The 57,058-nt window shown below is 69.4% G+C and carries 52 protein-coding genes (1 of these 52 cut by a window edge); 17 read left to right on the top strand and 35 right to left on the bottom strand.

Going from position 1 to position 57,058, the window contains the following annotated elements:
• The 4 genes from HNQ61_RS09085 to HNQ61_RS09070 form a co-directional block, all read right to left on the bottom strand.
• On the bottom strand, positions 1-459 hold the beginning of the coding sequence (locus tag HNQ61_RS09085; RefSeq protein WP_170035632.1) for a M48 family metallopeptidase. The gene continues 1,431 nt to the left of window position 1, outside the view; only the first 459 of its 1,890 coding nucleotides appear in the window; the start codon lies at positions 457-459; the stop codon falls past the left edge of the window.
• A 26-nt stretch (positions 460-485) separates the two neighbouring features.
• Positions 486-1,310 (bottom strand): toll/interleukin-1 receptor domain-containing protein, encoded by an 825-nt coding sequence (locus HNQ61_RS09080; protein WP_170035631.1) that lies wholly within the window; start codon positions 1,308-1,310, stop codon positions 486-488.
• Between the two features lie 281 nt (positions 1,311-1,591).
• Entirely contained in the window at positions 1,592-1,873 is a 282-nt protein-coding gene (locus HNQ61_RS09075) for a toll/interleukin-1 receptor domain-containing protein (protein WP_170035630.1), read from the bottom strand.
• Between the two features lie 230 nt (positions 1,874-2,103).
• The gene (locus tag HNQ61_RS09070; RefSeq protein WP_170035629.1) at positions 2,104-4,584 is read right to left on the bottom strand and encodes a DNA translocase FtsK 4TM domain-containing protein; all 2,481 of its coding nucleotides are present in this window, start codon (positions 4,582-4,584) and stop codon (positions 2,104-2,106) included.
• A gap of 358 nt (positions 4,585-4,942) precedes the next feature.
• Between HNQ61_RS09070 and tmk the strand changes: the two genes are divergently transcribed.
• The gene (gene tmk / locus HNQ61_RS09065) at positions 4,943-5,593 is read left to right on the top strand and encodes a dTMP kinase (protein WP_170035628.1); all 651 of its coding nucleotides are present in this window, start codon (positions 4,943-4,945) and stop codon (positions 5,591-5,593) included.
• Positions 5,594-6,424: 831 nt separating this feature from the next.
• Here tmk and HNQ61_RS09060 read toward each other — a convergent pair.
• The 7 genes from HNQ61_RS09060 to HNQ61_RS09030 form a co-directional block, all read right to left on the bottom strand.
• On the bottom strand, positions 6,425-7,168 hold the full coding sequence (locus HNQ61_RS09060) for a 2-phosphosulfolactate phosphatase (RefSeq protein ID WP_170035627.1): 744 nt from the start codon (positions 7,166-7,168) through the stop codon (positions 6,425-6,427).
• Position 7,169: 1 nt separating this feature from the next.
• Positions 7,170-8,522: an acetyl-CoA carboxylase biotin carboxylase subunit gene (accC, locus tag HNQ61_RS09055; protein WP_170035626.1), complete on the bottom strand. Its 1,353-nt coding sequence runs from the start codon at positions 8,520-8,522 to the stop codon at positions 7,170-7,172.
• Positions 8,523-8,535: 13 nt separating this feature from the next.
• Positions 8,536-9,696 (bottom strand): type IV pilus twitching motility protein PilT, encoded by a 1,161-nt coding sequence (locus HNQ61_RS09050; RefSeq protein WP_170036004.1) that lies wholly within the window; start codon positions 9,694-9,696, stop codon positions 8,536-8,538.
• Between the two features lie 2 nt (positions 9,697-9,698).
• Positions 9,699-10,181: an acetyl-CoA carboxylase biotin carboxyl carrier protein gene (gene accB / locus HNQ61_RS09045; RefSeq protein ID WP_183685626.1), complete on the bottom strand. Its 483-nt coding sequence runs from the start codon at positions 10,179-10,181 to the stop codon at positions 9,699-9,701.
• Positions 10,181-10,744, bottom strand: a complete 564-nt coding sequence (gene efp, locus HNQ61_RS09040; protein ID WP_170035624.1) for an elongation factor P — start codon at positions 10,742-10,744, stop codon at positions 10,181-10,183. The genes accB and efp overlap by 1 nt, the downstream gene beginning before the upstream one ends.
• A gap of 158 nt (positions 10,745-10,902) precedes the next feature.
• On the bottom strand, positions 10,903-11,352 hold the full coding sequence (gene aroQ / locus HNQ61_RS09035; protein ID WP_170035623.1) for a type II 3-dehydroquinate dehydratase: 450 nt from the start codon (positions 11,350-11,352) through the stop codon (positions 10,903-10,905).
• On the bottom strand, positions 11,349-14,225 hold the full coding sequence (locus HNQ61_RS09030; RefSeq protein WP_170035622.1) for a tetratricopeptide repeat protein: 2,877 nt from the start codon (positions 14,223-14,225) through the stop codon (positions 11,349-11,351). The genes aroQ and HNQ61_RS09030 overlap by 4 nt, the downstream gene beginning before the upstream one ends.
• Positions 14,226-14,453: 228 nt before the next feature.
• Here HNQ61_RS09030 and HNQ61_RS09025 point away from each other — a divergent pair, with 228 nt between their 5' ends.
• Positions 14,454-16,277: a peptidylprolyl isomerase gene (locus HNQ61_RS09025; RefSeq protein ID WP_170035621.1), complete on the top strand. Its 1,824-nt coding sequence runs from the start codon at positions 14,454-14,456 to the stop codon at positions 16,275-16,277.
• A 533-nt stretch (positions 16,278-16,810) separates the two neighbouring features.
• On the opposite strand, the gene HNQ61_RS09020 is transcribed toward HNQ61_RS09025, so the two are convergent.
• Both HNQ61_RS09020 and HNQ61_RS09015 read right to left on the bottom strand, forming a co-directional pair.
• A complete protein-coding gene (locus HNQ61_RS09020; RefSeq protein ID WP_170035620.1) occupies positions 16,811-17,749 on the bottom strand; it encodes an ATP-grasp domain-containing protein in 939 nt (312 codons plus the stop codon).
• A gap of 819 nt (positions 17,750-18,568) precedes the next feature.
• A complete protein-coding gene (locus HNQ61_RS09015) occupies positions 18,569-22,570 on the bottom strand; it encodes an ATP-binding protein (protein ID WP_170035619.1) in 4,002 nt (1,333 codons plus the stop codon).
• 67 nt (positions 22,571-22,637) lie between these two features.
• Between HNQ61_RS09015 and HNQ61_RS09010 the strand changes: the two genes are divergently transcribed.
• The 9 genes from HNQ61_RS09010 (at position 22,638) to bshB1 (ending at position 32,755) form a co-directional block, all read left to right on the top strand.
• Positions 22,638-23,381, top strand: a complete 744-nt coding sequence (locus HNQ61_RS09010) for a creatininase family protein (RefSeq protein WP_170035618.1) — start codon at positions 22,638-22,640, stop codon at positions 23,379-23,381.
• A 199-nt stretch (positions 23,382-23,580) separates the two neighbouring features.
• Entirely contained in the window at positions 23,581-24,270 is a 690-nt protein-coding gene (locus tag HNQ61_RS09005; RefSeq protein WP_170035617.1) for a hypothetical protein, read from the top strand.
• Between the two features lie 205 nt (positions 24,271-24,475).
• Positions 24,476-25,174, top strand: coding sequence for a YIP1 family protein (locus HNQ61_RS09000; RefSeq protein WP_170035616.1), 699 nt, complete (start codon positions 24,476-24,478; stop codon positions 25,172-25,174).
• A gap of 241 nt (positions 25,175-25,415) precedes the next feature.
• Positions 25,416-26,864 carry a TolC family protein gene (locus HNQ61_RS08995; RefSeq protein WP_183685595.1) on the top strand — a complete coding sequence of 483 codons (1,449 nt, stop codon included), beginning with the start codon at positions 25,416-25,418 and terminating at the stop codon, positions 26,862-26,864.
• Positions 26,865-26,908: 44 nt separating this feature from the next.
• Positions 26,909-28,210 carry an efflux RND transporter periplasmic adaptor subunit gene (locus HNQ61_RS08990; protein WP_170035614.1) on the top strand — a complete coding sequence of 434 codons (1,302 nt, stop codon included), beginning with the start codon at positions 26,909-26,911 and terminating at the stop codon, positions 28,208-28,210.
• Positions 28,207-28,953, top strand: coding sequence for an ABC transporter ATP-binding protein (locus HNQ61_RS08985; RefSeq protein WP_338088110.1), 747 nt, complete (start codon positions 28,207-28,209; stop codon positions 28,951-28,953). Before HNQ61_RS08990 ends, HNQ61_RS08985 begins: the two co-directional genes overlap by 4 nt.
• 3 nt (positions 28,954-28,956) lie before the next feature.
• On the top strand, positions 28,957-30,204 hold the full coding sequence (locus HNQ61_RS08980) for an ABC transporter permease (RefSeq protein WP_170035613.1): 1,248 nt from the start codon (positions 28,957-28,959) through the stop codon (positions 30,202-30,204).
• Between the two features lie 9 nt (positions 30,205-30,213).
• A complete protein-coding gene (locus HNQ61_RS08975) occupies positions 30,214-31,452 on the top strand; it encodes an ABC transporter permease (RefSeq protein WP_170035612.1) in 1,239 nt (412 codons plus the stop codon).
• A gap of 544 nt (positions 31,453-31,996) precedes the next feature.
• The gene (bshB1, locus tag HNQ61_RS08970) at positions 31,997-32,755 is read left to right on the top strand and encodes a bacillithiol biosynthesis deacetylase BshB1 (RefSeq protein ID WP_170035611.1); all 759 of its coding nucleotides are present in this window, start codon (positions 31,997-31,999) and stop codon (positions 32,753-32,755) included.
• Between the two features lie 57 nt (positions 32,756-32,812).
• Here bshB1 and HNQ61_RS08965 read toward each other — a convergent pair whose 3' ends face one another.
• Positions 32,813-33,151, bottom strand: coding sequence for a hypothetical protein (locus tag HNQ61_RS08965; RefSeq protein WP_170035610.1), 339 nt, complete (start codon positions 33,149-33,151; stop codon positions 32,813-32,815).
• Positions 33,152-33,295: 144 nt separating this feature from the next.
• Between HNQ61_RS08965 and HNQ61_RS08960 the strand changes: the two genes are divergently transcribed.
• The 4 genes from HNQ61_RS08960 to HNQ61_RS08945 all read left to right on the top strand — a co-directional run bounded on the left by HNQ61_RS08960 (position 33,296) and on the right by HNQ61_RS08945 (position 36,309).
• The gene (locus tag HNQ61_RS08960; RefSeq protein ID WP_170035609.1) at positions 33,296-34,438 is read left to right on the top strand and encodes a cysteine desulfurase family protein; all 1,143 of its coding nucleotides are present in this window, start codon (positions 33,296-33,298) and stop codon (positions 34,436-34,438) included.
• 161 nt (positions 34,439-34,599) lie between these two features.
• A complete protein-coding gene (mnmA, locus tag HNQ61_RS08955; protein ID WP_205761664.1) occupies positions 34,600-35,691 on the top strand; it encodes a tRNA 2-thiouridine(34) synthase MnmA in 1,092 nt (363 codons plus the stop codon).
• Between the two features lie 74 nt (positions 35,692-35,765).
• The gene (locus HNQ61_RS08950; protein ID WP_170035607.1) at positions 35,766-35,912 is read left to right on the top strand and encodes a hypothetical protein; all 147 of its coding nucleotides are present in this window, start codon (positions 35,766-35,768) and stop codon (positions 35,910-35,912) included.
• 241 nt (positions 35,913-36,153) lie between these two features.
• Complete coding sequence (locus HNQ61_RS08945; protein ID WP_170035606.1) at positions 36,154-36,309, top strand: hypothetical protein; 156 nt, start codon at positions 36,154-36,156, stop codon at positions 36,307-36,309.
• A gap of 61 nt (positions 36,310-36,370) precedes the next feature.
• Here HNQ61_RS08945 and HNQ61_RS08940 read toward each other — a convergent pair whose 3' ends face one another.
• The 11 genes from HNQ61_RS08940 to dnaX form a co-directional block, all read right to left on the bottom strand.
• Positions 36,371-36,604 (bottom strand): hypothetical protein, encoded by a 234-nt coding sequence (locus tag HNQ61_RS08940; protein ID WP_170035605.1) that lies wholly within the window; start codon positions 36,602-36,604, stop codon positions 36,371-36,373.
• Between the two features lie 165 nt (positions 36,605-36,769).
• Complete coding sequence (dnaJ, locus tag HNQ61_RS08935) at positions 36,770-37,894, bottom strand: molecular chaperone DnaJ (protein ID WP_170035604.1); 1,125 nt, start codon at positions 37,892-37,894, stop codon at positions 36,770-36,772.
• Between the two features lie 51 nt (positions 37,895-37,945).
• Positions 37,946-38,506, bottom strand: coding sequence for a nucleotide exchange factor GrpE (locus HNQ61_RS08930; protein ID WP_170035603.1), 561 nt, complete (start codon positions 38,504-38,506; stop codon positions 37,946-37,948).
• Positions 38,507-38,777: 271 nt separating this feature from the next.
• The gene (locus HNQ61_RS08925; protein ID WP_170035602.1) at positions 38,778-39,614 is read right to left on the bottom strand and encodes an alpha/beta fold hydrolase; all 837 of its coding nucleotides are present in this window, start codon (positions 39,612-39,614) and stop codon (positions 38,778-38,780) included.
• A gap of 16 nt (positions 39,615-39,630) precedes the next feature.
• Positions 39,631-40,281, bottom strand: coding sequence for a CDP-alcohol phosphatidyltransferase family protein (locus HNQ61_RS08920; RefSeq protein ID WP_170035601.1), 651 nt, complete (start codon positions 40,279-40,281; stop codon positions 39,631-39,633).
• A 14-nt stretch (positions 40,282-40,295) separates the two neighbouring features.
• Positions 40,296-40,874, bottom strand: a complete 579-nt coding sequence (locus tag HNQ61_RS08915; RefSeq protein ID WP_170035600.1) for a GTP-binding protein — start codon at positions 40,872-40,874, stop codon at positions 40,296-40,298.
• Positions 40,875-40,886: 12 nt separating this feature from the next.
• Entirely contained in the window at positions 40,887-41,393 is a 507-nt protein-coding gene (locus HNQ61_RS08910; RefSeq protein ID WP_170035599.1) for a roadblock/LC7 domain-containing protein, read from the bottom strand.
• Positions 41,393-41,704 (bottom strand): hypothetical protein, encoded by a 312-nt coding sequence (locus HNQ61_RS08905; RefSeq protein WP_170035598.1) that lies wholly within the window; start codon positions 41,702-41,704, stop codon positions 41,393-41,395. Before HNQ61_RS08905 ends, HNQ61_RS08910 begins: the two co-directional genes overlap by 1 nt.
• Positions 41,705-41,837: 133 nt before the next feature.
• Positions 41,838-42,425, bottom strand: a complete 588-nt coding sequence (gene recR / locus HNQ61_RS08900; RefSeq protein WP_170035597.1) for a recombination mediator RecR — start codon at positions 42,423-42,425, stop codon at positions 41,838-41,840.
• A gap of 6 nt (positions 42,426-42,431) precedes the next feature.
• The gene (locus tag HNQ61_RS08895) at positions 42,432-42,752 is read right to left on the bottom strand and encodes a YbaB/EbfC family nucleoid-associated protein (protein ID WP_170035596.1); all 321 of its coding nucleotides are present in this window, start codon (positions 42,750-42,752) and stop codon (positions 42,432-42,434) included.
• Positions 42,753-42,835: 83 nt separating this feature from the next.
• Complete coding sequence (gene dnaX, locus HNQ61_RS08890) at positions 42,836-45,013, bottom strand: DNA polymerase III subunit gamma/tau (RefSeq protein WP_170035595.1); 2,178 nt, start codon at positions 45,011-45,013, stop codon at positions 42,836-42,838.
• A 488-nt stretch (positions 45,014-45,501) separates the two neighbouring features.
• Between dnaX and HNQ61_RS08885 the strand changes: the two genes are divergently transcribed.
• Positions 45,502-45,666 (top strand): hypothetical protein, encoded by a 165-nt coding sequence (locus HNQ61_RS08885; protein WP_170035594.1) that lies wholly within the window; start codon positions 45,502-45,504, stop codon positions 45,664-45,666.
• A 56-nt stretch (positions 45,667-45,722) separates the two neighbouring features.
• Here HNQ61_RS08885 and HNQ61_RS08880 read toward each other — a convergent pair whose 3' ends face one another.
• The 10 genes from HNQ61_RS08880 to rpsF form a co-directional block, all read right to left on the bottom strand.
• Complete coding sequence (locus HNQ61_RS08880; protein WP_170035593.1) at positions 45,723-46,301, bottom strand: DUF2442 domain-containing protein; 579 nt, start codon at positions 46,299-46,301, stop codon at positions 45,723-45,725.
• Entirely contained in the window at positions 46,288-46,539 is a 252-nt protein-coding gene (locus HNQ61_RS29825; RefSeq protein ID WP_170036002.1) for a DUF4160 domain-containing protein, read from the bottom strand. The genes HNQ61_RS08880 and HNQ61_RS29825 overlap by 14 nt, the downstream gene beginning before the upstream one ends.
• A gap of 51 nt (positions 46,540-46,590) precedes the next feature.
• Entirely contained in the window at positions 46,591-46,995 is a 405-nt protein-coding gene (locus HNQ61_RS08870) for a YraN family protein (protein WP_338088109.1), read from the bottom strand.
• Positions 46,976-48,034, bottom strand: a complete 1,059-nt coding sequence (aroF, locus tag HNQ61_RS08865) for a 3-deoxy-7-phosphoheptulonate synthase (protein WP_170035591.1) — start codon at positions 48,032-48,034, stop codon at positions 46,976-46,978. Before aroF ends, HNQ61_RS08870 begins: the two co-directional genes overlap by 20 nt.
• A 240-nt stretch (positions 48,035-48,274) precedes the next feature.
• Positions 48,275-51,823 carry a chromosome segregation protein SMC gene (smc, locus tag HNQ61_RS08860; protein ID WP_170035590.1) on the bottom strand — a complete coding sequence of 1,183 codons (3,549 nt, stop codon included), beginning with the start codon at positions 51,821-51,823 and terminating at the stop codon, positions 48,275-48,277.
• Positions 51,820-53,391 carry an SPOR domain-containing protein gene (locus HNQ61_RS08855; protein ID WP_170035589.1) on the bottom strand — a complete coding sequence of 524 codons (1,572 nt, stop codon included), beginning with the start codon at positions 53,389-53,391 and terminating at the stop codon, positions 51,820-51,822. Before HNQ61_RS08855 ends, smc begins: the two co-directional genes overlap by 4 nt.
• A gap of 444 nt (positions 53,392-53,835) precedes the next feature.
• Positions 53,836-54,240 (bottom strand): ribosome silencing factor, encoded by a 405-nt coding sequence (rsfS, locus tag HNQ61_RS08850; RefSeq protein ID WP_170035588.1) that lies wholly within the window; start codon positions 54,238-54,240, stop codon positions 53,836-53,838.
• Positions 54,241-54,424: 184 nt separating this feature from the next.
• Entirely contained in the window at positions 54,425-54,874 is a 450-nt protein-coding gene (gene rplI, locus HNQ61_RS08845; protein ID WP_170035587.1) for a 50S ribosomal protein L9, read from the bottom strand.
• Positions 54,875-54,895: 21 nt separating this feature from the next.
• Positions 54,896-55,132 carry a 30S ribosomal protein S18 gene (rpsR, locus tag HNQ61_RS08840; protein WP_414678527.1) on the bottom strand — a complete coding sequence of 79 codons (237 nt, stop codon included), beginning with the start codon at positions 55,130-55,132 and terminating at the stop codon, positions 54,896-54,898.
• On the bottom strand, positions 55,119-55,478 hold the full coding sequence (gene rpsF / locus HNQ61_RS08835) for a 30S ribosomal protein S6 (protein ID WP_184430714.1): 360 nt from the start codon (positions 55,476-55,478) through the stop codon (positions 55,119-55,121). The genes rpsR and rpsF overlap by 14 nt, the downstream gene beginning before the upstream one ends.
• A gap of 805 nt (positions 55,479-56,283) precedes the next feature.
• On the opposite strand from rpsF, the gene HNQ61_RS08830 reads away from it, so the two are divergent.
• Positions 56,284-56,829, top strand: coding sequence for a DUF411 domain-containing protein (locus tag HNQ61_RS08830; RefSeq protein WP_205761660.1), 546 nt, complete (start codon positions 56,284-56,286; stop codon positions 56,827-56,829).
• Positions 56,830-57,058 lie beyond the last annotated feature (229 nt).

The following is a 57,058-nucleotide window of genomic DNA, read 5'->3' as shown; positions in this document are numbered from 1 at the left end:
CGGCAGCCCGAGCTGCAGATAGTTGCGGTACCAGCCAAAGATGCCCAGCCGCGGCAGCTGCATGACGCTGGCGTTCAGGTCTTCCGTCAGCAGCACCTGGTGCAGCGGGCCGGCGCCGGTGGCCACGCGCATGCGCTCGATCTCGTCCATCAGCGCCGGCGCGTTCTCGCGCGTCAGCGGCATCCCCGTGGGCGGCTGCAGGCGGATCCAGAGCGCGCGCAGGGCCAATCCCATCAGCCACAGCAGCCCGATCCCCAGCTTGATTCCGGCGCTTGCAAGCCGAAACCGGTACAGCGTGACGAAGATCACCACGGTGATCAGCCCCAGAATCAGCAGCGCGCCGAGCAGGTACGCGTAGCCCAGCACGGCGAGCAGCGCCACGCGCGTGCGGTAGCGCGACGGGTGCGTGCGCGCGAAGTCGGCGAGCCGGCTCAGGCGCGCTTCATCAACAGTGGACATCGGTCAGAATGGAGGGTCGGAGGTGATTAGGTCGGCAGGCGTACAACTACAAACCCCTCATTGATGCGAGAGACCCGCGATACTTCTCCGCGGATTACCGCGACTTCAGACCATGTCCAGACATCTTCGACGCCAGCGATGATGCGTTTCCCTGACCTTCGGGCAGCGTGGACAGTCCAACCCGCTTGGTGCAAATCATTCAACAACTCGGAAACACGGTACTCGGTTCTGATTCGATCTTGCAAATCAAAGTCGCCCCACAGATCACTCCAGTCCTGCAACTCCTGCATGAAGCTGCTCACGAGTTCCATCTCCTCCTCGCTCTCGAAATCATCATTCATGGTATATGAGAAGTGTGCTCCACCGATTATCCGTGCTAGTTGTTGGCCGGAAGCTACTCGAGGAATCGAACCATGCTCTGCTTTCTGTACCAACTTCTCATGAATGTCTGGACGCACGATTTTAAGCAGTTCTGTCACAACCGCGTACAATCCGTCAGCCCAAAGCAGTGCCTTTCGATCAGCGAGAGGAGGAGAGAAACGCCGTATCTCCATCACATCCACATCGACCCAAATCGGCAGGATAACCTTTTCACCGGCCACTTCCCTCTGCGCCAATCCATCCAACTCACGTCGGGTGTGGTGCTTCGAGAGGAAGGTGGGCGACAGAACAACAACCCCGTACCTACAAATCGCAAGTCCTTCGTCAATACTGCGACGGATGCTATCGCCAACTCTGATCTGCGTCTCATCATACCACACGGATACGCCGAGTTGGGTCAGCAATTCCGCGAGAGGCTTCGCAATCTCATCGCGATCTTCAGACGCATAGGACAAAAACACTTCTGCCATCTGCTTACTCGATCCGTTTACGAGACTCTAAGATCTTGGTCCTAAGCACAGGATTTAGACCCTGCGCAACCCGTTCTCCTCGGTGTCATCCCTACCCTTTGGGAGCATCTACGTCCCGAGCCTGCGGGGAAACATGCCTAGGCAGTAATTTACCTTTCTGGAGCGCCGAAGGCCCGAACAATGGCATCGCTTACACCGGAGATGCCCAATCTTGTGCTAACTCCCAATCGATCCGCTAATACAGGAGAATAGCTCACGACCTCTTCCCGCGTGACCTCGTGTCAAACCGGCAGGATGACTTTGCCCTCGCCGATCTCTCGTGAAACCAAACCGTCCAACTCTCGTTGTGGCCACTCTTTCGAAAAGAAATGCCTGCTTAGAATTACCACGCCGAATCGTGATTGAGAAAGACCTGCATCTATCGAACGGCGTAAACTGTCTCCCATAACAAGCGAGGACTCGTCGTACCAGACTGTGAAACCTCTTGCTCCTAATTCGATTGCAAGTGGTCGGGCTACTGCGTCTTTCTCCTCAGTTGCGTGCGAGATGAAGAAGTTCCACATCAGCACCTTCCGCGTAGGGGTCAGCTACAACGATCGTCCAGATCGTCGACCAGATTCATACCGTTCGGCCCAGAGGATCGCGGTACTCAGGAGTACCATGAGGTGCCGAACGAAGAAACGTATCTGCGGAGTAAGACGCAAGATGCACGGGAGACGAGCCCGGAGATAAGTCCGGGCCACCCACAAACGTGAGCGGCCCGGAGAAACGCCAGTGGGAGAGAATCGTGGACTTAGTTGTCGCCGCAGATGCTGTCGAGCTGCGCGAAGTCGATGAGGACGTCGCGGGGCTTGCTGCCGTCCGGCGGGCCCAGGATGCCGGCCTTTTCCAGCTGGTCCATGATGCGCGCTGCGCGGCCGTATCCGATGCGCATCCGGCGCTGGAGGAGCGACGTCGATCCGCCCTGGTGCTGGATGCACGATTCCGCGGCCTGGCGGAACAGCTTGTCGCGCTCGCCCGGCTCCTCGTCGGCCTCCAGCTCGCCGCTGTCCTCCTGCGCGCGCACCTCGTCCAGAATGTTCGCTTCGGCGATGGTGCCCGGGTCCAGCCCGCGCTCGATGGCCTCTTCCCGCCGCAGGCGCGCCTGCTCGCGGTACCAGCTCATCAGCTGCTCCGTCTCCTCCGTCGACAGGTACGCGCCCTGAAGGCGGACGGGCTCGCTGCTGGCCGGCGGCAGCATGAGCATGTCGCCGTTGCCCAGCAGCGCATCTGCGCCGTTCTGGTCCAGGATCGTCCGGCTGTCCACCTTGGACGACACGCGGAAGGCGATGCGGCTGGGGAAGTTGGCCTTGATCAGGCCGGTGATGACGTTTACCGACGGGCGCTGCGTGGCCAGGATCAGGTGAATGCCGATGGCGCGCGCCTTCTGCGCCAGCAGCGCCAGCGGCTTCTCCACGTCTCCCTGCACCGTCATCATCAGGTCGGCGAGCTCATCGATGATGAAGACGATGTACGGAAGCTCGCCGCCCTTGTACAGCCAGCGGTCCGGATCGCCCTCGTCGCCGTCCGCCTCTGGGGAGCGCACGATGCCGCCCTGCTCCAGCCGCTTGTTGAAATCCGCCAGGTTGCGCACGCCGTTGACCGACAGCAACTCGTAGCGGCGCTCCATCTCCAGAACCGCCCACTTGAGGACGGCGGCGGCGTCGTTGTTGTCCGTCACCACCGGGTGCCGCAGGTGGGGAAGGTCGTTGTACATCGACAGTTCCACCATCTTGGGGTCCACCATCAGAAACCGCAGCGTGCGCGGCGTGTGGCGGTAGATGAGGGAGGTGATGATGGTGTTGACGCACACCGACTTGCCGGAGCCCGTGGCGCCGGCGATGAGCAGGTGCGGCATCTTGGCCAGGTCGACCACCGTCGGGCGGCCGGCGATGTCCTTGCCCAGCGCCAGCGGAAGCGCGGCCTTGCTGGTGCGGAAGGCGGGTGACTCCACCGTCTCGCGAAAAAAGACCATCTCCGGCGTGGGATTGGGCACTTCCACGCCCACCGCGCCCTTGCCGGGGATGGGCGCCACGATGCGCACGGACGGCGCGCGCAGGGCCAGCGCCAGGTCCGCCTCCAGGTTGGCGATGCGGGCCACCTTGATCCCCGGCGCGGGGCTGATTTCGAACTGCGTGACCACGGGGCCGGCCGTCATCCCCACGATCTCCCCTTCGATCTTGAAGGTGGCCAGCTTGTCGATCAGCACCTGCCCCAGCTTGTCCAACTCCAGCTTGCTGCGCGTTTCGTCGCGCACCGGGGGCGCTACCAGCATTCCGGTCGTGGGCAGATCGTTGGCGAACGGATCGCCGCTGTCTTCGGGAAGCAGCTCGCCCTGCTCCGCCTTGAGGCCGCGCGCGGGGGGTGCGGACGGGGCGGGCTTCGCCTTTGCCGCCGGCTTGGCGCCCGCGCGCGCCGCGGCGGGTACGGGCGCGGCGGGCATCACGCCGTCCAGCAGCGTGGCGTCCGGATCCATGAAGACGTCTTCCGGCTCCCAGCTCTCGATGTCCGCGTCCTCGAAGTCGTCCTCCACCTCCGCCGGGCGCTGGCCCTGCGCGGGCCGGGGGCGCAGCGGAACGGGCGAAACGTCGTCGTCCTCATCCTCCTCGTCCGCCACGGAGGCGCCGCGCCTGGGCACGAGCATCAGCGGGCTGGGGAGGGCGAGCGTGGGACGGGGGAGCGCCACCGCGGCCTGGCGCGTCCGGGACGCCGCGTACTGCCCGCCGCGCAGCAGCGTCCGCAGCGGGTTCCACCCCACCGTGGCGATGCACAGCGCGGCAAAGAGAAAGAAGAGGATGATGGAGCCGCCCACCGTGCCCACGAAGCTCACGAGCAGGAGGGCGAAGGCCGCGCCCAGCCACCCCGCGGCGCCGTCCGGCTGCCCCGCGGTTCCGCTCAGCACGCTCACCGTGGCGGGGATCACCAGCGACAGGCCCAGCAGCAGGCAACTCCACCGCACCACGGGCGCCGCCTCGATCTTGCGATAGGCAAAGGCGCCCCAGATGACGGCCAGCGTGGGAAGAACGACGGAGGCGATCCCCAGGAATCCGAAGATCGCCCGGTTCAGGCCGCCGCCCACCACGCCCACCACGTTGCCGGCGGGAAAGACGCGTCCCGCGGTGCCGAGGACGGCGACGGGAAACAGGCTCAGCGCCAGCAGCAGGCCCAGGGAAAACAGCCCCAGTCCCCACAGCTCGCGGCGCTGCTTGTCATCCAGTGAAAACACAGGGCTCACGGGGTCCAGCGGGATCGTGCGGAAAGAAACACGGAGAGGCGCGGAGCCGCGCCGGAGAAACAGCTGAACGTCCAAGATAGTGCGATTTTCGCCCGCGGCCAACGGGTGCGCCAATTTCCGCGCGCGGACGGCCGGGTGTCGCTCGGTGGCGGGCGGTCAGGGCATCTCACGCGGAGGCCGCGGGGGTCCGCGGAGGTCGCGGGGAGTGCGGGGAGTGCGGCACGGTGGCGGCTTTTCGGCGCGTGGATCAGGGCGCTTGGGACCGCGTCCTTGCGGGGCACGGGCCGGCGACGCAGGATTCCGCGTTCGCGCCGGTCCACCTGTCCGGCGGCTTCACGCAATCGGGGCAATCGCAAGAATGACCACGCGAGGTCTGTTCATCGTATTTGAAGGGCTCGACGGATCGGGCACCTCCACGCAGGCCCGCATGCTCCAGGAAGGGCTGGCGCGCGAGGGGCGGCGCGGCTTTCTGACCGCCGAGCCCACCGCGGGACCCATCGGGGGGATGATCCGCCTGGCGATGTCGCACCGCCTGCGCTTTTCCTCCGACCCGCGCGTGGAAGACCGGCAGCTGGCGCACCTGTTTGCCGCGGACCGCTACGATCACCTGTACAACGAGGTGGATGGCGTGCTGGCGCAGCTTGCGTCCGGCGCCACGGTGATCAGCACCCGCTACGCGCTGTCCTCGTTCGCCTACCTGTGCCACGACGACGCGGACCGCGACCTGGTGCAGCGGCTGAACCAGGACTTTCCCCCCGCGGACCTCACGTTCTTTGTAGATACGCCGGTGGAGGTGTGCGTGGAGCGCATCCAGGCACGGCAGTTCGTGGGGGAGAAGTACGAGAACACGGAGAAGCTGCGCACCGTGCGCGAAAACTTCCGGCGCGCCCTGGCGGAGTATCCGCACACGCTTCATGTGGTGGATGGGCGTACGGAGCCCGGCGCGCTGCACCAGCAGATTCTGGGGATCGTCCGCGACGCGCTGGATGGGCTTCCGCGAAGCGGTTGAGCGGGGCCACAGCAGGTTCGTGCGCGTCTGCGGAGCTCGGCCCGGCGGTTGAAACCGCGCCTCGAATGACACGAAGCCCGCCTTCGCGGGCTGCGGCCGCGGATGCCGGAAAAGAAGAACACCCCCGGCGGACGAATCCACCGGGGGTGCTCAGTTCTGCCGCTTCCTGACGCGATGCCGCATGGGCAACTCGCTTTGAGCGGAGAGGTTTGCCTCGCGCTTCGGCTCAGGCGCCGACGCGGCGATCGCTTGCCCGTGTCAGGTTGCAAAAAGCAGTCGTACTGGCCAAGGGATCACCTCCTTCGTTCAGGGTTGAACATAGGGCAATGGACACCGTGGGGCAGAGCCCCGGGTGGCCCGCATCGTCATCCATCAAGGACTCCGGTGCGGCCCCGCACTGCCGGTAAGCAGTGCAGCTGCAATACGATACAAAGGCCATCGATTTCGCGCAAGCCCCCCATTCCCATCAACGCTCGAGACACCCGATGGATCGATGTGCGAGCCTCTCGTCCTCCCCTGAAAACCCGGTGCGAACCCCTCCCGACGGAGCCGCTGGCCGGCGCTCGTGATGAGTTCATCCGCATTTTTTTGGAGGGGACACCTTTCGGTTTCCCGGGGCGGACAGAGCATGCCGCTCTGCTCATCATCGCCATTCCCGGGACGAAAAGCCATCCGCCACACGGAACCTCGCCCGATGCGCCGGGACAGCCGCCACACCTGCCTGATCGCGTCTGTTTACCGACTCCGCCGCCCGCGTGAAGCCGGGGACAAAAAACGGCCCCCATGCTCTGCGGAGAGCACGGGGGCCGCTGGTCTATCGACAGCTCGACGTCAGGAAGCAGCCGGCGCAGGCGGAGCGACGGTGATCTGCCGGTCCTGCAGGACGGGAAGCACGTCGCGCAGATCGCGCTGGGCGCAGTAGGCGAGGTCGTCGCCCAGCCCCGCGTCGATGATGGCGCGCCCCGCCGTAGTCTGCGGAAACATCGCCGCGGGATCGGGATACGCCTCGGCGAGCGCGATGGCGGCGCGGGCGCCGTCGTTGAGCTCCCACGTGTCGTCCGGCCGCGCCGCCATCACCGCCGCGGCAAGCTGCCCGGCGCACACCGCGTCCTCCAGCCCGAACGCGCGGTCGCGCCCGGCGCAGAGAAACACCGGCTCCGCGCCGCTCCGGACGATGTCATCCACCACCGCCTGGAAGTTCAGCCACGACCCCACCGTCACCCGCCCGCCGGCAGACGCCGCGGCCAGCGCCAGCGTGCCGTTGGTGGTGGACATCACCACCATGCGCCCGGAAAGGCGCTCGGAGGTGAACTCGACGGGCGAATTTCCCAGGTCGAACCCCTCGATGGGAAGCGCCTTGCGCTCGCCCGCCAGGAGCGTCTGATCGCGCCCCAGCGTGTTGGCCAGGCGGATCGCTTCCTCGATCGTTCCCACGGGATACAGCGTGCGCGCGCCGGAAGCCAGCGCCTCGACGATGCTGCTGGAGGCACGCAGCACATCCAGCACCACCACCGTACGCTCCGCGAGTTCCCCCGGCACCAGCTCGCCGAGGGTCAGCAGCACATCCAGCCTCATCTCAGGCCCCCGCCCGTTCCGCCATCCACCGCTCCAGGAACTTGGTGTCCACCTGGCCGGCGACAAAGTCCGGGTTGTCCATCACCTCAAGGAGGAAAGGGATGGTGGTATGCACGCCCTCGATTACCGTTTCCTGCAGCGCGCGGCGCATGCGGGCGATGGCTTCCTCGCGGTTGGCGCCATGCACGATCAGCTTGGCGAGCAGCGAATCGTAGAACGGCGGCACCCGGTACCCGGCGTACACGTGCGTGTCGACGCGCACCCCCGGCCCGCCCGGCGCGTTGAACACCGACACCGTTCCCGGCGACGGCGCGAAGTTGCGCGACGGGTCCTCGGCGTTGACGCGGCACTCGATGGCGTGCCCGCGCAGCCGGATGGGCACGTCCGGAATGCTGAGCCGAAGCCCGGCGGCGGCGCGGATCTGCTCCTTGACCAGGTCGAACCCCGTGCACATCTCCGTCACGGGGTGCTCCACCTGGATGCGCGTGTTCATCTCCATGAAGTAGAACGAGTTGTCCTCGTTCAGCAGCATTTCGATGGTGCCCGCGCCCACGTAGTCGATGGCCTTGGCGCCCGCGACTGCCGCGTTGCCCATGGCCTCGCGCAGCTCCGGCGAGAGCGCGGGCGACGGGGCTTCTTCCAGCAGCTTCTGGTGGCGCCGCTGAATGCTGCAGTCGCGCTCGCCCAGGTGAATGACGCGGCCGTGGCTGTCGCCCAGAATCTGGAACTCGATGTGCCGCGGGCGCGCCAGGTACTTCTCCACGTAGACGGAATCGTCGTTGAACGCGGCCGAGGCTTCCGCGCGCGCCATGCCGAACGCGGCGATGAAGTCTTCCTCGTTCTGCGCCACGCGCATTCCCTTGCCGCCACCGCCCGCGGCGGCCTTGATCAGCACGGGAAAGCCGATTTCGCGCGCGGCGGCCAGCGCCTCTTCCGGATCGGCGATGGCGTCGGTGCCCGGAACGATGGGCACCCCCGTCTCGCGCATCGTCCGGCGCGCGGTGGCCTTGTCGCCCATCAGCCGGATCTGCTGCGGCGTGGGCCCGATGAAGGTGATTTCGCTGGCTTCGCAGATTTCCGAGAACTCGGCGTTCTCGGCCAGGAAGCCGTAGCCCGGGTGGATGGCGTCGGCGCCGGTGATTTCGGCGGCGGCGATGATCCGCGGGACGTTGAGGTAGCTTTCGCGGGCGGAGGGCGGGCCGATGCACACGTCTTCGTCGGCGAAGCGTACGTGCAGGCTTTCGCGGTCGGCCTCACTGTAGACGGCCACCGTGCGAATGCCCAGCTCCCGGCAGGCGCGGATGACGCGGAGGGCGATTTCGCCCCGGTTCGCGATCAGGACTTTACGGAACACGTTGTTCGTCGATTCAGGCGTCGCGGCCGGGCTTCTTGCCCCAGTCCATTTCCTGCTCGCCCGGCTGAACGCCGGAAACGCGCAGGGCAAACTCGGAGGGATTGGACGCGTAGTGCATGGCCCACTCGTAGCTGATCCAGCCGCGGGAGTACAGGTCCAGCAGCGACTGGTCAAACGTCTGCATGCCGTACTGCACCCGTCCGTCGGCGATCAGGTCCGGAATGGACTGCGAGTCGTCGCCGGTGCGGATGAGCTGCGCGATGGCGGCGGTGTTCACCAGGATTTCCGCGGCGGGAACGCGTCCCGGCCGGTCGGCGCGCGGAATCAGGCGGAGGGAAATGACCGCCTTGAGCGCGTTGGCCAGCATGCCGCGGATTTCCTGGTGCTGATGCGGCGGAAAGAACGAGATGATGCGGCCGATGGTCTGCGTCGCATCCGTCGTGTGCAGCGTGCTGAGCACCAGGTGCCCCGTATCCGCCGCCTTGAGCACGGTTTCCATGGACGGCCGGTCGCGGATTTCCCCCAGCATGATGACGTCGGGGTCCTGCCGCAGCACGTGGCGCAGCGCGTCGTGGAAGGAGTGCGTATCGCTCCCCACCTCGCGCTGGCTGATGATGGCCCGCACGTCGCGGTGCAGAAACTCGATCGGGTCTTCGACCGTCACGATGTTCACCGCGCGCCGCTCGTTCAGGTAACGCACCATGGCGGCCAGCGAGGTCGACTTTCCCGACCCCGTGACGCCCGTGACCAGAACCAGCCCGCGCGGGCTCAGCGCCACCTGCTCCAGCACGGGCGGCAGGTCCAGCGTTTCCAGCCCGGGGACCTCGAAGGGAATGCCGCGAAAGGCCATTCCCAGCGTGCCCCGCTGCTGAAAGATGTTGGCGCGAAAGCGGCCCAGCCCCTGTACCCCGATGGCGAAGTCGATCTCCTTGCGCTCGGCAAACTCTTCCCGCTGACGCGGGCTGAGCGTCTGCTCCGAGCACTTCTTGAGATCTTCGGGGCGCAGGATGGGGAGTTCCGTCTCCGACAGTTCGCCGTTGACGCGCACCACGGGAGGGCGGCCCACCTTGAGGTGCAGGTCGCTGCCGTTGCGCCGCACCATCTCGTGCAGCGCGTCCCGCAGGCTGAACTCGCGGCCCCCGCCGGACCGCGCGGCGGCCGCCCCCTCCGTCATGCTCACGCCGGGTCGATCCGGAACAGGACCTGCCCGTACTCCACCGGCTCACCGTTCTCCACGCAGATCTCGCGGATGGTGCCGGCCACGTCGGCGGGAAGCTCGTTCATGAGCTTCATCGCCTCCAGAATGCACAGCGTCTGCCCCTTGCTCACGCGGGTGCCCGTCTCGACGTACGACGGGGCCTCGGGCGCGGGCGAGCGGTAGAAGGTGCCCACCATGGGAGACTTGATCTCCACCAGGTTGCTGGCCGGCGCGGCGGGCGCGGCAGCCGGGGCCGCGGCCGGAGCGGCGGCGGGCGCCGGAAGCGCGTGCTGCACCGCCGGAGCGGCGTGCAGGGCGGGCGCGGCCATGGCCGCGCTCACCGGGGCCGGCGGCGGCGTCTTGTTGATGCGGATGCGGGTTCCGCCGCGGCTGATCTCCAGCGAGTCGATGCCGCTGCCGTCCACGGCCTCGATGAGGCCGCGCAGGAAGTCCAGTTCGATCATTTGGCGCGCTCGATGTACTTGTCTTCGCGGCGGTCCACGCGGATCATTTCGCCCTCGTTCACGAACAGGGGCACCTGCACGACGGCGCCGGTTTCCAGCGTGGCCGGCTTGGTGCCGCCGGTGGCGGTGTCGCCGCGCACGCCGGGGTCCGTCTGCGTGATGGTCAGCGTGACAAAGAACGGCAGTTCCACGTTGATGACGGTTTCACCGTGCACCAGCCCGTCGCACTCCATCCCCTCCTTCAGGTACTTCAGCTGGTCCTCGCCGATCACTTCGCCCGAGAGCGGGATGTCGTCGTAGGTCTGCGTGTCCATGAAGTGGTAGTGGTGCCCGTCGGAGTAGCTGTACGTGATGGGCCGGTGCTCCAGCCGCACCTCGTCAATGCGGTCGCCGGCGCGGAACGTCTTTTCCAGCACGGCGCCGGTGAGCACGTTGCGCAGCTTGGAACGCACCACCGTGTTGCCCTTGCCGGGCTTGTGGTGCTGGAACCACATGATGGTCCAGAGCGTCCCGTCCATGTTCAGGGTCATTCCGTTCCGGAAATCGGCCGTCGTCGCCACAATCGCTCCTCGTAGAAAACTAAGGGACGGAACTGAAGTGCTCAGTGCCCGGTGCCCAGGTTCAAAAAAGTCCAGACTGAAGTGCCCGGGATCAGGTGCCCGGGGATCAGGTGCCCGGGGATCAGGTGCCTGTGCCGGTCCGCCCGAGGAACCGGGCACTAGGCACCGGGCACTTTTCTTTTGATGTTCTCCACCAGCGCGCGCAGGCCCAGCCGGTAGCTGTCCACGCCGAAACCGGAGATCACCCCCACCGCCCCGGCCGCCAGCCAGGACCGATGGCGGAAGGGTTCGCGGGCAAAGACGTTGCTAAGATGCACTTCCACGTACGGACGCGCCACTCCCGCGAGCGCATCCGCCAGCGCGATGCTGGTGTGCGTGTACGCGCCTGCGTTCACCATGAAGCCGTCCACCCCGGCCGCGGCCGCGTGTACGTGGTCGATCAGGCCGCCTTCGTGGTTGCTCTGAAAGGACGTGACTTCCACGCCCAGTTCCGCGGCAAGCTCCGCGACGGCGGCGTTCACGTCCTCCAGGGTGGCGCGGCCGTACACCTCCGGCTCGCGCGTGCCCAGCAGGTTCAGGTTGGGCCCGTGGACGACGGCGATCTTCATCGCTTCAGGCTCTGCAGCCACGCCTGGAACGATTCCAGGTCCTCGTCTTCCTCGTCCTGCCCGCCCGCGGGGGCGCCGGGCTGCGCGGCCGGGGGCGCGGGCGGCGTCACCGGCGAAGGCGCGGGCTCGAACGCGGCGGACGGTGCCGCTGCGGCCGCGGGCGTCGGCGGCGCGGCGGACTCGGGCGCGGCGGGGCCGGAAAAGAAGTCCTCGAACGAGAACCCGTCGCCCGCGGGCTGCGCCGGGGCTTCCGGGGCGGGGGGCGCCGCGGGGGCCTCCCACGGCAGCAGCCCCTCGTCGTCCGGCTGCGCGGACGGGGTGGCGGCCAGGTCGTCCGCGAGTTCAAAGCCGGCCAGGTCCGCGGCCGCGGCGGGCGCGGTGCTCCAGGGCTCGTCGTCCAGCATCGGCAGATCCAGATCCGCCGCCGGCGCGTCGAGCGGGGCGTCCCACGGATCGGGCTGCGCCGCGGCGGCCGCGGTGTCGTTCAGCGACGGCGCCGACCAGGGATCATCCTGATCCGCAACCGCCGGCAGGTCCTCCGCCCGCGTGCCGAAGTCGATGGGCGCAAAGTCATCCACCGAAGCGACGTCATCATCCCCGGAAACGTCGGCGGGGAGGTCGAGCGAAAGCGCCGCGGAATCGTCCGCGGGCGCCTGGTACGGCGCGCGGTCGTCCGCCGGCACGGGCGCGTCGTCCACCCCGGTGCGCAGGGCGGGCACGTCCGCCTGCCCCGCGTCGGCGGCGGGCTGCGCGTCGTCCGGCACGGTGAAGTCGGAAACGCCCGTCTCGTACGGCGCCGCGTCCGCCGTGGACACGTCGAAGCCGGACACGCGCGGAAGATCGTCCGCTACCTGCGGGGCCGCCGGTTCCGCTGCAGGCACGTAGGGCGCGCCGCCCGGCTGCCAGTTCAGGAGCGACGAGAAGTAGCTCTGCATCGTCCGCGCGGCCGGAGCGGCGGCGGAACCAGCGGCGGCGGGCACGTCGTCCTCCTCGTCGTCGCCCTCATAGCCCAGCGGGGCCGCGGCGACGGCCCAGTCCGCGCTCAGGTCCGCGACTTCTTCCGCGGAGGCGTGGATGTGCTGTTCGCCTCCATCGTCCGCGATCACGATCAGGTCGAAGCCTTCCGACTCCGTTTCCGTCACCGAGGGCGCGGTCCACTCATCGCGGACATCGTCCGCGCTCGGGGAAGCTTCCGCCTCCACGCCGTCGAACCCGGCGGAGAACGAATCCGCGAACGGATCGGCGGACGCAGCGGGTCCGGACCCCATTGCCTCGGATGTCGCGGCGGCGCCGGACGCATCCGCCAGCCCGGCGGTCAGGTCCAGGTCATCCCCGAAGCTTGCTGCGTCCGACGAGAATGCGTCGCCGGGCGTGCTGGCGTAGAACGACTCGTCCACGATGCCGGTGAACGGATCATCCGCGGCCGGGGTGGAGAACTCGTCGTCCGCCGGCGCGGTGTAGAACGACTCGTCGACGGTGCCGGAGAACGATTTGTCCGCTGCGGGGGCGGAAAAGGAATCGAACGCGACCTCCGCGGCGGAGCCGGGCACCGGCGTTGCCGTCCCCGCGGCGAACGCGTCCACGCCCTGCAGCCAGGCGGGGGCGTCGCCCTCGTCCATCGCGGCGGCGTCCGCGTTCAGCCTGCCCTCGATTTCCGACAGTCGGCGCACCAGTCCCGGCTCGTCGCCGCGCTGCTGGATCAGCTCGCGGTACACCTCCGCCGCGCGGGCCAGCAGCCCCTGGCTGGCGTACAGCTCCGCCATGGTCTCGGTGACGACTTCCGCGTCCACGTGGTCGTGCGGGTCGCCCGCGCCCTGCCCGCCGGACGCGGCGCCGTCGAACCCGATGCCGCCGTCCAGCTGCATCAGCCCGTCCGCGTCCGAGTCGTCCTCGCCGCTGAAGTCCAGCAGGGGAAGGTCGGCGCCGGCGGTGGGCGCGTCCAGCAGGTCGTCGCTGAACGTGGGAAGCGCCAGGTCCGCCGCGGCGCTCTCGCCCAGGTCCTGGCGCGCGTCGGAGTTCAGCCAGTCGCCCGTGCCCTCGGCGCCGAGCGAAGGCGCAGAATCGAACGAAGGCGCGGCGTCGAACGACGGGGCCGAGTCGAAGCTGGACGAGGTGTCGAGAAAAGCGGGCTCGTCCGCCGGCTTTTCGTCGTCCAGGCTCATGCTGCCGAACGCGAACGCATCGAAATCCGACGAGGAGGCCGGCTGCGTTTCGGCCGTCGGCGTGGAGGGCGCGGCGTGGTCCAGCGAGATCTCGCCCCACTCGCCCGCGGCGGCTTCGGCCTGGGCCTCGGCGCGCGGGGACGCGGGCTCGGAGTTCAGGTCGATCAGCCCGAACCCGCCGTCGTCCTCCGCGGCGAAGCCGGCTTCGGACGCGGTGCCCGCCACGCGGTCCGCCTGCCCCGCCCCGCCCCACTCCGTCCCCGTGCGCACCGGCTGGTCCAGCGTGGCCGCGTCCGCGCCGGAGCGCGCCAGCCCGGCCAGCGCCTGCCGCGCCTCGGCGTTCATGGGATCCACCGCCAGCAGCTCGTTGTACCAGCGCTGCGCCTCGTCGCGCCTGCCCGACTGCGCGGCCATTTCCGCCAGCGTGCGCAGCGCGATCAGGTTCTGCGAATCGATGGAAAGAACGTAGTGGAACTCGTTGGACGCTTCCTGGTACGCCCCGCGGTCCGCCAGGCAGCGCCCCAGCAGCACGTGCGGGCTCAGCCCGGGAAAGCGCTTCAGGTGCTCCCGCAGGATTTCTTCGGCACGCCCCGGCTCGCCCGCCTCGCGCCATGCCCCCGCCAGCGCCACGAAGTAGCGCCCGGGGTTGTCGGCGAAGCTGGTTTCGAGCGACTGGATGCGGGACGCCAGCTCTGGGGAAAGATCGGCCATACCGTGTAACGGGGCGCGGGAGAAAGCCGGAGCGAGGCTGGAGTGACAGGGGGTGCAACTTAAATCTGGCGCTCCGGCGGTGTCAACAAACCCGGCCGGGTTGCGGGAGCGGGGCCGCGTAACTATTCTTTGCGGCTTCACTTTCCGCATCCCCAGCGGCGTTCGCGTACCCCTCAAGGCAGGACGCGCTCCCGGCCGTCCTCGTTCAAGCACGGAGTCCGTTTCCCCATGATGCAGTTCATCCGCTCCAATGTGGGCAAGGTCCTGGTGTGGATCATCATTCCGGCGTTTCTGGCCTGGATGATCTTTCAGATCGGCATGGACGTGCTCGGCCAAGGCAACGGCAGCCCCACGGCGCTCGGCCGGGTAAACCGGACGGACATCACCGTTCAGGCCTACAACGACCGCGTCAACCAGCTGACGGCCAACGCCCAGGCGCAGGGCGCCGACATGACGCCCGAAATGACGCGGCGCCTGCGAGAGGAAGCCTGGCAGGGTCTGGTGAACGAGGCGCTGCTCAACCAGGAGCTGGACCGCCGCGGCATCACCGTCAGCGACGCCGAAGTGATCTGGGCCTCGCGCAACATCCCTCACCCGGAGCTTGCGCAGCAGGAAATCTTTCAGACCAACGGCACGTTCGACCTGCGCAAGTACCAGGAGTTCCTGTCCGGCCCCAACATGACGCCGCAGATGTACGCCATGCTGGAGCAGTACTTTCGCCAGGGGCTCCCGCGGGAAAAGCTGGCCAGCCAGCTTTCCGCCGGCCGCTACGTGAGCGACGCCGAGCTGTGGCGCGCCTTCCAGGACCGTTCGGAAACCGCCACGGTTGATTACGTCTCGCTTCCGCTGGAGAAGCTGGCGCCGGCGGTGCCCACGGTGACCGACGCCGAGGTGCGCGCGTTCTTCGACGCCAACCAGGACGAGTTCAAGCGGTCCAGCGGCGCGCGCCTGCAGGTGGCGTACGTGCCGCTCACCATTACCGAAGCCGACCGCCAGGCCACCGTCCGCCGCGCGCAGGAGCTTCGCGCCGAGCTGGTTGCCGGCGCCGACTTTGCCGAGCTGGCGCGCAGCCAGAGCGATGACAAGGCCAGCGCGGTGCAGGGCGGCGACCTGGGCTCGTTCGGCCGCGGGCAGATGGTGCCGCAGTTCGATTCGGCGGTGTTCTCGCTCCCGGTGAACGAGATTTCGCAGCCGGTGATCAGCCAGTTCGGCGTGCACCTGATCCAGGTGCAGGAGCGCACGGGCGACCAGGCCAAGGCGCGCCACATTCTGCTCAACTTCGCCAAGAGCGACGAGGCGGTGGGCCAGGTGGAGACGCAGCTCAAGAACATCGCGGCCAAGGCGGCCAACGGCGGGCTGCGCGCCGCGGCGCAGGGCGCGCCGGGGGTGATCTTCCGCGACAACGTGGACGTGACGGCCGAGTCGCCGTTCGCGGCCGGCATCGGCTCGGCGAGCGAGGCGCTGGACTGGGCCGCCACGGCGGAGCAGGACCGCGCCGCGGGCGAGGGCACGGGCGTGAGCGACGTGCTGGAGTCCGATCAGGCGATGTACGTGGTGCAGTTGATGGAGTACCGCACGGCGGGCGAAATGACGCTGGCCGAGGCCACCCCGCAGATCCGCGAGCGCCTGGTGCGCCGCAAGCGTTCGGCGGCGGCGCTGCAGGCGGCGAGCCGGCTGGTGGCGCAGATCAACGCCGGGCAGACGCTGGAGCAGGTGGCGGCGGCCAACGGCGCCGCGGTGCAGCGCACCGGTCCGTTCACCCGCGTGGACGCCAACCCGGTGTTCGGGCAGGCCAACGCGGCGATCGGCGCGGCGTTCGGCACCCCGCTCAACCGCGTGGGCCCGGCGGCGGAAACGCCGGCCGGCGTCTTCCTGATCCGCCCGGTGGCGCGCACGGCGGCCGACCGCGCGCAGTTCGAGGCGCAGAAGGACGTTCAGCGCCGGCAGGCGGCCGCGTCCATGCGGCAGGAGATGTTCCAGCAGTGGCTGACGGATGCCCGCAAGCAGGCCCGCATCCGTGACGACCGCGCCACGCTGGTTCGCCAGAGCTGATCGCGCGTTCCCGCTGGACCCGAGCCCCGCCATCCGGATTCCGGGTGGCGGGGCTTCTTCTTTTCTGTTGATGAGGATCAGCGTTTCGGCGGATGCGGATGATGAAAAACGTAGATTGGCGGGGGTTCGGGCATCCGGGCTGGGGCGACTGAAGTCGCGGCAACAACGGCGCGAAGTCCGCCTTCGCGGACTGGGGTAGCGGCTCCGGCGCGCGCCGCCCGCACCGGACCCGCCGCCGGGGTCGGTTGAAGCCCCGAACGTGGACGCGTCAGCGGCCACGTGTCGGGGCTTACCGCTGTTTGAGCGGCGGATTCATTCGCTCAAGACACTCCGCGCCGCACACCGAATCCCGAGTTCGCGGCGGTGGTGGGATTCGTCGCGACCGGCGCTCGGCCGCCCCCGCACACGGAATCCCGAGTTCGCGCCGGGACCGGGGGCTGGGTCAACGACCGGCACTCCGCCAACCGAAAACGCGAACGAGCCCCGCCTTCCATTGGAGGCGGGGCTCGCGGTGCTTCGGGATCGGACGGTGATCAGTCCGCGGTGAGCCAGTCCAGGATGGCGTCGCTGACGGCGGAATCGCTTTCGCGGTCGAACGCCACGAACATGGGGCTGCTGTTGATTTCCATGAACACCAGTTCGCCCGTTTCCGCGTGCGTCTTGAAGTCCGCCGCGCCAAACTCCATCCGCAGCCGCTCCATAAGCCTGCCCAGCGCCACCAGAAGCGACGGATCGATGCTTTCCACCGGCAGCAGCTCCACGCGGGTGTCATCCGCCGCGCGGTAATCCAGTTCCTCGCTGATGACGGCAAACGGAATGAAGCGGCCGCCCACACCGTAGATGCGCACCTCCGGCGCAATCAGCCGCTCCTGCACGAACGCGGGCGCGGCAGAGCGGCCCTCGCGCAGCCCCGTGCTGGCGCGCAGGTCGCGCACCATCTGCGTGTACCCGCCGCCCGGAACCGGCTTGGCGATCATGTCATCCGCGCCCGGAACCTCGTCCAGCGCCGCGACTTCGTTGGTGATCAGCGTGCGCGGAATGCGCAGCCCGCACTGCGCCGCCGTCCGCAGCATGAACGGCTTGTTCACCTGGCCGGCGTAGTCGCGGTTCATCACGCGGAACTCGTCGTGCGCCAGCATCCACCCGTGCAGCACCGTGTACCACGCGTTGGCGCGAAACACTGCCGAGGCGCGCTTTTCCGCCAGCCCGGTGAACACGTCGTGGCGCAGAAAGCCGCAGCCCGGACGGATTTCCTCGCCCTCCACCAGCAGCGTGTCGGCCTGCATGTCCCAGGTGAGGCCCGGGTTGGAGCCGGCGCCCACGCGCACGTCCACCACGTTCAGGCCACGCTCGTTCGCGCGCCGCAGCAGGGCGGTGATGTTGGGGTCGGCGTCGCCGCCGGCAATGAGCACGCCGGTGCGGGGCGGCGCGGCAAGGGTGGCGGAAGCGGGGTGCAGAGCCGTGGCTGGCATGGATTTACACGCTGGGATGACAGGATGGCGGGCCCGGGGAACGTGCCCCGGACCCGCCGCGGAAGCGGATCAGAACTCGCCGAACGGGTTCTCCGTCTCCACCGATTCCATCACGACGCACTCTTCGTAGCGCGGCGCGGTGGTCGGGTTTTCCTCGCCGCAGGCGAGCGTCTTGTCGCGCATGGTGATTCTCCGGATGCGGGTGTATGCACGGCGCGCGGAGCGGGGGTGCTCCGGGCCGCTGCAAAACCATAGCGGATCGCCATCCATCAATCAAGTAACGTCGGATAATGAGTACGAAGGGGACATAAGCAGATGCCGCCGCATTTCCGCACCGCTACATTCCCTTTCCACCAGGCTGGCGCGACTGCCGCACTATCCTTCAATCCCGCACATCGCTCCACCAATACGGAGAACCGACGCCGACAGCACGATGGCGGATTCGGTGCGGATTGCAGGTGATCATCCCCCTCACGCACGGACGTAGTTGAAGCCCCGAACGGCGCCTGTGGGCGACGTGTCGAGCTTGCCGCTGTCCGAGCGGCGGATTACCCACTCCGCGCAACACGACTGCCTGATCATCCCTCAACCTGCCTCCTCATCATCATCGTCCGGCGACACTCACTCCCATCCGGCGACCGAGGATGATCGGCTGATCGCATCCGCCGACCTGTTTGTTCAATCAACTCGCCGGCCTGCCTGCTCGACATCATCGGTGATCGCGACTGCGGGATCTGCCCGCCCGGCACTGTGGGGCAGGATGGCACCCGACGGACATTGCCGCTCGACGATGTTCATCGACCGGAATGCGATCGTGGCTCACGCCGGCGCCACGGGGAGGCGCAGGTGGACGGTGGTGCCCTCGCCGGGGGTGGAATCGACCGTTACCTCCCCGCCCCACGCCTCCACCAGCCGCCGCACGATGGCCAGCCCCAGCCCCGTGCCGCTGGTCTTGGTGCTGAACTGCGGCTCAAATACGCGCGGCAGCGACTCGGCGGGAATGCCCTCGCCGTTATCGGCCACGTCCACCTGCACCCACGCCCCGCCGCCCGCCTGTGCCGCGGTGATGCGCACCTCGCCGGGGCCGTCCAGCGCGCCTCGGGCGTTCTCCAGCAGGTTCACCAGCACCTCCTTGAGTTCGCCCGCCCGCGCGCGCACCGGCGGAAGGCCGGGCTCCAGATCCAGCCCGTAGTCGATGCCGTCGCTGCCGCCGCGGTACAGCGCCAGCGTTTCCTCCGATACGCGCCGCACGTCCACCGTCTCCAGCGGCGCGCCCGCCTCCGCCGGCGTGCCGAACCGGGCGAATGCGCGGCTGATTTCGCCCAGGTGGTCAATCTCCCGCAGCACCGCCTCCACGTTGCGGTCCAGAATGCCGCCGAAGTCATCGCGCCCGTCCGCATAGGCGCGCCGCACGTGCTGCACGGCCAGCTTGATGGGCGTAAGCGGATTCTTGATCTCGTGCGCCACCTGCCGCGCCATTTCGCCCCACGCCAGCACGCGGGCGGAGCGGATCTCGTTGGTCACGTCCTCCAGCACCAGCACGGCGCCGCGCTTTACGGTGTCCACGCTCAGCCCGCGCAGGCGCAGGCGCACCACGCGCCCGTCCACCTCGCGCTCCTCCACCCGCTCCCGCGCGCCGGACGCCAAGAAATCGCTCACCGTCGCGGCCACCACGCCGGGAAGGGCCAAGTCACCGGGGATGGCCGCGCCCACGGGAATGTCCACGCCCAGAATCTGCTCCGCGCGCGGGTTGATGAGCGCCACGCGCCCGGCCGCGTCCAGCGCCACGACTCCCGTCCCCGCCTCCGCGACGATGGCTTCCGTCCGCCGCGTCTCGCGTACGAGCGCCGCCTGGCTCAGGCGCAGGCTGCGCACCATGCGGTTGAACGCGCGGTACACCCGCCCGAATTCGTCGCGCCGCCCGGACGGCAGGCGTACGGAAAGATCGCCCGAGCCCACGGAGGCCGCCGCGCCGCTCAGCGCCTCGATGGGCCGCGACAGCGTCCGTCCCACCAGCAGGGAAAGGACGAGGGAAAGCGCCGCGCCCGCCAGGCCGGCCAGCGCCACCAGATCCGCCAGTTCCCGCCGCCGCCGCGCGATCTCGCCCGTGGCCAGCGGCGTGGGCGAGGCCAGCACGCGCCCGCCCTCCACGCCGCGATAGGCCACCAGGTACTCGCGCCCGGCAAGCTCGCGCCGTTCTTCACGCTCCACCGCCTCGCCCACGGTGAAGTCCAGGTAGACGGCCGGCGGGAGCCACGCGTCGTACAGCCCCAGGTCGATGACTTCCGGCGACGCGGCCTGCCGCAGCACCCCGCGCTGGTACAGGAGCAGATCCGCCCCCACGTGGCTGGAAAGGGCGGACAGCCCCTGCCCGTTCACCTCCGCCGAGGCCTGCGTGAGGGCGCGGTCCGCCAGCGCGCCCGCCGTGCGCTCCACCTCGCGCGACAGTGCCTGGTACGCGGTGGCGCCGAACGCGGCCATCGGCAGCAGAAAGAAGGCGAACAGCGCGCCGGTCAGCCGGCCGCGAAAGGTGAAGATCCACGCCCAGCGCGCCGGCTCCACCCCCAGCGGCTCGCCGCACAGCGTGCGTCCCAGCGCCCACAGCAGCGTCATCGCCGCCAGCAGCAGCGCGGCGCTCACGATGCCGCGTGCGCCCAGGATGGCCCGCGTGGGGGTGAGCAGCAGCATGTGCGCGTGCATGGGCTGGCCGGGAAACAGAACCGTCGTTTCGCTCCGCCACCCGTTCTCCGCCCGCAGCCAGCGGATGTCGCCCGTGCCCTCCGCCAGGCCGCGCGCGGGGACCAGGGAGAGCGTGGCGCCGTCGTCCCCTTCCCCCGCGGCCTGCGGGTCCAGAAAGCGGGCCAGCGACGTCGATCGCGACAGGTACGCGCGCGGCGGAACGGCCACGGACACGCTCTGCCCGCCGGTCAGCGGCACCACCAGCAGGTAGTGGAGGCCGGGAACGTCCGTCATCCGCTCCAGCCGCGGCTCCTCGTCCAGCCGGGCGCGCTGCAGCAGCGCCGCCACCCGCTCGCGGGGGACAGCCGCGTCCGCCAGCCGCAGCTCCGTGGCCGGCTCGCCGCCGCTCCACACGGTGATGCGCCCCTCGTATCCCTCCCGCGCCAGCCCCGCCTCCACCCACGCCTGGTACAGCAGGCTCACCCCCTGCCGCCCCTCCGCATCCAGCCGCAGCACGTCTTCCGAAAACTGGCGCAGCAGAAAGTCCAGAAACGGGTCCGCCTGCGTCCCCAGCTTCCCCAGTTCCCGCTCGGATTCGCCCAGCCGCTCCGTCAGGTGCAGCGTCCACAGCGCGGGGAGGGCGAGCGAGGCCGCGATCCATCCCGCGCACACCCAGGGCAGGAGCGCGCCGCGGCGCACGTCCACGCGGGGGATGCCGTACGCGGCGAGCGCGAAGGGGATGGCCCACGCGGCGGCGGACCACACCGGCAGTTCGCGCCCGGGACGCCACCAGCCGATCACGCAGGCGGCCAGCAGCGCGGCCGCGATCAGGCTCCCGGCAACGGCCTCGCCGCGCACGCGTTCGTCCCCGTCGCGCCGGCCCAGCAGCGCGTACAGCGGCAGCGCGGCCAGCAGCGACATCGCCAGCACCACCGGCGCGCCGCCGCCCTCCCGCGAAGCCAGCACCGCCGCCGCCACGGACGAGCGGACCGTCCACAGCACCAGCGCCATCCATCCCCCCGCCATCGCCACGCGCACGGGGAGCGGAAGCCGGCCGGTGCGCCGCCCCGCCGTCTGCCGCGCCAGCATCCACACGGCCGCGCCGGACAGGACGACCAGAAGCTGGCCGAGCGTGACATCCACCGGGAGCGGAAGGACGAAGCGCGTGGGAGAAAACAGCTCCGCCGCGTGCACCAGCGCCCCCAGCGGCGCCACCACCAGCGCCACCGTCAGCACCGCCACGGGAACGCCGGGATTGCGCCCGCCGCCGCGCCACCACACCAGGGCCAGCAGCAGCGCGCCCGCCGCCCACGCCAGCGACACCTCCCACCGGCCACGGTCCACCACGCGGTCGCGCCACGCGTCCTGCGTAAGCGTCTCGAAGACGCCGCTCAGGATGGTGTCGCGGCTGGTGGCCCAGTCCCACACCGAGTCGCCCTGCGCCAGCGCGGGCGTGGTGAAGCGGGGGACGATGCCGTTGCGCTCCGCGAACCGCTCCGCGTACGGCGTGGCGCCCTCGCCCATGCGCACGTGCGCCTGCAGCAGCTTGGCGGCGATCGCCACGTTGCCCGTCTGCAGCGGCTCGGTAAAGTACACGTAGCCAAAGAGCGGGCCGGCGGAAAAGGACGATTCCACCAGGCCGCGCCGCACCGAGTCCGGCACGGTGCCGCGGTGCTCCCCCGCCCACACCAGCGGCGAGCCGTCCGCGCGGTAGATGGCCACGGCGCTCATCCCCGTCTGCGCGCGCACGCGCTCCATCGCCTGGAACAGCCCCGTGCTTGCGACGCGCGCGCCGCCCGCCGCGTCTGCCGCGCCCAGCACGGCCTGGCCGCCGCGGTCGAACAGGTTGTTCAGCCCGTCGTTCACCCGTTCGCCCGCGCGCTCCTCCACGGCGGGGCGCACCCGGTTCCAGTCGGATGCCACCCGCCACAGGCGGAACTGCGTGCGTCCGGCCAGCCCCAGCGCCACGGCGAGCGCGGCAAAGACCAGCGCGCGTTCGATGCGGCTCACGCGGGGAAGAACGAGCCACAGCAGTGCGCACACGGCCGCGCCCAGGTACCATCCGGAGGTCAGGCGCGACATCCACAGCGCCAGCAGCAGCACCGCGCCCCACGCCGCGGCCCAGCCGATGCGATCACGCATGGGCCCGCCCCGCGGTGCGGGCGCCGGATCGCGCACCGGCTCCGTTTTCACCTCTGCCGTCGTCTGGATGCTCACGCCTTCCCGATCCTATGCCCTTTCCGACCTGCCATGGACGGAGATCGCCGCGCACCTCACGCGCGACCGCCGGCTGATTGTGCCCGTGGGCGCCTGCGACCAGTCCGGCCCGCACCTGCCCGTGGGCGCGGGCTCGTGCGTGGCCGAGGCGCTGGCGCGCGACCTGTCGCAGGAGTTCGGCGTGCTGCGCGCGCCCTCGTTCGCCTTCGGCGTAAACCTGCCGGGCGAGGCCGTGTACGCCGGCACGGCGGGGCTCAAGCCCAAGACGCTGCACCGCGCGCTCAACGAACTGCTGGCCGGGTGGGCCGCGCAGGGCTTTACGGAGTTCATCACCATCACCGCCAACGTGCACGGCCCGCACGCCGAGGCCATCGCCACCATCCGCGCGGTCCGCGCCCGGGTGCGCGTGGTGGAGGCGCTGTCGGTGGACCTGAGCGAGATGCTGGACGGCACGGGGGGTACGGAGCACGCGGGCGAGGTGCTGACGTCGCTGCTGCTGCACCTGCGCCCCGAGGTGGTGCGGATGGATCGCGCGCGGGACTTTGGACTGGACCCCGTGCGGGCCAGAAAGTTCGTGGGCGGACAGCTTCCGCGCATCCCCCCCGGCGGCGAGGGGACGGTGGGGCAGCCCTCCCTGGCCACCGCGGAAAAGGGAAAGCGCATCTACGAGCACATCCTGCAGAAGATCCGCCTCAAGGTGTTCATCGCCCCGCCGGTGGAGGAACTGGAGGAGTAGCGGGGGCGGATGACGGGCGGGCACCGCGCGGGGCGCGTGATCATCCGCGCGGATGGTGGGGACGTCCGGGAGCAGGACGTTATCCGTCGCGGCGGAACCCTGCAACGTGCCGCGCCGAAACCCCGGCCCCGGCGCGGGGTATGCTCATGCGGACCGGCGTGCCCGCCGCACGGGCGCGCCGCCATTCACGTGAGGAGACATGAAGATTCTGACCCGACTCGCCCTGCCGCTCGCCGTGTTCGCCCTGGCTGCCCCCGCGGCGGCCCAGGGCGGCGACACCGGCACCTTTCGCGTGTACGTGGACGGCCGCGAGGTGGGCACCGAGGAATTCACCATCACGCAGCTGGGAAGCGGCACCGGGCAGGAAATCAGCGCCACGGGCCGCGTGCGCGTCCGCTCCCCCGAAGGCACGCTGGAGCTGGACACCCGCCTGGGTTCACGCGGCATCGGCAGCGACCCGGTGGACTACCAGGTCATCGTGGGTGGCAGCTCCACCAGCAAGATCGTGGGGACGGTGAACGGCGGCCGCTTCAGCGCCAAGATCGTCACCCCCGCGGGCGAGCAGCTGCGCGAGTACCTGGCCAGCAGCGGCGCCGTGGTACTGGACGAGGGCGTGGCGCACCACTACCACTTTCTGGCCCAGCGCACCCACAACGGCCGCGTTCCCGTCATCGTACCGCGCGAGAACCGGCAGGTGATGGCCACCGTCAGCAGCCGCGGCGAGGAAAGCATCACCGTCAACGGCACCTCGGTGACGCTGTTCCATCTGGTGGTGCAGCCCGCCGGCGGCGCCGAGCACCACGTGTGGGTGGATGCACTGAACCGCGTGCTGCGCGTGGAAGTGCCCAGCCGGTCCTACCGCGCCGAACGCACCGCCGTCCCGCGCTGACGGTCGCGCGGCGGACGGACGGCCCCGGGGAGTGAGCGCGAGGAGCGCGGGAGACGGTCTCCCGCGCTCCTCTTCGTTTCTCTCCCGCACGTGCGCGCCGCACCGCGGATCCGCTCCCCTTGGGCGAACGCCGTTCGGGCATTATCTTTTGCGTCTCCGCACCGCGCGCTCAGCGCACGAGCAGTTCATCGTTTCCCATCCCGCCATGACTGACACCGCCTACGCGCCCGCGGCCCAGGAGCCGCAGGCCGCCCCCGGATCGTTCGTCCGCCGCGTGGCGGACACGTTTCTTTCGCCCATCGCGCTGTTCGGCCGCTTTGGCGCGCGGCCGCCCTGGGTGGACGTCACGGTGCTGAGCGTGGTGATCATGGCCGGCGCCATCGCCATGGTTCCGGAAAGCGTCTACCTGGAAACCATGCGCGAGGCCGTTCGCCAGCAGGGCCAGCAGATGACTCCGGCGATGGAGGGAATGGCCGGGATGCAGCGCGTCTTTGCCCTCGGGGCCACGGTGGTGATGCCGTGGATCGCGCTGGTCATCTCCGCCGGGCTGCTGACGCTGATCTTTTCCGTGCTGATGGGCGGCAAGGCCACCTTTCGCCAGCACGTGTCGGTGATGGCGCACGCCGGGCTGATCGGCGCCGTGGGACTGTGGGCGCGGCTCCCCGTCATCCTGCAGAAGCGGGACATGCAGGCGGGCATCAGCCTGGCCGCGCTGGCGCCGTCGGCGGAGCCGGGGAGCTTTACCTACAAGTTCCTCAACGCGTGGGACGTCTTCACCATCTGGCAGTACGTGGTCATCGCCTTCGGCGTGGCCATCGTGGGCCGCAGAACCGGGGTGGGAACCGCGGTGGCGGTGATCCTGGGACTGTACGCACTGGTGATGGCGGGAATCGCCTCGTTCTGACCCGTTCCACACCCGGGTTTTCCACCGCGCCCGTCCGGCCTTCCGGACGGGCACGGATGTTTTCCGGACGATTGCACCGCGGTTCCGCGCGCGGCTGAAACCCGCGGACGGCCGGCCCCGTACAGGCCCAGCGTGCGGCACCGGGCCGCCTCCTTGCCCGACCCCCGACATCCCGACTGACCCCCCAATGTCGCTCCCGAATCTTCGCCGGACATCCGGCCTTTTGCTGCTTGCGTGCGCCGTGGCGGCGCCCGCCGCCGCACAGCGGCCCGACAGCGCGGGCCCCGGACTCACCCTGCAGCAGGCCGTGTCTTCGGCGCGCGAGCAGAACCCCGACATGCTGGCGCAGCGCAACGACCTGCGCGGCACCCGCGCGGGGATGCGCGCCGCCCGCGCGGACTTTCTCCCCTCCGCCAGCGCGGGCGCCAGCGTGGGCTACACCGCCAGCGGCATTCAGCGCTACGGCGCGCAGTCGTTCGGCGAAAGCCCCGACTACTACTCGTCCAGCTGGAACGTGGGGCTGCAGTATGAAATGAGCGGCGCCAAGCTGCTTCAGCCGCGCATTGCCCGCGCCCAGCACCAGGCCGCGGAAAGCCGCATCGCCGGGTACGAGTGGAGCCTCACCACGCAGGTGGGCCAGCAGTACCTGACGGTGCTGCAGGCCGGCGAGCGGGTGACGCAGGCGCAGCGCGAGGTAGAGCGCACCGGCGAGCACGAGCGGCTGGCGCGCGCCAAGCTGGAAGTGGGCTCCGGCACGCCGCTGGACGTGCGCCGCGCCCAGGTGGACCGCGGCCGCGCCGAATCGGCGCTGGTGCAGCAGCAGAACAGCTACGGCACCGAAATGCTGCGGCTGAGCCGGCTGATGGGCGCCGACCTCCCCCTGGACACGCGCCTCACCAGCCGATTCGAGCTGTTTGAGCCCACGTGGAACGCGGACGCGCTGGTGGCCGAGGCCATCGCCGCCAACCCGGCGCTCGCCGCCGCCCGCGCCAACTCCGGCGCCGCGCAGACGCAGGTGCGCGCCGCCCGCTCGCAGTACCTCCCCTCCATGAACCTGCAGGTGGGGCTGGTGGGCTCGGTGTACAGCGCCGGCAACATTTCGCCGCTGGTGAACGGGCAGCTGAACCAGATGGGCGCCGCGTTCGCCGCGTGCAACGACAACAACGTCATCCGCGGCGCGGCGGGGCTGCCGCCGGTGGACTGCTCCGGGCTGAACTCCGCCGACCCGGTGGTGCGCCGCGCGGTGCGCCGCCAGTTCGAGTCGTCCAACCCCAGCTTTCCCTTCGGCTACGAGCGCCAGCCGCTGCAGGCCTCGCTCAGCTTCTCGCTCCCCCTGTTCGACGGGCTGGCCCGCGAGCGCCGGGTGGAGGAAGCCCGCGTGCAGGCCAGCGACGCCGACCTGGCGGTGCGCGGCCAGGAGCAGACGCTGCGCTCCGACGTGCGCGCCGCGCTGCTGAACACGCAGACGGCCTTCCGCGCCGCGCAGCTGGAGCGCCAGGTGGCCGACAACGCCGCCGAGGAGCTGCGGATGGTGCGCGAGCGGTTCCGCCTGGGAAGCGCCAACTCGGTGGAGATCACCGACGCGCAGACCCGCCTGGCCGAAGCCGAGCGCGCCGTGATCGACGCCGTGTATTCCTACCACAAGTCGCTGGCCGCCCTCGAGGCGCTGGTCGGCCGCCCCCTTCGCTGAACCCCCGTCGGTTCTCCCCCGGGAACCTGAGAGGATAACGAGACATGTCGAATCTGAAGAAGGCCGCCATCGTGGTGGGCGTGGTTGCGGTGATCGGAACGCTGGGCGCGCTTTCCATGCGCGGCGGCAACAAGGGCGGCGTGCAGGTGCGGCCGGAGCAGGTGGCCCGCCGCGACCTGGTTTCCATGGTGCAGGCCAGCGGCAAGATCGAGCCGAAGCGCAAGGTGGACATCAGCGCCGACATCAGCGGCCGCGTGGTGGAGCTGAGCGTGGAAGAGGGACAGTGGGTCAACCAGGGCGCCGTGCTGCTGCGCATCGATCCCACGCAGTACGTGGCGCAGGTGCGCCGCGCCGAGGCCGCCGTGGCCCAGAGCCAGGCGCGCGCCTCGCAGAGCCGCGCCCAGCTGGCCAAGGCGCAGAACGACCTGCGCCGCGCCGAGCAGCTGGCGCAGACCAACGAGCTGGTGTCCGCGGCCGACGTGGAGAACGCCCGCACCCAGGCCCAGGTGGCGCAGCAGGAGACGCAGGGCGCCGTGTTCGCCGTCACCCAGGCGCAGGCCGCCGTCAGCGAGTCGCGCGACCAGCTGCGCAAGACGACCATCGTGGCGCCCATGAGCGGCCGCGTGACCCGCCTGAACATCGAAGAAGGTGAAACGGCGGTGGTGGGGACGATGAACAACCCCGGCTCGCTGCTGCTGACCATCGCCGACCTTTCGGTGATGCAGGCCAAGGTGGAAGTGGATGAGACCGACGTCCCCGGGCTGACGCTGGGCGACAGCGCCGTCATCAAGGTGGACGCGTTCCCCGGCCGCAGCTTTCCCGGCCACGTGACGCGCATCGGCAACAGCTCCATCCAGCCCACGGCGGGCGGCTCGGCGGACCAGCAGTCGGTGGACTACGAGGTGATCATCACCATCGACAATCCCCCGGCGGAGCTGCGCCCGGACCTGTCGGCCACGGCCGAGATCATCACCGAAACGCGCCGCAACGCGCTCTCGGTGCCCATCATCGCGCTGACGGTGCGCGACAAGGAAGGGAAGAAGTTCAAGGCCGCGGAGGAGAACGACGAGGGCGCGCCGGCGGAAAAGGCGCAGCGCGAGCCGGAGCAGGAAGTGGAAGGCGTGTTCGTGATCCGCGACGGCAAGGCCGTGTGGGTGCCGGTCACCATCGGCATCGCGGGCGACCGCTACTTCGAGGTGGTGAGCGGGCTCAAGGGCGGAGAAACGGTGGTGGCGGGAAGCTACCAGGCCATCCGCGACCTGGAAGCCGACCAGGCGGTAAAGGTGCCCGAGGCGGAGACCCCGGCGGAGAAGGCGGCGGCACCCAAGGCCAAGGGGACGGCGTGAGCGCCGTCCTGATTCTGGCCCGCGGGCTGGAAAAGCACTACGACCTGGGCGCGGAAACGGTGCGCGCCCTGCGCGGGGTGGACCTGGAGATCGCGCAGAACGAGTACGTGGCCATCATGGGCCCGTCCGGCAGCGGCAAGTCCACCTTCATGAACCTGATCGGGTGCCTGGACACCCCCACCGGCGGCGAGTACGTGCTCAACGGCAACCGCGTGGCGGGGATGGGCGAGGACGAGCTGGCGCGGGTGCGCAACCGGGAAATCGGCTTCGTCTTTCAGACCTTCAACCTGCTGCCGCGCAGCACCGCGCTGGAAAACGTGGAGCTGCCGCTGGTGTACGGCGGGTTCAACAAGAAGGAGCGGCGCGAGCGGGCCGAGCAGGCGCTGGCGCACGTGGGGCTGCAGAACCGCATGGACCACCGCCCCAGCCAGCTGTCCGGCGGCCAGCGGCAGCGCGTGGCCATTGCCCGCGCGCTGGTGACCAGGCCCAGCATCATTTTGGCGGACGAGCCCACGGGCAACCTGGACTCGACGACGTCGGAAGAGATCATGGCGCTGTTCGCCGCGCTGCACGCGGAAGGGCAGACCATCATCATGGTGACGCACGAGCCCGACATCGCGGCGCACGCCGAGCGCGTGGTGACGCTGCGCGACGGCAAGATCGAGAGCGACCGGCGGCAGACGCCGGCCATCGTGGGCACGGCGGTCAAGCACACTCCGGAGTTCGCCCCGGCGGGAGGCTGAGCCATGGGCATCCGCGAGGCGATCCGGATCGCGCTGGCCATGATCCGGGCCAACAAGCTGCGCGCCTTTTTCACCGTGCTGGGCACGGTGGTGGGCGTGACCTTTCTGATCGCGGTCATCACCCTGCTCAACGGGATGGACGCGTACATGAAGGAGGAGTTCGCCGGCCGCATCTTTGGCAACAACACGGTGCTGGTGCGGCGCACTCCGGAAATGTCCAACGAGCCGATCTCCGAGGACACCTGGCGCGAATGGCAGCGCCGCCGCCGCTACACCATGAACGAGGCGGAGTGGCTGAGCCAGAACATGCGCACCCCCGGCCTGCTGTCGTACAGCTACGACGAGGACGCCAAGGTGAGCGACGGGCGGGGACGCGAGCTGCAGAACGTGAACATCATCGGCGCCAACGCCAACTTCTTTCGCGTCCGTGAGCTGGACTTCAAGGCGGGACGGCCGTTTTCCGCCAACGAGGCGGGGCGCGGCGCGCCGGTCATCGTGCTGGGGACGGAGGTGGCCGAAACGCTGTTTCCCGGCCGCAACCCGCTGGGGCAGACGGTGCGCATCGGCGGCGACCCGTACCAGGTGATCGGGCTGCTGGAGGAGCAGGGGTCGCTGTTCGGCATGTCGATGGACCGCATGGCCATCGCGCCGGCGCGCTCCCCGCTCAACGGCGGCGTCTTTCCCTTCGCCAACACGGTGGAGGACATCAGCTTCAAGGTGCCCACGGGTGAGCTGCTTCCCGTGGCGGAATCGGAGATGATCGGGCTGAACCGCACGCTGCGGCGGCTGCGCCCCTCCGAGGAAAACAACTTCTCGGTGGAAACCGCCGAATCGTCGCTGGGCTTCTGGGACACCATCAACGGCTTCCTGATGACGGCGCTGCCGCTGCTGGTGGGGATTTCGCTCGTGGTGGGCGCGGTGGTGATCATGAACATCATGCTGGTTTCCGTCAGCGAGCGCACGCGGGAAATCGGCATCCGCAAGTCGCTGGGCGCCAAGCGGCGCGACATCCTGCTGCAGTTTCTGATCGAGGCGGGAACGCTGTCGGGAATGGGCGGGCTGCTGGGGATCGGGCTGGGGATCGGGATGGCCACCCTGGTGTCGGCGGTGTCGCCGCTGCCGGCGCGCGTGTCGGGCGGGGCCATCGGGCTGGCGCTGTTTCTGGGGATCGGGGTGGGGCTCATGGCCGGGGTGTACCCGGCGTGGCGGGCGTCGCGGCTGGATCCCATCGTTGCCCTTCGGGCGGAATAGGAGCGTACCATGAACTGGACCGCCGGACGAGAGGGCGTCACCATCGCCCTGGAGTCGCTGCGCGCCAACAAGGTGCGCGCCTCGCTCACCATCCTGGGGATCGTGATCGGCGTGGCCACGGTCATGACCATGGCCGCGGCGATCAGCGGGTTCCGTGGCTCGGTGATGTCGAGCCTGGAAAGCATCGGGCCCAAGAACTTCATCGTCGCCCGCTTCGACCAGACGACGCTGCAGCTGGGCGACGGCAACGGCAAGCCGCCCTGGGACGGCAAGCCCGCCATCACGTTCTCCGAAGCGCAGATGCTGGCGGAACTGCCCAGCATCCGCAGCGTGTCGTCGTCCGCGGGGACGAACGGCAAGGCCAAGGCGGGCTCGCGCACCATTCCCGGCGTGCAGATCGGGGGGCAGAGCGCCGACTGGCCGGAGTACTCGCAGGGCGACTTCGTGCAGGGGCGCAACTACCTTCCGCTGGACGAAGCGCGCAGCAACAGCGTCGCCGTGCTTTCGCTGGGTCTGGCGGAGGCGCTGTTCCCCGGCGGCAACGCGGTGGGGCGCGAGGTGCGCCTGGCCGGGCAGCCGTTCCGCGTGGTGGGCGTCTACAAGGTCAAGGACAACATCTTCGCCAGTTCGGCCGACAACACGGCGTACGTGCCCACGACCACCGCCATCAAGCGGCTGGGCGCGGACCCGGACTGGATGAGCCTTCTGGTGGTTCCCGCCACCGACGCCACGCAGGCGCAGGCGATGGACGAGGTGACCTCCGCGTTGCGCATTTCCCGCGGCCTGCGCCCGGGCGAGGAGAACAACTTCGCGCTGATGCGGCAGGAAGCGTTCGGCGAACTGTTCGACCGCATCACGGGCGTGTTCTTTCTGGTGATGCTGGTGCTGGCGGGAATCGGGCTGATCGTGGGCGGCGTGGGGGTGGTGGGGATCATGATGATTTCCGTCACCGAGCGCACGCGTGAGATCGGCGTGCGCAAGGCGCTGGGCGCCACCCCGCGCGAGATCCTGTGGCAGTTCCTGGTGGAGTCGATGACGGTGACGCTGGTGGGCGGGGTGATCGGCCTGCTGATCGCCATGGGCTTCGCGGGGCTGATCACCGCGCTGACGCCGGTGCCCGCGTCGATTCCGCTGTGGGCGGTGGGCGCGTCGCTGCTCGTCGCGGCGATCGGCGGAATGGGATTCGGCCTGTACCCGGCGTTCAAGGCGGCGCGGCTGGATCCGGTGGATGCGCTGCGGTACGAGTAACAGCAGGGAATAGGGAATGGGGAATAGGGAATAGGAACGGCGTTCTCTTGATGGCCCCCGGCACTGCGCGTTTGCGCGCGGTGCCGGGGGTTCCCATTTTGCGGGGCATTGCGCGCTCGGGCGTCCCGAGCACGGCCGGACCACAGCGCCGAATAAGCGCGCCGCGTCGGGTTCGAGGCCGGGCCGGGCCGGGGCCGGGGTTCGGGGGGGGACGATACGGCGCCCGGCGGCGTAGATTGGCCCGGCGGTTGAAACCGCGCCTCGGAAAACACGAAGTCCGCCTTCGCGGACTGCGGCGGCGGATCAGGTGTGTGGTCTCCCCCTCTCCGTGCGGCTGTTTGCACGGGGAGGGGCCGGGGGAGGGGCCCGCCCGGGGACGGGCGCCGAACCATCCTCCCGCGCCGAACGGCTCCCCCTCTCCCGCGGAGCGGGTGGAGGGGGCTGGGGGGAGGGGGCCTCCTCGCTGCACCGGCACCGTCCGAACCAGGCCGATCAGTCGCACTCACGCACTAACGCACTCAGCACTCACGCACTTCCATCCACCGTGACCGATAACGACGCCCCGTCCCCCGACCCGCTCGCCCCGCCGGTGGACCTGCTGGCCATCGCCGCGCACCGCGACGACGTGGAACTGCTCTGCGGCGGCACCATGGCCCGCATGGCCGCGCAGGGCTACCGCACCGGCATCCTCGACCTGACCGCGGGCGAGCGCGGCACCGACGGCAGCGCGCAGCTTCGCGGCGAGGAATCCGACGCGGCGGCCGTCATCCTGGGCGTCACCGCGCGCCGCAACGCGGGGCTGCCGGACGCCGGGCTGCAGAACACGCCCGAGACGCGGCAGCTGATCGCCGGATTCGTCCGCGCGTTCCGCCCGCGCGTCGTCATCATCCCGTTCATGAACGGGCGGCACCCGGACCACCGGATTGCGTCACAGCTGGCCTACGACGCCTGCTTTCTGGCCGGGCTCGCCAAGCTGGACGCGCCGGGCGCGCCCCATCGTCCGGAAAAGATCCTGTACGCGCTCACCTACCGTGAAGACGCCATCAAGCCCAGCTTCGTAGTGGACATCACCGACTTCATGGAAACCAAGATGAAGGCGGTGCACTGCTACAGCAGCCAGTTCGACGGCAAGACGTGGGGCGGCGAAGTGTTTCCCGGCGGCGACCGCCCGCTCTACGACCAGGTGCGCATGCACGCCGCGCGCTACGGCTCGCTGATCCGCACGGAATACGGTGAGCCGTTCCACATCGCCGAAACCATGCGCGTGGACGACGTGCTCACGCTCGGCGTGCGCAGCATCTGAGGCAGGAAGTGCGTGAGTGCGGGGTGCGTTGAGTGCGTGAGTGCGCCCCCGGGCGGATCAGGTGTCCGGCTGCGCGCAGGTGATTTCGATGATGAGCCGCTTGTAGCTGGGCACGTCGTGGCCGTGCAGCTTGGCGACGGTCGCGGTCGCCGAGCCGCCGCGCAGCAGCCACGTGGCCATCCACTGGTTGATCTCCGGCGGCAGGTGGCCCAGCGGATCGCCCGTCCCCAGGTGCACCCACACCATCGGGTCGTCTTCCATCGGCGGATCGGGAATCAGCACCAGCGCGTCGCCCTCGCCCAACTGGTCGATGCGGGCGGCGCGGTCGGCGAAGATGGTGCCGTGCACGCTGGTGCGGAACGTGGCCGGATGGTCCTGCGGAAGGGGCGGAATCATGCACGAACGTGGCGCGAGGGGAGATGGCGTCCTCTTGGGAACGCAGGCTCTTCCCCGCCCCGCCCTCAAGGTTCGCGCCAGTGAAACCCGCGGGCGGAGCGGTTCATCGCCCGTCCGCTCTCCTTTTTGGATCTGATCGCGCGCATGCCGGATTCCGTCTACCTGGACCACGCCGCCACCACGCTTTTGCGGCCAGAGGCGCGCGACGCAATGCTCGCCGCGCTCGAGGGGCGATGGGGCAATCCGTCCAGCATCCACCGCTGGGGCCGCGATGCCCGCGCCGCCCTGGATGACGCGCGCGCCCGCTTCGCCGCCGTCATCGGCGCGAGCCCGGCGGAGATCGTGTTTACGCGCGGCGGCACGGAGGCCGACAACCTCGCGCTCTGGGGCCGCGCGCGCCTCGCCCCCGGCGCACCCCTCGCCTGCTCCGCCGTGGAGCACAGCGCCGTGCTCAACGCCCTCCGCGCGGCGGGAGACGCGGGCCACCTCATCCACCTGCTTCCGGTGGATGGAAACGGCCTGGTCGACCTCGATTCACTTCATCACCTGCTGGCGGCAGACGAGAAGCCGGCCATCGTTTCGGTGATGTGGGCCAACAACGAGGTCGGCACGCTGCAACCGGTGGACGAGATCGGCGCGATGTGCCGCGACGCGGGCGTCATCTTTCACTCCGACGCGGTGCAGGCGCTGGGCAAGGTGCCCGTCCGCGCGGACCGGACGGCGGTGGATCTGCTGGCGTTCAGCGCGCACAAGCTGGGCGGCCCGCGCGGCGTGGGCGCGCTCTACATCCGCCGCGGCACCGCCATCCAGCCGCTGCTGCAGGGCGGCGGGCAGGAGCGCGGAATGCGGCCGGGGACGGAGGACGTCGCGGGCGCCATCGCCTTTGCCGTCGCCGCCGAGCTTGCGGATGCGGAGCGGGAGGTGGAGATGACGCGCCTTGCCGCGCTCCGTGATCGCCTCGAATCCGAACTCGCCGCCCGCGTGCCCGGTCTGGTACTGAACGCCGCCGGTGCCCCGCGCCTGCCCACGATCAGCAACGTGTCCGTTCCCGGCGCGGACGCGGAGATGCTGTTGATCGGCATGGACATGGAGGGCGTTGCGGTCTCCTCGGGCTCCGCGTGCAGCAGCGGCGCGGTGACACCCTCGCACGTGCTCACGGCCATGGGCGTCGCGCCCGAGGCGGCCGGCCCGTCCGTGCGCTTCTCCTTGGGACGCGGCACCACCGAAGCCGACATCGAGCGCGTCATCGACATCTTTCCCACCGTGGCCGCCCGCGTCCGGATCTGATCGGACGCGTGATGACGCCCGTCCTCCGTGACCTCCGTGCATCCTCCGTGACCTCCGTGTGAAACGGCAGTTTTCACGGATATGCGCACCACACACGGCATGCGGTGTACAGAGCCGATTCCGCGATCCCGAGCGGAGCCAGATTCAGCAGAAGCAGAGTGATGGAGAAGAAGAACGTCCTCGTGGCCATGTCCGGCGGGGTGGATTCGTCCGTGGCGGCGGCGCTGCTGCAGGAGCAGGGGCACAACGTCATCGGCGTGACGATGAAGACCTTCTGCTACTCGGAATCCGACGCGGACGCGAACGGGCCGGGCAAGACGTGCTGCGGCCTCGACGGCATCATGGACGCGCGCCGGGTGGCAGACCGCCTGGGCATTCCGCACTACGTGTTTGACGTGGAGCGCGAATTCACGCGCGACGTGATTGACGACTTCGTTTCGGAATACGCCGCCGGGCGCACCCCGAACCCGTGCGTGCGCTGCAACGGAAACACCAAGTTCCGCGACCTGCTGCGCCGCGGCCGCATGCTGGGGTGCGACGCCATCGCCACCGGCCACTACGCGCGCATGGGCACGGACGCGAACGGCGCCCCCGTGCTGCTGCGCGGGCTGGACGAAAAGAAGGACCAGAGCTACTTCCTGTGGTCGCTGCCGCCGGAAATGCTTCCGCAGCTGCTGTTTCCGCTGGGCGAACTCACCAAGCCGCAGGTACGCGAGCGCGCCCGCGAGCTGGGTCTGGTGACGGCGGAAAAGCCGGAAAGCATGGAGATCTGCTTCGTTCCGTCCGGCAACTACGTGGACTTCCTGGAAAAGAAGCTGGGCACGGAGCACGCGGCGCTCACCACGGGCAACCTGGTGACGACCTCCGGCGACGTGATCGGCGAGCACGACGGCTACGCGCGCTACACGGTGGGCCAGCGAAAGGGGCTGGGCGGCGGGCGTTCGCTGCCGCTGTACGTGATCGGCACGCGGCCGGCGACGCGCGAGGTGGTGGTGGGGACGATGGAGGACCTGGACCGCACGGACGTGACCGTCGGTGGCCTGAACTGGCTGGCCACGATTCCGCAGCCGGGCGACGCGGTGCGCGTGCAGGTTCGCCACCGCGCTCCCGCCGTGGACGCGCGCGTGGAGTCCATCGGCGACGACGGCGTACGGCTGACGCTGAACAAGCCGCAGCGCGCGGTGACACCCGGCCAGTCGGCCGTCATCTTTCGCGACGACATCGTCCTGGGCGGCGGCCGCATCGCCGCCTGATCCGGGCGTCAGACGGAGGGGGATTACGGCGTTTCACAGAAACATAGAGCCGCCCACCGGACAGAGGGAGCCGCATGGACATCGTGATCGACCACGGTTCGCCGTCTCTCGCGGCGCCAATGATCCTGGGCTTCTGCGCGGTGATCGCCATCCTGCTGATCTGGAGGACGTTCAGAAAGCCGGATGTGCCCACATGGGGCCGGCGCGGGAAGCGGAAGTAGAGAACGGGAGCGGCGCACGATGCGCCGCTCCCGTTTTCCGTCATCCGCCGATCACGATCACCGTTCCCCATCGCCCGTACAAGCCGCAGCGTGCGATGCCTCCCGGCTCGTTGCATCATCTTCGGGGTGACCTCGGCGTCCAGGATGGCCGCATCATTACTCGATCCGCGCGGAGCGTCAGACGGGAGTGAACTGCGGCGTTGCATTACGAGAACACAAGCATCCTCAACGAACGCGGTGCATGGACCTGGACATCGTCAAGATCTGTCCGCCTCCTTCGGCCATAGCGACCGACCTGATTCTGAGTTTCTGCGCGGTGGTCGCCGTTCTGCTGATCTGGCGGGTGTTCAGGAGGCCAGACGTCCCGGCCTGGGGACGCCATGGCACACGGATGTGAAAACGGGAGCGGCGCACGATGCGCCGCTCCCGTTTTTCGTCATCCACCGATCACGTTCCGCCTACTCCAGCACCTTGCTCTGCGCGAGCATCTGCCGAAGCTGCTCCTCGGATGATTCGTGGATCGCGTGCTCCGCATCCGCCTCGTCGCCGTCCATCTCCACAAAGCGCGGCGCGACGGTCTGATCGGTGAGGCAGTGAAAGATCACCTTGGGCCGGATGGACAGGCCGAACCGTCCGCCGGACGAGAACGCCTCCCAGGTGACCAGATCGGCATCGGTAAAAGTCTGGCTCATCTCACGCCTTGAGAAAAAGAAGTGCCCAGTGACAAACCGCGAGCGCCCAAGTTCAAGTGCCCAGGGTTCAAGTGCCCAGTGCCCAGGTTAGGTGCCGAGTACCGCCGATGATGCTGGGCACCCGGTACTTGGCACTTGGTACTGAGCACTTGGCACTTTTTTTCTTCAGTGCCTCATCCCCGCGGCCTCGGCGAATTCCTCGAACTCCTTGCGGGCGTCGCCCTCCAGTTCCTCGGGCACATCCACCTGCACCTTTACGAACTGGTCCCCGCGCCGCCCGGCCTTTTCCACACCCATCCCCTTGATGCGAAACCGGCGTCCGGGCTGCGTTCCCGGCGGGATGCGCAGCACTACCGACGGGCCGTCCACCGTGCGCACCTTGACCTTGGAGCCGAGCACGGCCTGGGCCAGGTTCACGTGAATGGTGCAGTTCAAGTCCAGCCCGTCGCGCGTAAAGAAGCGGTCCGGCTCCACGCGAAAGGTAAGCATCAGGTCGCCCGGAGGGCCGCCTGACGCGCCGCGCTCGCCCTGCCCCGCCAGCCGCAGCTTGCCGCCGTTGTCCACCCCGGCGGGCACCGTCACCTGCACGGCGCGGTTGCGGCGCACCTGGCCGTTGCCGGCGCAGGTAGGGCACGGCTCGGTGGGCACCTTTCCCTTGCCGCCGCACATGGGGCACGGCCGCGAGACGCCGAAGCTCCCCTGCCCGAAGGTGACGGAGCCGAGTCCCTTGCACTCGGGGCAGGTGTTCACCGTGGCGCCCGGCGCCGCGCCGGAGCCGTGGCACGAGGGGCAGTCCTCCGTCACCGGCACCGTGACGGTCACCTTGCCGCCGCGCACCGCCGTCGCAAAAGGAATCTCCACCGCGTACTCGATGTTCTCCCCGCGCTCGGGCCCGCCGGGACGCGCGCCGGGCGCACCGCGGCGTTTGCCGAAGTCGAAGAACGAGCCGAAGATGTCGCCCAGCCCGCCGCCGCCCAGGTCCAGGTCGTCCAGGTTGATGGACTGCGCTCCGCCCCCCGGCCGAGGCCCCGCCCCGCCGCCGTAGCCGCCCATTCCGCCGAACGCGCCCATGCGGCGCATCTGGTCGTACTGCTTGCGCTTGGCGTCGTCGGACAGCACGGAGTACGCTTCGGAGATTTCCTTGAAGCGCTCCGCGGCGGCCGCGTCGTTGGGGTTGGCGTCCGGATGGTTCTGCTTGGCGAGCTTGCGGTACGCCTTTTTGATCTCATCCGCGCTGGCGTTTTCCGCCACGCCCAGCACGCGGTAAAAGTCCTTGGTCTGTGTCGCCATCGTGTGTCCGGTCAGAAAACAGGGCCGCCCCCAAAGTGGAGGCGGCCGCGCTCAGCCCTGGTGCTTCTTCACGACGACGCGCGCCGGGCGCAGCAGAACTCCCTTGAAGCGGTACCCCTTCTGGTACACCTGGGCCACCGTGCCGTCTTCTTCCGCCGTGTCCGCGGGCACCGTCGTAAGCGCCTCGTGAATCGTGGGGTCGAACGGCTTTCCTTCCGCCTCCACCATCTCCAGCCCGGCGGCCTCCATCACGCGGAGGAACTTCTTTTCCACCATCTCCGCGCCTTCGTGCAGCGCGCCGGCGGCGGTGGTGGCCGGGTCGAAGTCCGCGATGCGCGCCAAGTCGTCCAGCGGCTCCAGCAGGCGCTCCAGGATCTGCGCCTGCGCGCGGACCATGTTGTCGGACTTTTCGCGCTCCACGCGCTTGCGGTAGTTGTCGAACTCCGCCGCCAGCCGCAGGTGCCGGTCGCGCATGGTGCTCAGCTCGTCGCCCTGCGCCGGGGGCGCGGAGGCAATGCCGTCGCCCGTGTCCGCCGTGCGCGGCGCCTCGGTGTCGGCGGAGGTGTCCTGTCCGTCTGCCGCGGAGGCGGCGGGGCGGTCCTGATCGCTCATCTGCAAGCCGGATTTCGTCAGTATGTCATAGGCCGCCCGCGGCGAACCGCCGGGCGCGCGTCGTCTGCTCGATTGGGAACATCAGAAGGCAAGCCACGTTCCCATCCGCATCTGCCATCCTGACAGCTTCTCGAGAACGCTGGATGGGTTCAGCCGCAGCCTCGTCATCGTTCCACTCCGCCCTGTCATTCCGCCGACGCGGAGAACGTCAGCCGAGCTGTGCGGATGGTGCCGGCGGGGCGCGCTGCTGATAGCGGACGGGTTCACGCCCTCAGGCGAGCCGCCCGTCGATCCACCCGGCCACGTCCGCGACCGCGCGATGCCGGTCGCGCTCGTTCAGCGGCTCGTGGCGGAAGCCGGGATAGCGCCGCACATCCACGTCGCCCGGACACGCGGCCGCCCACCGCGCCACCGCCTCCGGAAGCACGATGCGGTCCGCCTCGGGAGCAAGCACCAGCATCGGAAGATGGACCGTGTCCCGGTCCGCGAACGCGGCGCGGATGGCCGCCATCATCTCCGTGTACAGGCGCGGGGTGATGAGGGCGTGCACCAGCGGGTCCGCGCGATAGGCCGCCGCGTACTCCTCCTCCGCCGACAGCTCGCCCGGATCCACCGCGTTGCTGAAGGGGATGCGCGGCGCGATGCGGGAAAGCAGGCCCGACACGGCCACCTTCCATCGCGGAGCGCGTACCGCTACGCCCAGCAGCGGCGCGGACAGGATGGCGCCGCGGAACGGCGCTTCGGTATGTGTCTGCAGGTGGCGGATGGCGATCAGCCCGCCCAGGGAGTGGCCGAGCAGAAACAGGGGCGCGGACGACGCGGCGGCCACGCGGGCGCGCGCCTGCTCCAGATCGCGCACGTACTCGGCGAAGCGGTTCACGTGCCCGCGCGCGCCGCCGGAAAGGCCGTGCCCGCGATGGTCGATCGCGTGCACCCCGATTCCCCGCTCCGCCAGGTCCGCCGCCAGCGCGGCGTACCGTCCGCCGTGCTCGCCCAGCCCGTGCGACACCAGCACGGCCGCGCGCGGAGCCGGAACCGGCCACGAGCGCAGGTGCAGGCGCACGCCATCCGCCGCGCGCAGTTCCTCCCCGCGCTCGGCGACCGTCACTCGGGGCGCGGGAGTGTCAGGGAGCGGGGGCGCGGCGGCCCCCGAACAGGCCGAAGTCGCGCAGGTAGATGTAGAGCGAATACACCGTCAGCACCACCGCCACCGTGAGCACCACCACGGTGAACACCCAGTGAAACTGCTGCCAGAAGCGCCAGAACGGCGTATCCCAGCCATTTTCGCGGGCGGCGGACTGCAGCGCGTACCAGAAGATGGCCGCGCCGATGAAGACGTTCTGAAAGACCGCCTTGAGCTTGCCGGCGTTCCCCGCCGCCAGAACGATCCCCCGCTTGGCCGCGAAGCCGCGGAACACGGTGATGAAGATCTCGCGGCCGAAGATGATGGCCATGATCCACCACGGCAGAACGCCGCCGAACCAGGGAAACGGCGTTTCCGGCTCGGCGCCGTGGCACAGCAGGTAGAAGGGGATGAACGTGGCGGCCAGCAGAAGCTTGTCGGCCAGCGGGTCCATCAGCTTGCCGAAATCGCTGATCAGGTTGCGCGACCGCGCCAGGTGGCCGTCGTACAAGTCCGAGAAAGCCGCGATCAGAAAGACGATGAACCCCGAGATGCGCCAGCCGAACGAGTCGGTCATCACCATGGGCGCGACCACCACCGCCAGGACGATGCGTCCCAGCGTGATTGCGTTCGGCAGGTTGCGCCAGGCCATTGGGGGCTCCCGGGTCAGCTGAGGGCCTTGATGACCAGCTTGCTGACCGCCTTGAGCGTGTCGAACACCCCGATGCCGCGCACGCCCACCGCCTCGAAGGTGGGCACGCCGGTGGGGTTCAGCTCCCGCTGCAGCTCCTCGAGCGAGGAGATGTTGGGAAGGTCGCGCTTGTTGTACTGGATGACGAACGGAATCTCGCGCAGGTCCAGCCCGTACTCCGACAGGTTGTCGTACAGGTTGTGCATGGACTCGATGTTGGCGTCCAGCCGCTCCACCTGGCTGTCGGCCACGAACACCACGCCGTCCACCCCCTTGAGGATGAGCTTGCGCGACGCGTTGTAGTATACCTGCCCGGGGACGGTGTACAGGTGAAAGCGCGTCTTGAACCCGCGGATGGACCCCAGGTCCACCGGCAGAAAGTCAAAGAACAGCGTGCGTTCCGTTTCCGTCGCCAGCGAGATCAGCTTGCCGCGCGTGTTGGGAGCCACCTTCTCGAAGATGTACTCGAGGTTGGTGGTCTTTCCGCACAGGCCGGGACCGTAGTACACGATCTTGCAGTTGATCTCGCGCGAGGCGTAGTTGATCATCGACATGGGCGCGGCCTCCTAGAGATCGCCGAACAGGCGGTCGATCTCATCCTCCGCCTCGTCCACAAAGCCCGCCTCCACGCGCGCGCCCTGCGGCGACGCCGCGGACCGCGCGAACAGTTCGCTGAACACTTCCGAGAGTTCGCGCACGACCGCCTTCACCTTGATCCGGATCATTCCCAGGGTGGTCCGGTTGTCGAACAGGACCACGAGGATCACCCGCCGAACCACGTCGGCCAGGTACATCGATTCCTTCTCGCCCTGGTGAAAGAGCGAGCTGAACTCGGTTTCGCCGATCATTGCCGCCAGCTGGTCGTTGGCCGAAAAATCGGCCGCCGCCAGCGACGAGAACGCCACGGAGTCAAACTCGGGCTTTTCGCCCGCCGTGGTCACCAGCTGCCCCGTGCGGTCCACCAGCAGGGCGCAGCGGGCGTTGGAGTCGTACAGAAAGCTCTGCAGAATGCGGTCGATGCGGTGAACGTCCTGTTCCTCGAACGACCAGCTGCTGGCGCCGGTTCCGGCCATCAGGCGACCTCCGTGGGGTGCCGCGAATCCAGCCCGGCTTCCAGGCGCAGCAGCACGCCCTGCGCACGCTTGCGCAGCAGCGGGCGCTGTTCCCACGCCAGAAAGTCGCGCAGCAGCAGAACCGTATCCACCGAGGCCGGAACGCCGCCCAGGTACTCCAGCGCGGCGAGCCGGCGGAGCGGATGGGGGCTGAACAGGTCGCGGCGGCTGCGGCTGATCTGGTCGCGCACCAGCAGCCCGCCCAGCGCGGCGGCGGCCGCGACGGCGAGCAGGGCGAACGTGGCGGTCCGTACGAGTCGCTTGCTTTCCATCACCCGGGAAGGAGGACGGGAATCCTGGAGTGGGGTGAACGCGGCACCAACCTAACGCGGCGATCCCCAAAAAACAAAAGGCCGCGGCGGGGCCGCGGCGGTACAGAAGCAAAAGCCGCGCTCGCGGCGCGGCCTACAGCTCGCGGCGCCCGGCCAGCGCCTCGGCGATGGTGACGCCGTCGGCGTACTCCAGGTCACCTCCCACGGGGAGCCCGCGGGCAATCCGCGTCACCCGCAGGCCCAGCGGAGACAGCAGGCGGGCCAGGTACAGCGCCGTCGCCTCGCCCTCCACGCTGGGATTGGTCGCCAGCACCACCTCGCGCACTTCGCCCGTGCCCGCGCGCGCCAGCAGCGGCGGCACGTTCAGCTCCGACGGGCCGATGCCGTCCAGCGGCGACAGGCGGCCGCCGAGCACGTGGTACAGCCCGCGGTACTCGCCGGTGCGCTCGATGGCCATGATGTCCGACGCCTCCTCCACCACGCACAGGGTGGCGGGGTCGCGGCGGGGGCTGAGGCAGATGGCGCAGGGGGTGGAATCGCTCAGGTTGCCGCACCGCTCGCATGGGCGGACCTTGTCGCGCACCTCGATGATGCTGCGCGCCAGGCGCCGGGCGTCGTCATCCGGCGCCTTGAGCAGGTGAAAGGCGAGCCGCAGCGCCGTCTTGCGGCCGATGCCGGGAAGCCGCGCGAACTCGCCCACCAGGTCGTCGATGGCCGACACGCGGCGTCAGAGCCCCGGAATGGGAAACGGAAGCTGGAGCCCGCCGGAGACCTTGCGCATTTCGTCGTCGTACATCTGCTGGGCCCGGTTCTGCGCCTCGTTCACGGCGGCGATCACCAGGTCCTCCAGCATCTCCACGTCTTCGGCCTGCACCACCGTGGGATCGATCTTGATGGAGCGCAGCTTTCCACGTCCGTCCGCGGTCACGGTCACCATGCCGCCGCCGCTGGAGCAGGTGACGGTCTTCTGGCCCAGTTCAGTCTGCAACTGAGAGATGCGGGCCTGCACCTGCTGGCCCATCTGAAGAATCTGCTGAAAGTTGTTCATCGCTCGAATTCAGGTCCGCCAAGGCGGAAAAAGAACGTCAGACCGCTTCGCCAGAGAAGCGGACGGGCGGAGGAAAATCCGCGTCAGTCCAGCAGTTCCAGGTCGAGTGCTTGTACCGCCGCCGCCAGCACCGGTTCCCCCTCCATGAGCCGGCTCAGGCGGTCGCGGCGAGCGCTTTCGGCGGTGATGCGCTGCCCTCCGGTCGCGGCCGCCGCGGCGGCGGCCGAGGCGCGGAACTGCACCGTCACGCGCTGCCCCAGCCTGCGGCCCAGCGCGTCCTCGAACGCACGCTGCGCGCCGGAGCCGCCAAACCGGTCCAGCACCACGGGGAGGACGTCGGCGGTGATGGTCGCCGGCCCGCCGACTTCGGGGCGCACGGACCGCAGCAGCGCCCGCCCGCCCGGCGGAATGCCCTCCCCCGACTCCAGCACGGCCGCCCACGCCTCGCGCACGCGCCGCAGGTCCAGCGCGCCGCCCTGGGGCAAGTCCGCCGCCACGGGCGCCTCCGACTGCATCTGCGGAGCCGGCGCACGGCTCGGCGCCTCCGCATACGCTGGAGCAGGCGTCCGGCCCGGCGCGTCCTCGTACGCGGGGGCAGACGCACGCGCGGAGGGTGCCGGGCCGGATGCGCGCGAGGGAGCCGCGGAGGGAAGGCTCGGCGGGCCGTAGTCGCTCCCATCGTCCTCCAGGTCATCCGGCGGGGGCGGCGGCGGCTCGTCGTCAAAGCGCGGCGGCCCGTCCATAAAGCGCGACGGGTTGTCGAACGAACGCGACGGCGGATCCATCCGCGGAGCCGGTGCGGGCGGCGCGGCCGGAGCGGCGGCCTGCGGACGAGGCGCGATGGCCGGCACCTCCACGCGCCGCGGCTCCATCGCCGGTGCGGGCGCCGCCGCCTGCGGAGGGGCAGCTGCCGGCGCGCTCGCGATCGGAGACGGCTCCGCCCTTACCTCCGCGACGGGCGCGGAGGGCGGAACGACCGCCGGCGGACGCGCATCCGCACGCTCCACGGCGGGAGCGGGCGCGGGGGGCGCGGTGGGTTGGGAAGGGCGGCCGGCCCGCGGCTCAGGAGCCGACGGACGACCGCCCGCGAAGTTTCCCGGGGGGTCGCCGCCCCCGCGCCCCAGCGCGGCCAGAACGTCTTCCAGGCTGACGGTGCTCTCCAGATACGCAAAGCGCAGCAGCAGCAGTTCGATCAGAATCCGCTGCTCACCACTTTTGCGGAAGCGGCCGTCCGCGTCCAGTTCCGCCACCTGCGCCAGCATACGCAGCAGGTCCCCGGGGGCAAAGCGGTTCGCCAGCTCCGCCACCGTCGGGACGAGATGATGGGGAACCCCTTCCGCCTCGCCGCCGTCCAGGCGCACGATCAGCAGCACGCGAAGGAAGTCCGCCAGGCCGCGGTAGAACTCGGCCAGGTCGTATCCCTGCTCCAGCAGCCGGCCCACGAAGCGGAACACCTCCGCCGGGCGCCGGTCGGCGATGATGCCGAACAGCTCAAGGAACACCTCCGTGCCCACCAGCCCCAGAATGCGACGCACGTCATCCGCCGTGGGCGCGCCTTCGGTGAAGCTGAGGACCTGGTCCATCAGCGACAGGCCGTCGCGCATCCCGCCGTCCGCCTTCTGGGCGATGGGAAGCAGGACCTCGTCGCCGACCTCGATCCCTTCCGCGGCCAGCACGGTCCGCAGGCGCGCCACCAGATCCACCGTGGCGATGCGGTGGAAGTCGAATCGCTGGCAGCGCGACAGGATGGGCGGCGCCGCCTGCTGAATCTTCTGCGGCTCCGTGGTGGCGAAGACGAAGATGACGCGCGGGGGCGGCTCTTCCAGGATCTTGAGCAGCGCGTTCCACGCCTCGCGCGTCAGCATATGCGCTTCGTCGATGATGTAGACCTTGAAGCGGTCTTCCTCCGACGGGGCGTACATGGCGCGCTCGCGCAGCTCGCGGGCGTCGTCCACGCCGCGGTTGCTGGCGGCGTCGATCTCCACCACGTCCAGCGAGGTGCGCCCCGCCCAGATGCGCTCGCAGCTGTCGCACACGCCGCAGGGTTCGCCCTCTTCCGTGCGGTTGGGGCAGTTGAGCGCCATGGCCAGCACGCGCGCCAGCGTGGTCTTGCCCACGCCGCGCGGCCCGCAGAACAGGTACGCGTGCGCCACGCGGTTGCGCTGCACGGCGGCGCGCAGCGTCTGCGAAACGTGCTCCTGCGTCGCCACTTCGGCAAAGTGGCGCGGACGATAGCGGCGTGCGAGTGCGGTGCGGGACACGGAACTGCCGGGGAACGCGGGGTGAACTTCTGACAGCGTGCAATATAGCCCGGCGTGCAAGCCACCTCAACGGCGGCGGCGTGGACGGGCGGCCGTGGGAAACGGGGCCGGGAATGCTCCGCGACGGCACTCCGGGCACTGGCGGCATTCCTTATCCGCCGTTACGTTGGATTACAGCCGTCCCGTTCCGGGGGATTGGCGGCGGGTGAATCGGCGTCCGCCGACCGGACATCGCACAGGAGGAGTCACGCCATGCCCAGGCTTCAGATGAACGTGGAGGCCCTCGAGGTTACCTCGTTCGAAACCGCGGACGCGCGTACCGATCTGCTCGCCGCCGACAAGGCGCGCGCCGCGCGCCACCCAGATCGGTTGCCAGTCGTACCGCATCTCGGACTGCGACACGCTCTGCTGCTGAGCGCGGAACCCGCCGCGCCGCAACGCACGGCCGCCCCAAGGCGAGCCGTCACTTTCCCCACGAGGAGACCACGATGGCCAATCTGCGGATGGACACGGAATCGCTCACCGTCACGACGTTCGAAGTCGCGAACGCCGTTCCGGAGTCGGACAGGGCGGTAGAGGCGGTGCAGGCGGCGACGGTGGGATGCCAGCCGACCCGCAACATCTGTGAATGCAACATCACGGGCTGCTGCTGACGGATGGACAGGGAAAACAGATCGGGGGCGGCGCCATGCGCCGCCCCCGATCTGTTTCAGCCTTCCCGCGTTACGGGAGAATCCGGCGCGGCGGACGATTCCGCCGGCGATGGCGGGGCCCCGGGCTCGTCATCCGCCTGTCCCCACGGGTGCTCCGGCTCGCGCAGCTGCATCGTGCCGTAGCCGGTGACGGTTGGATACTCGGCCGGGCGCACCTTCTTGCGCGGCCGGCCGCCCTTGCGGCCGTTCAGGCGCGCCGCCTTCCCCTTGGCCTCGCTGCGCGAAGCACCACCGCGCCCGGCGAACGCCTGCAGCAGGGCATCTCCCATGATGGTCGCCAGCACGCCCGCCGTAGAGATGTGCATGTCCAGTTCTTCCCAGAAGAGCCCATCTCCCACGTCATCCGTCTCAACAGCTGCGAGCTGCTCGGGCGTAAAGCCTTCCAGATACTTGTACAGGCTGGGCAGGAACGAGAATGCATGACCGAGCTTGAGCTCAACGTCGATCCGCCCGGTTTCGCGATTGTACTTCACCGACTTCGCCCGTGGCTCTGTCAGTTCGGCGATGCGGTCGGCTCCGCGGGCGGCCTCCGCCTGAGCAAGAAATTCCTCTTCCGTCAGTCTAGGGTAGTCCATGAATCCGTTCCCACGCTGCGAGTAGTACATCGGCGTGCTTCTCGACTAGAAGGCCCGCCCGGGCAGCCTCCAGAGGGGGCCCGTCACGAAACCAGACAATCCGCACGGACTCTCCACTGTGGGGCAGCAGCACCTTTACCCTGATCCCGCCCGCTCTGCGGACGTGCACATGAGGTGGCGGATGATCGTTCGGGTAAATGACGAATTTCCATCCATCTTCTCTCAATACGACTGGCATACGATAACCCAACGGCTTGGGTTTCTGCAAGCGTGGCGCTCCCTGGACGGCTCAGCCCAGGCGCCACGCGTCTTCCACGTGCTCGATGACGGGCTCGCCGCCCACGGGGAGCAGGATGCCGATGGCGTCGAAGCGGTAGGTGTCGCCGGGGGCGCCGTGGTTGTCGATCCATGCCTGCGCCACCTGCTGGATCTCGCGCCGCTTGGCCCGGGTGATGGCGTACAGGGGATGCCCGTAGCCCAGCCCGCCGCGCGTTTTTACTTCCACAAAAGCGACGACCTCGCCGCTGCGCGCGACGAGGTCGATCTCCCTGTGTCCGATTCTGTAATTGCGGTGAAGGATCTCCCACCCGCGGCCCGCCAGAAAGGCGGCCGCCATGGCCTCCCCGCGGTCGCCCAGCGCCTTGTTGGCGCCGGACGGGCGGGGCGGCGTTGGCTCACCCGGCCGCCGCGGCACCTTCCACGGCGGGAAGCGGGGCCACCATGCGCTGCCCGATCGCTTCGGCGATCACGGCGATCTGCGACATCAGTTCCTCGAACTGGTCGGGGTACAGCGACTGGGCGCCGTCGGACATGGCGTGTTCCGGGTCAGGGTGCACCTCGATCATCAGCCCGTCGGCCCCGGCGGCCACCGCGGCGCGCGCCATGGGAATGACCTTGGCGCGCAGGCCCGTGCCGTGGCTGGGGTCGGCGATGATGGGCAGGTGCGACAGCGACTTGACCACCGGAATGGCCGTAAGGTCCAGCAGGTTGCGGGTGTGCGTGTCAAAGCCGCGCACGCCGCGCTCGCACAGAATCACGTTGCCGTTGCCCTCGGCCAGCAGGTACTCGGCGGACAGGAGCAGGTCCTTGACGGTGGCCGCCATCCCGCGCTTGAGCAGCACCGGCTTCCCCGCCCGGCCGGCGCGGCGCAGCAGCGAAAAGTTCTGCATGTTGCGCGCACCGATCTGCACGATGTCGGCGTACTCCACCACCAGGTCCAGGCTTTCGGGGTCCACCGCCTCGGTGACGATGGACATTCCCGTTTCTTCGCGGGCGCGGGCCAGCAGCTTGAGCCCGTCTTCGCCCATCCCCTGGAACGAGTAGGGCGAGGTGCGGGGCTTGAAGGCGCCACCGCGCAGAATGGTGGCGCCCGCGTCGCGCAGGCGGTGCGCGATGCCGATGATCTGCTCTTCGCTCTCCACCGAGCACGGGCCGGCCATCACCGAAACCTCGCCAGCGCCGATGCGGGTGCCGTTGTCGAGCGTGACGATGGTGGGCTCCTCGCGCCATTCGCGGGACACCTGCTTGTACTGCTGCGAGACGTGAATGATCTCCAGCACGCCGTTGAGCGCCTCGATCCGGTCGGCGTTCACCTTGCCATCGTTGCCGATCAGGCCGATGGCGGTGCGCATCTTTCCGGGGATGGGGCGCGCCTCGTATCCGAGTTCGTTTATCGTGCGGACGACGGCGTCGATCTCGGCCGCCGTCGCATCATGTCTCATGACCACCAGCATGGGTCTGGATTCCTTCTGGGGAGAGCGGAGCTGCGGGGATGAATCTACCAATCCGGGGCCACAGAGTCTAGCAACGTGGGGGCACAAGCACAAGCTTAATGCGGTAGGTGGCGGCAAAGGAACGGCGGAGAGGACGGAAGCGACAGAAGCAAGTGCTCAGGATCAAGCACGACGTCCGCAAAGACGCTCCGCGCATGATCGTGTGCCACTCAGGCTGGATGCGCACCGGGCACTGCTCTTTTATGCGACCCTCTCGCCGAACGGCCACGCACCCTCCAGTTCCACGCCCACGATGGTCGACACGCCGGGCTCCTCCATCGTCACGCCGTAGATCCAGTCCGCCGCTTCCATCGTGCGGGGATTGTGGGTGATGACGATGAACTGCGTCTGCGCCTTGAAGTCGTTCAGCAGCTGGATGAAGCGGCCCACGTTGCTCTCGTCCAGCGGCGCGTCCACCTCGTCGAACAGGCAGAACGGCGACGGCTTGACCAGGTAGATGGCGAAGAGGAGCGACAGCGCCGTCAGCGTGCGCTCCCCGCCGGAGAGCAGGTGGATGCGCTGCGTCTTCTTGCCGCGCGGCGAGGCGTGGATCTCGATGGGCGACTCCAGCGGATCGTCCGGATCGGCCAGCCACACGTCTGCCTCGCCGCCCTGAAAGAGCGACTGAAAGGTGCGGTGAAAGTTCTCGCGCACGACGTTGAAGGTGCCCATGAACACCTCCTTTGCCGTGCGGTTGATCTGCCGGATGGCACTGGAAAGGTCGTCTCGCGCGCGGGTGAGGTCGCTCTGCTGCTCCAGCAGGAACTTCAGCCGCCGGTCCTCTTCCTCGTGCTCCTGCACGGCGAGCATGTTGATGGGGCCCAGCGCGTCCACCGCCTGCGCCACCTCGCGCACCTCCGCGCGCCACGCGTCCGGCGTGCCCTCCTCCACCGGCGCGGCCTGGGTCAGCAGCACCTCCCACGGGCGGCCCCACTCCGCCTCCACCCGCTCGCTCGCGCGGACGCGGCGGCTTTCCTGCTCCGCGCGCTCCAGTTCCAGACGGTGCCGCTCTTCCGCCGCTTCGGTCTCGCGCCGGCGGGAAACGCGCGCCCGCTCCTCCGCCCGCGACACCTCCACGTCCAGCTCGCCCAAGCGCGTGTCGAGGTTGGCCAGGGCGGCGGCTTCGCGGTCGCGGTCCGCGAACAGTCCCTGGACTTCGCCGCCCGCGCGGTCGCGGACGCCGGACAATCCCTCCAGCGAGCGGCGCAGTTCCTCCGCCTCCGCCTCCAGCGTGCGCCCGCGGCCCCGCGCACCCGCCGCGCCCTGCGTGGCCGCTCCGAGCGCGCGGTCCAGTTCCTTGAGCTCGCCCTCCGCGCGGGCGGCGGCGACTCGCAGCTCGCTTTCCTCGTCGCGCGCGGCTTCCCACGCGGTGTCCAGTTCGGTGAGGGCGGAACTCGTGGCCAGCGCGGCGGCGGCGACATCGGACCACGTACGCTGCAGCTCCGCCAGGCGCGCGTCCAGCGCGGCGATGCGCTCCGCCGTCTCCCGCGCCAGCTTGTTCGCGTTCCCCAGCGCGACGCCCACCTCTTCCCGCTCGCGGCGGATGCGGCCCTGCTGGTGGCCGTGCGCCGCCGCGTCCGCATCCATCTGCCGCAGTTCGCCTTCCATCCGCCGGACGTACTCCTCCGCCTCGCGCGCCTGCTCTTCTGAGATCGCGGCCTGCTCCGCGGCGGCGGCACGGTCCGCGGCCAGGCGGTCGTGATCGGCCCGCGCCTCCTCCACCTCCGCCCGCAGCCGGGCCAGCGCCTCGCGCCGGGCCAGGATGCCTTCGCCGGAAACGGGCTCGCCCAGGCGAATGACGCCGCGCGGATCCACCGTGTCGCCAAGCCCGTCCACGCGCGAGCCGTCCGGATACGCCTGAAGCGGATCTTCTCCCGCGACCAGCGTCAGGCCGGCGAGGAAGGTGTCGACCCACGCCGCCGCCTCGCCGTGCCCCGCCACGCCCAGCCGCGCGGAGTGGATCGCACCGACGGCCTCGCGCACGCCGGGCGCGTCCAGCGGAAGGAGGAGGAGCGTGCCGCCGCCGTCCCACTCGTCGCGGAACCAGCGGCGCACGCGGCGCGCGGCGGCCAGGTCGCGCACGACCAGCGCCTGCAGCAGCGCGCCCAGGAACGACTCCACCGCGCCGGAAACCGCCGCGTCCTCCGTGGTCGCGCGCACGAAGTCGGCGAGCGGGGCTAGGACGCCGGGAAAGCGTTCGGTCTGACCCATGATGGCGCTCACCGCGGGGCTGAAGCCCTCGTAGCTGCGCTCCAGCGCCTCGCGCGCGGACACCTGCGCGGACAGGCGCGACAGGCGGTCATCCGCCGCGCGCAGGGCGTCGCGGACGGAGGCCTCGCGCCCGCGCAGGACGCGGACTTCTTCGCGCGCGTGCTCCGCCGCGTCGAGCGCCGCGTTCAGCCGGTCGCGCAGCACCTCGCTCTGCCCGGACCACAGCTCCGTCTGCGCCTCCAGCTCCCGCAGGCTGGCGGCAATCTGCGCCTCCTGCGCGGTCAGTCGCGCAATCCGCTCCGCCGCCTCCGTCTGCCGCCGGTCCGCCGCGGCGCGCTCGCCCTCCGCCGAGGCGGTCTCGCGGGCGAGGTCGCGGGCCCGGGCGGCGGCCTCCTCGCTGGCTCTCCGGTGAGAAGCCAGTGTCGCGCGCACGGCCTCGTTCTCCTCCCGCCGCGCCTCCAGCCGCTCGCGGACACCCTCCAGCCGCGCCGCGCCGCGGGCGCGCTCCCCTTCCAGCCGTGTGGCGTCCGCCGCCATCCGCTCCGCGCGCTCGGACAGTTCGCCGCGCTCGCGGACGAGTTGGGCGATGCGCAGCTCCGCGTGCGACCGGCGCTCGTCCGCGAGGAGAATCTCGCGTTCGCGCGTGTCGAGCCGGCGCCGCACCTCATCCAGCCGCGCGGCCACCTCGCCGCGGCGCCGGGTGAGCTCCGCCGCCTCGATGCGCCGCTCGGCGACGATGGCCTCCGCCGTGGTACGCTCCGTTCCCGCCTCGCGCCCCGCCTGCTCCAGCGCGACCAGCCGGGCCGTGGCCGCGGCGATGGAGCGGTCGAGCGCATCCACCTCCGCCCGCGCGATGGCCATCTCCAGATCCAGACGCCGTGCCTGCAGCTCCAGGTGCCGCTGCGCCTTGCGCCGCTGGCGGGAAAGGGCGCGCACCTTGGATTCCACCTCGCCGACGAGGTCGCTCAGCCGCGACAGATCCACCTCCGCCGCCTCCAGCCGCCGCTGCGCCGCCTTGCGCCGGTCCTTGTACCGCCCGATCCCCGCCGCTTCCTCGAACATCGCGCGCCGCTCGTCCGGCCGCTCGCTGAGAATGGCGTCGATCATCCCGCTTTCGATGATGGAATAGGCGTTGGAGCCCAGCCCCGTATCGCGCAGCAGGTCGTGGATGTCGCGCAGCCGGCAGCTCTGGCGGTTGAGGTAGTACTCGCTGCCGCCCTCGCGAAACACCTTGCGGGCGATCTCGATTTCCGTCTGGGGAATGGCGACGGACCCGTCCTCATTGCTGAAGACGAGCGAGACTTCGGCGTAGTTGAGGGGGCGGCGCTTGAAGGAGCCCTGGAAGATGACCTCTTCCATCTTGCCGGAGCGGAGCGCTCCCGCGCGCGTTTCGCCCAGCACCCAGCGGACGCCGTCGGCGGTGTTGGATTTTCCGCAGCCGTTGGAGCCCACGATGGCGGTAACGCCGTCGCGCAGTTCCAGAACCGTCTTGTCAGCGAAGGACTTGAAGCCGTGGAGCTGGAGGGAGCGGAGCTTCATTTGGGGGCGGCGGGGGGCCTGCCCGTGCGCTGCACCACCCTGGCGGGGATGCGCGCCTGCTGCAGCATGGTGCCCATGGCCTTGGCGGCCGCGGTGTCACGGTAGGCGCCGGCGTAGACCGTCCACCGCTCCGTGCCGTCGGAGAACGGAACGGGCGTCACGTAGGACGGAATCCCCTTCTGCGCCAGCTCCGCGACACGCGCGCGCGCCTGCGGTGCGTCGGCGAAGTCGCCGACGGCGTAGGTGACCGGACGCGACTGGATTAGGTCGTACGGGCCGCTCACGTCCTCGGGGTCCACCAGCTTGGCGGCCAGTAGCCGGTCGCGCAGCGCCCGAACCTGTGTGGTGTCGCCCGCCATTCCCGCCATCACCCGCCAGTACGTGAGGCCCTGGAGCGCTTCGGGAAAGACAAAGAACTGGACTTCGGGAAAGCGTCGTGCGCCCTCCGCGGCGGTGGCTTCGGCGGCCTCGGGCGTCTGGTGGTTCTGGACGAAGACGGAGTACGGCAGCGCGGCCCCCCGCGGCTGCGGAGGGCCGCTGACGGGGCGCGCGGGAGCAGACTTGGCCACGGGCGCCGCCGGCTCCGGTTCGGCGCCGCCCAGGAAGGGCAGCGCGAGCCCCAGTCGCGGCGCCAGGAGGACGGCGGCGGCGAGAAGGAGCGCGATCAGCAGCAGGATGAGGAGCAGCGGCGATACGCCGCGCTTCTTTGCGGCGACCGGCTCCGCCACCCGGTCCGCCTCGAACACGGGGATCTCGCGCGGCGCGGCGTTCTCGGCCGGCAGCGCGTACGCGGGGTCGGCCGGAAGCGAGGTGGGCGGCGGCACGGGGATGGAGCCCGCGGGCGCGTTCCACGGCATCACCGGCTCCGGATCCGGAAAGCGGTCCGCGGGCGCAGCCGCCGGCGCGGAGACGGGGGATGCGGCGCGCGGCGGGGCGGTGACCGGCGGCGCCGGGTTCCCGCGCGGCGGGGCGAGCCAGGCGCGCACCGTGAGCCCGGGGAGCGCGGCCGCGGCGGCCTCGCCCGCGGCTGGGCTGCCGAGGAGGATGGACTCACCGGCAAAGCGGCCCAGCGCGCCCAGTTCCGGCGCGTCCAGCGGGGCGAACAGCAGCATGGCCGCGTTGGCGTCGCGGAACCCGGCCACGATCTTGTCCCAGCGCGGGCTGCGCAGCACCTCGCCCGCGTCCGGCGTGTAGGTGCCGGCGCTGATCAGGTGAAAGCCGCGGCCGGGGACGACGCGGGCACTGCGGGCCAGCGACGCGCCGTAGAGAAAGATGTCGACGACGCCTTCCTGGTTGGGGAGCCCGATGCGCTCGTTGAGGAACGGGTCCTCCAGGCACAGGTCGGCCAGCACGGTGCGGCGTCCGGCGGCGTGCCAACCCGTGGCGAGCGCCACGGCGGCGTCGGCGACCCAGTCGCGGTCGGCGTCGCGATCGAACAGCAGCAGGACGGGTCCGGCCATGGCCGTTTCGCCGGCCACGGGGCCGGGAAGCCGTTCGAACGACGGGTCGAAGAACGTGGGTGCGGGTGCGCCGCGTTCCTGATTGCCGGCGTGATGCGGGTCGGTCATGGCTTTGAGATTCCGTTCGAATGCGCGCCTGCGGGGCGAGACGGGGCCGCGGCCCCGGTCCGGCCGGAAAGTAAAGCGCGGATTCGTTGCACCGCAAGCATTTGCCGCGCCGGGACGCCCAGAATCGCTGGAGTGGAACGCCAGGATGCGAAAGGCGCGGCGCTGTCCGGTTCCGTGCGGACTGGGCCCGTGAGGAACTGCCGTTTCACACGGAGGTCACGGAGGATGCACGGAGGTCACGGAAGAGTGGCGCGGCGGACGTTCCGCCGCGCGAAGCAACACTCGCCCCCGAGAGGCAAACGCCAGACGCGAAAAGGCCCGCGAGCATCGCGGGCCTTTCAACGTACGAGACATGCGAAACCGGCCGGCGCACGCCCGCGCAAGCTCAGTTACTTTCGTACCTTCGCACTTCAGTTCGCACTCACGCACCCCGCACTAACGCACTCACGCACTTCCCTGCGGCTGCATCTGCGTCGCGGGCGCATCTCCCCACAGGCGCTCTAGCTGGTAGAACTCGCGCGCCGCGGGGTGAAAGACGTGAACGACAAAGCTGAAGTAGTCGATCAGGATCCACCGGCCGCCGCGCTCGCCCTCCACGTTCAGCGGGCGGATGCCTTCGGCCTTGAGCTCCGTCACCACGTTGTCGGCGATGGCGCTTACGTGCGTGTCGCTGGTGCCGCTGGCGACGATGAAGAAGTCCGTCGCCGTCGACACGTTGCGCAGGTCCATCAGCACCACGTCCAGCGCCTTGCGGTCAAACAGCAGCTCCACGGCGCGCTCCACCTCGTGCGGAACGGGCCCGGCCGGAGCGGTGGGGGTCGTGGTCGTGGCGGGGGTCGAATCTGTCATCGGTCTCCCAACGGGTCCAGTCCTGCACGATCATTGAATCCGGGTGCGCGGCCGCAGGAGGGCCGCACGCACGGCGGGGCAAGTCGGGTGCCGGTGCGCGCACGCCGGCCTGAACAGAACGCGTGAGGCGGCGCCCGCAGTGCGGACGCCGCCCCGTTTTCCATCTGGTGACTGCCCCCGAGGATCAGTCCTCGGACGCGATCACCCACACCTTGATCTCCGGACGGACCTGCGGGTGCAGGCGAACGGGGACGCTGGTGACGCCGAGGGCCTTGATGGGCTCCTCGAGCTCGATGGTGCGGCGGTCGATCTGAACGCCCTGCTCGGCCAGCTTCTCGGCGATGTCGGCCGAGGTGATGGATCCGAACAGCTTGCCTTCCTGGCCCGCACGGGCATGGAAGGTCAGCGAAACGCCTTCGATGGCGGACGCGGCCTGGCGGGCCGAATCCAGCGTCTCGGTGTCGCGGCGCGTCTGCGCCGCGCGCTCCGCGTCAATGCGGCGCACGTTGGCCTGCGTGGCCTCGTACGCCAGACCGCGCGGAACCAGGTAGTTGCGGCCGTAGCCGGGCTTCACGTCGACGACGTCGCCGGCGGCGCCCAGGCCCTCGATGCGCTCCCTGAGGATCACCTGCATGATGATTTCTCCTTTGTGGGATTACGCTTCGTGACCGGCAATGTACGGAATCAGGGCGAGGAAGCGGCCGCGCTTGATGGCGGTGCCTACCTGGCGCTGATGCCGAGCGCACATGCCGCTGATCCGGCGCGGCAGAATCTTGCCACGCTCGGTGATGAAGCGGCCGAGCGTCTTCTCGTCCTTGTAGTCGATATTCCGAACGGCGCCCTCACACATGGGGCAAACCTTGCGTCCACGCATGTCTTCAGCCCTCCGAATCGTCTTCGGACTCGTCCTCGCGGCGCTCGCGGGGCGGCACCGGCGTGGTGGGCAGGTCGCCCTCGTTCACCACCACAAGGTAGCGGAGAACGTTCTCGTCAAGCTTCAGCGCCCGCTCAAACTCGGGCAGCGCCTCGCCGGGCGCGCGGAAGTGCTCCACGACGTAGTAGCCGCTGGTCTGGCCTTCCACTTCGTACGCCAGCTGGCGGCGTCCCCAGTGGTCCGTCGCGGTGATCTCGCCGCCATTGGTGCCCGTAAGCAGCCCATGGAAGCGGTCCAGCCGCTCGGTTACCTGCTCTTCTTCAAGCGCAGGGCCGAAAATGTACACGATCTCGTAGTCCCTCAAGGTCACCATTCCCTTTGGACAGGAGGCCCCGCGCCGGTGCGCGCGGAGCAGGTTTGGTAAAAAACAACTCCCCCGCGTTGCGGGGGAGCAGGAGATAATAGCACTGAATTCACGTTTCGGCAACCGCACGCGGGCATCCGCGCGATTGTCGCCGGGCACCGCGCCGTGTCTGGTGCGCGCGATCTCGTCGCGGCGCCAGGCCAGGTGCGGCTCACGCGGATGAGGATCGGCCGGACCGGCTGCCTTTCGTGTCGTCTGCCGCGCCATCTGCGCTGCGGTTGGCCGGCTCTGTAAACAGACGCGCGGCAGGTGGTGCGTGGGCCGTCCATCAGCCGGGACGGCCAATCATCTCCATCCCGAAAACGCGGATGAACTCAGCGCGGGCGCGATGATCGGTACCGGGCCGCGGATCTGATGCGGCCACACTCCCGTTGTCATCGGCTTGGAGAGGCCGATCGTCCTCATCCAAACGCGGATGAACTCAGCGCGGGCGCGACGATCGGCACCGGCCCGCGGCTCTGATGTGGGCCTTTCTCCCCGCCTTATCAGCTTGAAACGACCGATAATCCTCATCCAAAAAACGCGGATGAACTCAGCGCGGGCACAACCGACGGCACCGGGCCGCGGATTCGGCGCGGCTGCCCGCGCGTCATGTCCGTGAAGCGGTGGCGGGCTTGCCGGGGCTGGCGCCGCGCTGTCATCTTCCGTGCGGGCCGCGTTCGCGGGTGAACGATGGGCCCGCTCGCGGGTACCCGTGCCCGACCCCGCCTTTGCGGGCTGCGCACAACTTCCAGGTCGAACTTCCATGCGATCCATTGTCGCTTTCCGCTCGGCCGCCGCCGCGCTCCTGGCCATGACCTCCGCCTGCGGGACGGGCGCGAGCGAGAACACTCCCGCGCCTGACGCGGCTTCGCAGACCGTGGCGTCCGCACCCGCGCCCACGCAGGAAGCCGCCGCTCCGGTGGTGAATCCGCAGGGGCCGCGCATGGTGGTGTACAAGACGCCCACCTGTGGCTGCTGCCGTGCGTGGGTGGAGCATGCGCAGCGCGCCGGGTTCAACGTACAGGTGGTGGATACGGCGAACGTTGACCCCATCAAGGCGGAGCACGGCGTTCCCGGCCACCTCGCGTCGTGCCACACGGCCACGGTGGATGGATACGTGATCGAGGGCCACGTGCCGATGGAAGCCGTCAAGCGCCTGCTTCGCGAGAAGCCGCAGAACATCGCCGGACTGGCCGTGCCCGGAATGCCGCGCGGTTCGGAGGGAATGGAGATGGGCTCCGTGAAGGACCCGTACGACGTGATCGCAATGGGCCGCGGCGGCGGTGTCTCCGTCTACGAAACGCACTGAGCTTGGGTGGATGAGGCGCCGCGGAGATTTTCCGCGGTGTTCTGGTTGATGGATGGATGAGAAGAGGCGCGGAAACCGGTTCACGGTTCCGCGCCTTTTCCGTCTTCGATGGAGCCCGGTGCAGGGGCGACTGAAACGCTTGGTGTGAGTTTCGGGATACATTCGGTGCGCTCGGTGTACACTTGGGCGGTCCTTTAGCCCGAGAATACCACAATGCTCAGCATCGAAG

The sequence above is a fragment of the Longimicrobium terrae genome, from assembly GCF_014202995.1.
Classification (GTDB): Bacteria; Gemmatimonadota; Gemmatimonadetes; order Longimicrobiales; family Longimicrobiaceae; genus Longimicrobium; species Longimicrobium terrae.
Note: the sequence above shows the minus strand (reverse complement) of the source record. Positions and strands in the feature narration are given on the sequence as shown.

Bases quoted from the DNA above. Each gene is read 5' to 3' on its own strand.
- HNQ61_RS09080 (WP_170035631.1), bottom strand. From the start codon at position 1,310: ATGGCAGAAGTGTTTTTGTCCTATGCGTCTGAAGATCGCGATGAGATT.
- HNQ61_RS09075 (WP_170035630.1), bottom strand. From the start codon at position 1,873: ATGTGGAACTTCTTCATCTCGCACGCAACTGAGGAGAAAGACGCAGTA.
- HNQ61_RS09000 (WP_170035616.1), top strand. From the start codon at position 24,476: ATGACTGACACCGCCTACGCGCCCGCGGCCCAGGAGCCGCAGGCCGCC.
- HNQ61_RS09025 (WP_170035621.1), top strand. From the start codon at position 14,454: ATGATGCAGTTCATCCGCTCCAATGTGGGCAAGGTCCTGGTGTGGATC.
- rplI (WP_170035587.1), bottom strand. From the start codon at position 54,874: ATGCAGGTGATCCTCAGGGAGCGCATCGAGGGCCTGGGCGCCGCCGGC.
- HNQ61_RS08920 (WP_170035601.1), bottom strand. From the start codon at position 40,281: ATGGCCTGGCGCAACCTGCCGAACGCAATCACGCTGGGACGCATCGTC.
- HNQ61_RS09020 (WP_170035620.1), bottom strand. From the start codon at position 17,749: ATGCCAGCCACGGCTCTGCACCCCGCTTCCGCCACCCTTGCCGCGCCG.
- HNQ61_RS08930 (WP_170035603.1), bottom strand. From the start codon at position 38,506: ATGAGCGATCAGGACCGCCCCGCCGCCTCCGCGGCAGACGGACAGGAC.
- HNQ61_RS08950 (WP_170035607.1), top strand. From the start codon at position 35,766: ATGGACATCGTGATCGACCACGGTTCGCCGTCTCTCGCGGCGCCAATG.
- HNQ61_RS09050 (WP_170036004.1), bottom strand. From the start codon at position 9,696: ATGACGGAGGGGGCGGCCGCCGCGCGGTCCGGCGGGGGCCGCGAGTTC.
- HNQ61_RS08960 (WP_170035609.1), top strand. From the start codon at position 33,296: ATGCCGGATTCCGTCTACCTGGACCACGCCGCCACCACGCTTTTGCGG.
- HNQ61_RS09010 (WP_170035618.1), top strand. From the start codon at position 22,638: ATGCTCACGCCTTCCCGATCCTATGCCCTTTCCGACCTGCCATGGACG.
- HNQ61_RS29825 (WP_170036002.1), bottom strand. From the start codon at position 46,539: ATGCCAGTCGTATTGAGAGAAGATGGATGGAAATTCGTCATTTACCCG.
- rsfS (WP_170035588.1), bottom strand. From the start codon at position 54,240: ATGACAGATTCGACCCCCGCCACGACCACGACCCCCACCGCTCCGGCC.
- HNQ61_RS08940 (WP_170035605.1), bottom strand. From the start codon at position 36,604: ATGAGCCAGACTTTTACCGATGCCGATCTGGTCACCTGGGAGGCGTTC.
- HNQ61_RS08885 (WP_170035594.1), top strand. From the start codon at position 45,502: ATGGCCAATCTGCGGATGGACACGGAATCGCTCACCGTCACGACGTTC.
- smc (WP_170035590.1), bottom strand. From the start codon at position 51,823: ATGAAGCTCCGCTCCCTCCAGCTCCACGGCTTCAAGTCCTTCGCTGAC.
- HNQ61_RS09005 (WP_170035617.1), top strand. From the start codon at position 23,581: ATGAAGATTCTGACCCGACTCGCCCTGCCGCTCGCCGTGTTCGCCCTG.
- HNQ61_RS09030 (WP_170035622.1), bottom strand. From the start codon at position 14,225: ATGGCCGATCTTTCCCCAGAGCTGGCGTCCCGCATCCAGTCGCTCGAA.
- HNQ61_RS08895 (WP_170035596.1), bottom strand. From the start codon at position 42,752: ATGAACAACTTTCAGCAGATTCTTCAGATGGGCCAGCAGGTGCAGGCC.
- HNQ61_RS09060 (WP_170035627.1), bottom strand. From the start codon at position 7,168: ATGAGGCTGGATGTGCTGCTGACCCTCGGCGAGCTGGTGCCGGGGGAA.
- HNQ61_RS08910 (WP_170035599.1), bottom strand. From the start codon at position 41,393: ATGGCCGGAACCGGCGCCAGCAGCTGGTCGTTCGAGGAACAGGACGTT.
- HNQ61_RS08990 (WP_170035614.1), top strand. From the start codon at position 26,909: ATGTCGAATCTGAAGAAGGCCGCCATCGTGGTGGGCGTGGTTGCGGTG.
- mnmA (WP_205761664.1), top strand. From the start codon at position 34,600: ATGGAGAAGAAGAACGTCCTCGTGGCCATGTCCGGCGGGGTGGATTCG.
- aroF (WP_170035591.1), bottom strand. From the start codon at position 48,034: ATGCTGGTGGTCATGAGACATGATGCGACGGCGGCCGAGATCGACGCC.
- HNQ61_RS08980 (WP_170035613.1), top strand. From the start codon at position 28,957: ATGGGCATCCGCGAGGCGATCCGGATCGCGCTGGCCATGATCCGGGCC.
- HNQ61_RS09015 (WP_170035619.1), bottom strand. From the start codon at position 22,570: ATGCGTGATCGCATCGGCTGGGCCGCGGCGTGGGGCGCGGTGCTGCTG.
- HNQ61_RS08880 (WP_170035593.1), bottom strand. From the start codon at position 46,301: ATGGACTACCCTAGACTGACGGAAGAGGAATTTCTTGCTCAGGCGGAG.
- aroQ (WP_170035623.1), bottom strand. From the start codon at position 11,352: ATGAAGATCGCCGTCGTCCACGGGCCCAACCTGAACCTGCTGGGCACG.
- tmk (WP_170035628.1), top strand. From the start codon at position 4,943: ATGACCACGCGAGGTCTGTTCATCGTATTTGAAGGGCTCGACGGATCG.
- HNQ61_RS08965 (WP_170035610.1), bottom strand. From the start codon at position 33,151: ATGATTCCGCCCCTTCCGCAGGACCATCCGGCCACGTTCCGCACCAGC.
- HNQ61_RS08945 (WP_170035606.1), top strand. From the start codon at position 36,154: ATGGACCTGGACATCGTCAAGATCTGTCCGCCTCCTTCGGCCATAGCG.
- HNQ61_RS08975 (WP_170035612.1), top strand. From the start codon at position 30,214: ATGAACTGGACCGCCGGACGAGAGGGCGTCACCATCGCCCTGGAGTCG.
- HNQ61_RS08830 (WP_205761660.1), top strand. From the start codon at position 56,284: ATGCGATCCATTGTCGCTTTCCGCTCGGCCGCCGCCGCGCTCCTGGCC.
- dnaJ (WP_170035604.1), bottom strand. From the start codon at position 37,894: ATGGCGACACAGACCAAGGACTTTTACCGCGTGCTGGGCGTGGCGGAA.
- HNQ61_RS08915 (WP_170035600.1), bottom strand. From the start codon at position 40,874: ATGTCGATGATCAACTACGCCTCGCGCGAGATCAACTGCAAGATCGTG.
- HNQ61_RS08905 (WP_170035598.1), bottom strand. From the start codon at position 41,704: ATGGAAAGCAAGCGACTCGTACGGACCGCCACGTTCGCCCTGCTCGCC.
- HNQ61_RS08855 (WP_170035589.1), bottom strand. From the start codon at position 53,391: ATGACCGACCCGCATCACGCCGGCAATCAGGAACGCGGCGCACCCGCA.